47 protein-coding genes and 4 tRNA genes (1 of these 51 cut by a window edge) are annotated in these 57,671 nt (G+C 43.1%); 25 read left to right on the top strand and 26 right to left on the bottom strand.

Annotated features, from left to right (window positions below; translation table 11 throughout):
* The first annotated feature begins 7 nt into the window (after nt 1–7).
* On the top strand, nt 8–802 hold the full coding sequence (locus E0H82_RS07785; RefSeq protein WP_131264109.1) for a thioesterase family protein: 795 nt from the start codon (nt 8–10) through the stop codon (nt 800–802).
* A gap of 108 nt (nt 803–910) precedes the next feature.
* Nucleotides 911–1,498, top strand: coding sequence for a CDP-diacylglycerol--glycerol-3-phosphate 3-phosphatidyltransferase (gene pgsA / locus E0H82_RS07780; protein WP_131264143.1), 588 nt, complete (start codon nt 911–913; stop codon nt 1,496–1,498).
* A gap of 257 nt (nt 1,499–1,755) precedes the next feature.
* Here pgsA and E0H82_RS07775 read toward each other — a convergent pair whose 3' ends face one another.
* Nucleotides 1,756–2,535, bottom strand: a complete 780-nt coding sequence (locus E0H82_RS07775) for an IclR family transcriptional regulator (RefSeq protein WP_131264108.1) — start codon at nt 2,533–2,535, stop codon at nt 1,756–1,758.
* A gap of 439 nt (nt 2,536–2,974) precedes the next feature.
* On the opposite strand from E0H82_RS07775, the gene E0H82_RS07770 reads away from it, so the two are divergent.
* From E0H82_RS07770 to E0H82_RS07760, 3 genes are read left to right on the top strand one after another with little or no spacing between them, the layout of a single operon-like run.
* Nucleotides 2,975–5,062 (top strand): FUSC family protein, encoded by a 2,088-nt coding sequence (locus E0H82_RS07770; protein ID WP_165492933.1) that lies wholly within the window; start codon nt 2,975–2,977, stop codon nt 5,060–5,062.
* A gap of 1 nt (nt 5,063) precedes the next feature.
* Nucleotides 5,064–5,273 (top strand): DUF1656 domain-containing protein, encoded by a 210-nt coding sequence (locus tag E0H82_RS07765; RefSeq protein ID WP_131264107.1) that lies wholly within the window; start codon nt 5,064–5,066, stop codon nt 5,271–5,273.
* A gap of 38 nt (nt 5,274–5,311) precedes the next feature.
* On the top strand, nt 5,312–6,316 hold the full coding sequence (locus E0H82_RS07760; protein WP_131264106.1) for an HlyD family secretion protein: 1,005 nt from the start codon (nt 5,312–5,314) through the stop codon (nt 6,314–6,316).
* Between the two features lie 44 nt (nt 6,317–6,360).
* Here the strand turns inward: E0H82_RS07760 and ruvX are convergent, their stop codons facing one another.
* The 3 genes from ruvX to recN all read right to left on the bottom strand — a co-directional run bounded on the left by ruvX (nt 6,361) and on the right by recN (nt 9,125).
* Nucleotides 6,361–6,804, bottom strand: a complete 444-nt coding sequence (gene ruvX, locus E0H82_RS07755; RefSeq protein ID WP_131264105.1) for a Holliday junction resolvase RuvX — start codon at nt 6,802–6,804, stop codon at nt 6,361–6,363.
* Nucleotides 6,797–7,351, bottom strand: coding sequence for a YqgE/AlgH family protein (locus tag E0H82_RS07750; RefSeq protein WP_104441194.1), 555 nt, complete (start codon nt 7,349–7,351; stop codon nt 6,797–6,799). Before E0H82_RS07750 ends, ruvX begins: the two co-directional genes overlap by 8 nt.
* Nucleotides 7,352–7,463: 112 nt before the next feature.
* Entirely contained in the window at nt 7,464–9,125 is a 1,662-nt protein-coding gene (gene recN / locus E0H82_RS07745; protein ID WP_131264104.1) for a DNA repair protein RecN, read from the bottom strand.
* 328 nt (nt 9,126–9,453) lie between these two features.
* Between recN and E0H82_RS07740 the strand changes: the two genes are divergently transcribed.
* The 3 genes from E0H82_RS07740 (at nt 9,454) to E0H82_RS07730 (ending at nt 11,617) form a co-directional block, all read left to right on the top strand.
* The gene (locus tag E0H82_RS07740; RefSeq protein WP_016168405.1) at nt 9,454–9,777 is read left to right on the top strand and encodes a pyrimidine/purine nucleoside phosphorylase; all 324 of its coding nucleotides are present in this window, start codon (nt 9,454–9,456) and stop codon (nt 9,775–9,777) included.
* Between the two features lie 135 nt (nt 9,778–9,912).
* Nucleotides 9,913–10,665, top strand: a complete 753-nt coding sequence (gene rlmB, locus E0H82_RS07735) for a 23S rRNA (guanosine(2251)-2'-O)-methyltransferase RlmB (protein WP_131264103.1) — start codon at nt 9,913–9,915, stop codon at nt 10,663–10,665.
* Between the two features lie 34 nt (nt 10,666–10,699).
* Entirely contained in the window at nt 10,700–11,617 is a 918-nt protein-coding gene (locus tag E0H82_RS07730) for a DMT family transporter (protein WP_131264102.1), read from the top strand.
* Here the strand turns inward: E0H82_RS07730 and coaE are convergent.
* Genes coaE through pilB form a run of 4 tightly spaced genes read right to left on the bottom strand, consistent with a single transcriptional unit; the run spans nt 11,614 to nt 16,055 of the window.
* Nucleotides 11,614–12,231 (bottom strand): dephospho-CoA kinase, encoded by a 618-nt coding sequence (gene coaE, locus E0H82_RS07725; RefSeq protein ID WP_131264101.1) that lies wholly within the window; start codon nt 12,229–12,231, stop codon nt 11,614–11,616. The two genes, E0H82_RS07730 and coaE, sit on opposite strands and share 4 nt — an antisense overlap.
* A 2-nt stretch (nt 12,232–12,233) precedes the next feature.
* Complete coding sequence (locus E0H82_RS07720) at nt 12,234–13,094, bottom strand: prepilin peptidase (protein ID WP_131264100.1); 861 nt, start codon at nt 13,092–13,094, stop codon at nt 12,234–12,236.
* On the bottom strand, nt 13,094–14,320 hold the full coding sequence (locus tag E0H82_RS07715) for a type II secretion system F family protein (RefSeq protein WP_131264099.1): 1,227 nt from the start codon (nt 14,318–14,320) through the stop codon (nt 13,094–13,096). Before E0H82_RS07715 ends, E0H82_RS07720 begins: the two co-directional genes overlap by 1 nt.
* Nucleotides 14,321–14,348: 28 nt before the next feature.
* Nucleotides 14,349–16,055 carry a type IV-A pilus assembly ATPase PilB gene (gene pilB, locus E0H82_RS07710; RefSeq protein WP_131264098.1) on the bottom strand — a complete coding sequence of 569 codons (1,707 nt, stop codon included), beginning with the start codon at nt 16,053–16,055 and terminating at the stop codon, nt 14,349–14,351.
* A 280-nt stretch (nt 16,056–16,335) separates the two neighbouring features.
* Here pilB and tpiA point away from each other — a divergent pair, with 280 nt between their 5' ends.
* The 10 genes from tpiA (at nt 16,336) to E0H82_RS07660 (ending at nt 23,410) form a co-directional block, all read left to right on the top strand.
* A complete protein-coding gene (gene tpiA / locus E0H82_RS07705; protein ID WP_131264097.1) occupies nt 16,336–17,127 on the top strand; it encodes a triose-phosphate isomerase in 792 nt (263 codons plus the stop codon).
* Between the two features lie 13 nt (nt 17,128–17,140).
* Nucleotides 17,141–17,470, top strand: coding sequence for a preprotein translocase subunit SecG (gene secG, locus E0H82_RS07700; protein ID WP_016168397.1), 330 nt, complete (start codon nt 17,141–17,143; stop codon nt 17,468–17,470).
* Between the two features lie 53 nt (nt 17,471–17,523).
* Nucleotides 17,524–17,608: transfer RNA gene (locus E0H82_RS07695), tRNA-Leu, on the top strand.
* A gap of 48 nt (nt 17,609–17,656) precedes the next feature.
* Nucleotides 17,657–17,733: transfer RNA gene (locus tag E0H82_RS07690), tRNA-Met, on the top strand.
* A gap of 71 nt (nt 17,734–17,804) precedes the next feature.
* A tRNA-Met gene (locus E0H82_RS07685) sits at nt 17,805–17,881 on the top strand.
* Between the two features lie 95 nt (nt 17,882–17,976).
* Nucleotides 17,977–18,053 (top strand) — tRNA-Met (locus tag E0H82_RS07680).
* A 204-nt stretch (nt 18,054–18,257) separates the two neighbouring features.
* Nucleotides 18,258–18,782, top strand: a complete 525-nt coding sequence (gene rimP, locus E0H82_RS07675; RefSeq protein ID WP_131264096.1) for a ribosome maturation factor RimP — start codon at nt 18,258–18,260, stop codon at nt 18,780–18,782.
* A gap of 35 nt (nt 18,783–18,817) precedes the next feature.
* On the top strand, nt 18,818–20,302 hold the full coding sequence (gene nusA / locus E0H82_RS07670; protein WP_131264095.1) for a transcription termination factor NusA: 1,485 nt from the start codon (nt 18,818–18,820) through the stop codon (nt 20,300–20,302).
* Nucleotides 20,303–20,312: 10 nt separating this feature from the next.
* Nucleotides 20,313–23,006 carry a translation initiation factor IF-2 gene (gene infB, locus E0H82_RS07665; RefSeq protein ID WP_131264094.1) on the top strand — a complete coding sequence of 898 codons (2,694 nt, stop codon included), beginning with the start codon at nt 20,313–20,315 and terminating at the stop codon, nt 23,004–23,006.
* Complete coding sequence (locus tag E0H82_RS07660; RefSeq protein WP_116758767.1) at nt 23,006–23,410, top strand: ribosome-binding factor A; 405 nt, start codon at nt 23,006–23,008, stop codon at nt 23,408–23,410. Before infB ends, E0H82_RS07660 begins: the two co-directional genes overlap by 1 nt.
* A 64-nt stretch (nt 23,411–23,474) precedes the next feature.
* Here E0H82_RS07660 and E0H82_RS07655 read toward each other — a convergent pair whose 3' ends face one another.
* The 14 genes from E0H82_RS07655 to E0H82_RS07590 all read right to left on the bottom strand — a co-directional run bounded on the left by E0H82_RS07655 (nt 23,475) and on the right by E0H82_RS07590 (nt 39,243).
* Entirely contained in the window at nt 23,475–23,837 is a 363-nt protein-coding gene (locus tag E0H82_RS07655) for a Na+/H+ antiporter subunit G (protein WP_131264093.1), read from the bottom strand.
* A gap of 12 nt (nt 23,838–23,849) precedes the next feature.
* Nucleotides 23,850–24,125, bottom strand: coding sequence for a monovalent cation/H+ antiporter subunit F (locus E0H82_RS07650; RefSeq protein WP_044740593.1), 276 nt, complete (start codon nt 24,123–24,125; stop codon nt 23,850–23,852).
* The gene (locus E0H82_RS07645; RefSeq protein WP_131264141.1) at nt 24,122–24,643 is read right to left on the bottom strand and encodes a Na+/H+ antiporter subunit E; all 522 of its coding nucleotides are present in this window, start codon (nt 24,641–24,643) and stop codon (nt 24,122–24,124) included. The genes E0H82_RS07650 and E0H82_RS07645 overlap by 4 nt, the downstream gene beginning before the upstream one ends.
* A gap of 2 nt (nt 24,644–24,645) precedes the next feature.
* Nucleotides 24,646–26,457 (bottom strand): monovalent cation/H+ antiporter subunit D, encoded by a 1,812-nt coding sequence (locus tag E0H82_RS07640; protein WP_131264092.1) that lies wholly within the window; start codon nt 26,455–26,457, stop codon nt 24,646–24,648.
* Entirely contained in the window at nt 26,457–26,822 is a 366-nt protein-coding gene (locus E0H82_RS07635) for a Na+/H+ antiporter subunit C (protein WP_131264091.1), read from the bottom strand. Before E0H82_RS07635 ends, E0H82_RS07640 begins: the two co-directional genes overlap by 1 nt.
* Nucleotide 26,823: 1 nt before the next feature.
* The gene (locus E0H82_RS07630; protein ID WP_131264090.1) at nt 26,824–29,664 is read right to left on the bottom strand and encodes a monovalent cation/H+ antiporter subunit A; all 2,841 of its coding nucleotides are present in this window, start codon (nt 29,662–29,664) and stop codon (nt 26,824–26,826) included.
* A 294-nt stretch (nt 29,665–29,958) separates the two neighbouring features.
* Entirely contained in the window at nt 29,959–31,338 is a 1,380-nt protein-coding gene (locus E0H82_RS07625) for an AAA family ATPase (protein WP_131264089.1), read from the bottom strand.
* Between the two features lie 24 nt (nt 31,339–31,362).
* A complete protein-coding gene (locus E0H82_RS07620) occupies nt 31,363–32,868 on the bottom strand; it encodes a UvrD-helicase domain-containing protein (protein WP_131264088.1) in 1,506 nt (501 codons plus the stop codon).
* A gap of 14 nt (nt 32,869–32,882) precedes the next feature.
* Nucleotides 32,883–33,668 carry a bifunctional phosphoribosyl-AMP cyclohydrolase/phosphoribosyl-ATP diphosphatase HisIE gene (hisIE, locus tag E0H82_RS07615; RefSeq protein ID WP_131264087.1) on the bottom strand — a complete coding sequence of 262 codons (786 nt, stop codon included), beginning with the start codon at nt 33,666–33,668 and terminating at the stop codon, nt 32,883–32,885.
* Nucleotides 33,669–33,844: 176 nt separating this feature from the next.
* The gene (locus E0H82_RS07610; RefSeq protein ID WP_131264086.1) at nt 33,845–34,927 is read right to left on the bottom strand and encodes a patatin-like phospholipase family protein; all 1,083 of its coding nucleotides are present in this window, start codon (nt 34,925–34,927) and stop codon (nt 33,845–33,847) included.
* Between the two features lie 170 nt (nt 34,928–35,097).
* Nucleotides 35,098–36,717 (bottom strand): ABC1 kinase family protein, encoded by a 1,620-nt coding sequence (locus E0H82_RS07605; protein ID WP_131264085.1) that lies wholly within the window; start codon nt 36,715–36,717, stop codon nt 35,098–35,100.
* Between the two features lie 18 nt (nt 36,718–36,735).
* Nucleotides 36,736–37,404 carry a ubiquinone biosynthesis accessory factor UbiJ gene (locus E0H82_RS07600; RefSeq protein ID WP_131264084.1) on the bottom strand — a complete coding sequence of 223 codons (669 nt, stop codon included), beginning with the start codon at nt 37,402–37,404 and terminating at the stop codon, nt 36,736–36,738.
* 23 nt (nt 37,405–37,427) lie between these two features.
* Nucleotides 37,428–38,372: a bifunctional demethylmenaquinone methyltransferase/2-methoxy-6-polyprenyl-1,4-benzoquinol methylase UbiE gene (gene ubiE, locus E0H82_RS07595; RefSeq protein WP_131264083.1), complete on the bottom strand. Its 945-nt coding sequence runs from the start codon at nt 38,370–38,372 to the stop codon at nt 37,428–37,430.
* A 166-nt stretch (nt 38,373–38,538) separates the two neighbouring features.
* A complete protein-coding gene (locus E0H82_RS07590; protein WP_131264082.1) occupies nt 38,539–39,243 on the bottom strand; it encodes an FFLEELY motif protein in 705 nt (234 codons plus the stop codon).
* 210 nt (nt 39,244–39,453) lie between these two features.
* Between E0H82_RS07590 and E0H82_RS07585 the strand changes: the two genes are divergently transcribed.
* Nucleotides 39,454–40,872, top strand: a complete 1,419-nt coding sequence (locus tag E0H82_RS07585) for a phosphate--AMP phosphotransferase (RefSeq protein ID WP_131264081.1) — start codon at nt 39,454–39,456, stop codon at nt 40,870–40,872.
* 39 nt (nt 40,873–40,911) lie between these two features.
* Here E0H82_RS07585 and E0H82_RS07580 read toward each other — a convergent pair whose 3' ends face one another.
* Entirely contained in the window at nt 40,912–41,418 is a 507-nt protein-coding gene (locus E0H82_RS07580) for a hypothetical protein (protein WP_131264080.1), read from the bottom strand.
* Between the two features lie 178 nt (nt 41,419–41,596).
* Between E0H82_RS07580 and E0H82_RS07575 the strand changes: the two genes are divergently transcribed.
* The 6 genes from E0H82_RS07575 (at nt 41,597) to E0H82_RS07550 (ending at nt 55,946) form a co-directional block, all read left to right on the top strand.
* On the top strand, nt 41,597–45,286 hold the full coding sequence (locus E0H82_RS07575) for an exodeoxyribonuclease V subunit gamma (protein ID WP_131264079.1): 3,690 nt from the start codon (nt 41,597–41,599) through the stop codon (nt 45,284–45,286).
* The gene (locus tag E0H82_RS07570; RefSeq protein WP_131264078.1) at nt 45,286–49,023 is read left to right on the top strand and encodes a UvrD-helicase domain-containing protein; all 3,738 of its coding nucleotides are present in this window, start codon (nt 45,286–45,288) and stop codon (nt 49,021–49,023) included. The genes E0H82_RS07575 and E0H82_RS07570 overlap by 1 nt, the downstream gene beginning before the upstream one ends.
* 41 nt (nt 49,024–49,064) lie before the next feature.
* Nucleotides 49,065–50,813 (top strand): exodeoxyribonuclease V subunit alpha, encoded by a 1,749-nt coding sequence (gene recD / locus E0H82_RS07565; protein ID WP_213073959.1) that lies wholly within the window; start codon nt 49,065–49,067, stop codon nt 50,811–50,813.
* A gap of 1,087 nt (nt 50,814–51,900) precedes the next feature.
* On the top strand, nt 51,901–52,170 hold the full coding sequence (gene rpsO, locus E0H82_RS07560; RefSeq protein WP_004656162.1) for a 30S ribosomal protein S15: 270 nt from the start codon (nt 51,901–51,903) through the stop codon (nt 52,168–52,170).
* A 256-nt stretch (nt 52,171–52,426) separates the two neighbouring features.
* Nucleotides 52,427–54,514, top strand: a complete 2,088-nt coding sequence (pnp, locus tag E0H82_RS07555; RefSeq protein WP_171458273.1) for a polyribonucleotide nucleotidyltransferase — start codon at nt 52,427–52,429, stop codon at nt 54,512–54,514.
* A gap of 196 nt (nt 54,515–54,710) precedes the next feature.
* Nucleotides 54,711–55,946 carry a magnesium transporter CorA family protein gene (locus E0H82_RS07550; RefSeq protein ID WP_131264075.1) on the top strand — a complete coding sequence of 412 codons (1,236 nt, stop codon included), beginning with the start codon at nt 54,711–54,713 and terminating at the stop codon, nt 55,944–55,946.
* 108 nt (nt 55,947–56,054) lie between these two features.
* On the opposite strand, the gene E0H82_RS07545 is transcribed toward E0H82_RS07550, so the two are convergent.
* The 3 genes from E0H82_RS07545 to E0H82_RS07535 form a co-directional block, all read right to left on the bottom strand.
* Nucleotides 56,055–56,315, bottom strand: coding sequence for a YdcH family protein (locus E0H82_RS07545; protein WP_131264074.1), 261 nt, complete (start codon nt 56,313–56,315; stop codon nt 56,055–56,057).
* An 89-nt stretch (nt 56,316–56,404) separates the two neighbouring features.
* Nucleotides 56,405–56,743, bottom strand: a complete 339-nt coding sequence (locus E0H82_RS07540; protein WP_131264073.1) for a chaperone modulator CbpM — start codon at nt 56,741–56,743, stop codon at nt 56,405–56,407.
* A gap of 10 nt (nt 56,744–56,753) precedes the next feature.
* Nucleotides 56,754–57,671, bottom strand: the 3' portion of a protein-coding gene (locus tag E0H82_RS07535; RefSeq protein ID WP_131264072.1) for a DnaJ C-terminal domain-containing protein. The gene runs 39 nt beyond the window's last position; only the last 918 of its 957 coding nucleotides appear in the window; its start codon lies beyond the right edge, outside the window; it ends in the stop codon at nt 56,754–56,756.

Below are 57,671 nucleotides of genomic sequence, written 5' to 3'. Positions count from 1 at the left end.
GACAGGCATGACACTGTTAGCTGTGTATCAAGCACTTGAGCAGAATGAATGGATTGAAATACCGACAGGCTGGTTACAGGGCCGAACAATTTACGGTGGCGTGGTTGCGGGCCTGATGATGCAAAAGGCATTGGTGAGCATTGCGGATAGTTCTAAACGGTTATTGAGTACCAGTGTCACTTTTGTTGGACCTGTACAACAAGGCACAGCACGGCTGACTGCCGAGATTTTACGTCAGGGTAAGTCCGTGACCACCATTGAAGTCCGCTTATGGCAAGACGATGCCGTACAAAGTATTTTAATTGCCAGTTTTGGTGCTGCCCGATCTTCTGAAATTTATGTGCGCCAAGAACGCGCGGCACCTAATTATCTGGCACCCCAGCATTTACAAGGTATGCAGCTGAATTGCGAGTTTCCGCAGTGTTATCAGCAGTTTGATGTGCGTTGGGCTGAAGGTGAAACACCATGTACTGGCAGTGAACAAAGTGACTTTGGTGGTTGGTGTCGGTTTCATCCCGAAAAGCATAGCAATCGGCCTTTTGAGGTTGCCGACCTAATGACGCTTTTTGATATCTGGCCACCTGGGGTTTTACCGCTATTTAAGACGTTTGCACCTGCCAGTTCTTTGACGTGGCATGTGACTTATGTCAATCCATTACAGCAAAATTTACATGATTGGTTTAAATATAAAGTATTTACTGACTACGCTGCGGAAGGCTATGCCACGGAATATGCACATTTGTGGGATGCAAAAAATCGTTTAATTGCGATTTCAAGGCAGACAGTTACAGTGTTTGCCTAGTGACACTGTACCTCAATTCGTATAAAGTGGCGCTAAATACGATGAGTTAAATGTGTTCGTTTGAACCATAAAGTCATCGCTCATAAAGGGGAAAAGTTGGCGGTGTCTATGACAGCAGGTCGAATCCTGAATATTCCAAATATCTTGACCTTGGCGCGTATCGCCTTGATTCCTGTATTTTTATTAATTGCCTATTGGCCACCCGCCATTGGTGTTGCAGGACATGATGGGGGCTTAACACGGCATCTTATTTTGACTGCGATTTTTGTCCTTGCCGCGGTGACAGATTGGTTTGATGGTTATTTGGCAAGAACTTTAAATCAGACGTCTGCTTTTGGTCGTTTCCTTGATCCTGTAGCAGATAAGCTCATGGTTGCAGCGGCCTTAATTGTCTTGGTGCAATGGCAGCCGTCCATTTCAATGGCTTTTGCGGCAATTGTGATTATTTCGCGTGAGATTACGGTCTCTGCATTAAGAGAGTGGATGGCAGAGCTTGGAGCACGAACCAATGTGGCAGTCTCTACCGTTGGTAAATACAAAACAGCTTTTCAAATGATTGCAATTTCAGTGTTTTTACTCAATTGGCAACCCTTAGAAACGCTGGCTTATTTACTGCTGTATACGGCAGTTGTGCTGACTTTATGGTCAATGTTCATTTATTTAAAAGCGGCATGGCCGTATTTAAAGCAGCCTTAATTGAGCGCATTAAAAAAAACTCCAAATATGGAGTTTTTTTTATGTCTGAAAATTAAAAACAGCCATTTAAAATGCTCCGCACATTAAAAAGCCCAAGACACGGCTTGAGCTTTTTAACTCTGAGGAGAATAGCGCATGCAATACGTCATGGAAACGTAAAGCCGCTGAAGAACTATAATCATATTATGAGAATTTGTTGGCTTTATCAACCAGAAAAGCTAAATCAATTTGTTCAATTCTTGTATACGTGACACAACTTACACTTCAGCTGGGGGTTGGGTCGATAAAGCGATAAATTGTTGTTCAATCAAGGCGGCATTGCTATGTAAAACTTCAATCAGTTTGTCTAGGTTGACAAATTCGAAACGTTTTCTTGAGCCGAGTACGGTCAGAGCCAACGGGGGTTCTTTACTAGAAAACTTGATGGGAACAGATAGACCCGATACATTTGGATCGACTTCACCATTTGAGAAATAATAGCCTTGTTTCTTGATTTTTTTCATTTTATTCAGAAATTCTTGGTCATTCTGAGCAAATCCAACTTCTGCCAATTGGGTCGAAAAGCGTTGGTAATAATCTAAAATACCTTGCTTGGGTAAGTGTGAAATAATGGTTTTTGGAGATGACCCTACATAGACTGGGCGAGGGCAGCCTCGACCGTAGGACAATAAAGTTACCCCTTTGGTGACTTCATGATGCAAGTCGATGCAAGAATCATGATTTAAATGCGTCAATAGACAGCAAAACTCTGTTCGTTCAGCAATTTCTTTCATGAAAGGAATACTGATTTGAATCAATGGATTAGATTTATGTGAAATATAATCTAAAACGGCAATTTTTGAGCCGAGCGTATAGTCGCCAGAAGTTCCACTTAAGCGTTGTAATAGTTCAGCAGAAACCAATTCTTTTAAATAGCGATAGCTGGTTGGTTTGGAAAGGCCAAGTTCTTCACTAATGATATCGACATTAATGATTGGGCGAGACACTGAAAACAGGTCTAAAACGGTGAGAATTTTACCAAAACTAGAAAGTGTCATAAGAAGAAGCCACAACGTCAAAAAGAAAAAGACATTTAAAGTGATGTTATAACAAATTGTTGTTGGTCATGCAGAGCTTTTGTCATAAAACGATGGGAGATTTTAAATTAAGCGATCATCGATAATTTGATTAAATTTAATGCCAGTAAGTTTGTAAATAACAAATCAAATTATCACAATAAGATATTTTATTTGACTTTTACCGTAATTATTATGAAAATAACAGGATTGAACTTCTCACTGTAAATTTTTCTGTTCAAAATTTACGCTTGAATTGCAGTTATGACGTTTTCCTAACGTTAAAACTTGCCCTCTCATTTTTGAATATCTTCTGTTACCGTAATTGAGCGGATGGGACAGAGCTTGCGTATTGATATTGTCGACATTGGTGTGACTTTGAAAAAGATGATCCATTTAATTTCGTCTACAGGATGGGGCGATGTTGTTAATTAAGCCAATTTTAGCCTTTCGTCCAAGTCGCATGGATATGGTTTTTGCCGTTAAAACCTTTGTGGCGATGTTATTGGCTCTTTTTATTGCATTTTCACTCGACCTGACCTATCCCATGTGGGCAGCAGGGACAGTGATTATTGTGGCACATCCTTATGCGGGAATGGTGTCCTCTAAGGCGGTCTACCGCATTTTGGGAACATTGATCGGTGGGATTGTTGCCATTGTGCTGACACCACAATTTATTGATCTTCCTATCTTCTTTACACTGGTTCTAGCAGGGTGGGTGGGACTATGCCTATATCTCTCTTTATTGGACCGTACGCCGCGTAGCTATGTCTTTATGTTGGCAGGTTATACCACAGTCATGGTGGTGTGTAGCTCAATTAATAGCATTAGTACCCATAGCGTGTTCGATATGGCCTTGGGGCGAATTTTGGAAATCTCAGTCGCTGTCGTATGTAGCGCGGTGGTATCGAGCACCTTGTTTCCAGTGCATTTAGGTACGCTAGTGCAAAAGCGAGTGCAAAAGACATTGGATGATACCCGCCAAGTTTTTCGCAGCATTTTGACGGACCCAGAACACAGCCATCGTTATACCCAACTGTTGGCGGCAATTACCCGTGATACTTCAGATATTCATGCTTTAGCGGTACATTTAAGTTATGAGCGTGGTGCCCTACAAGGGATGACCAAGTCACTGCAAGAGTTATTGCACCAAGTCAGCATGACGGTTGCCAATTTGGTGGCCATGTCTGAACGGGTTGCACAGCTAGATCAAATTGATACCTGTTATCGGCAAGTTTTACCAGTGCTGCATGAGCATGTTTTACAGTTTTTACGAGCACAGCACCACGTGCGAGTTGATCAACTAAAGCAACTACCAGACAGCTTTGAGCAAGATTTTACTGCATTATCGGAATTGGCGACGGCTGAACAACAGATCATTTTACATGCCTTAAAAATGGACATTCGTCATTTTGTAGAAAATGTCGTGACCATTAAATGTTTATGGGATTTGATCCAGCAAGGTGATAAACGTATTCCAGAGCAGATTGTCACTTTAACCACGACGTATCCGAGTTTACATCGAGACCATGGTGTGGCGGTACGGAGTGCTGTCGCCGCAGTGATTGCCACGATTATTTCATTTTTGCTTTGGATTTATAGTGGTTGGCATGCGGGCTATATGATGGCGCAGTTGACCGCAGTTACGGTATGTATTTTGTCAGGCTTGGACAACCCTGTACCTGCGTTACGTTTGTTTATTCGTGGTTCAGTCTATGCGGCAATCATTACCATGTTCTATGCCTTTGTGATTATGCCCGAAGTGCATGAGTTCTGGCAGTTGGCATTTGTGCTTGCTCCGCTGTCGTTATATTTGCTAAGTATGTTGCCGAATCCGCCCTTAATGGGCTTGGCTTTGCCGATGCTGATTAACTTCATCATGAGTTTAAATTTGCAAAATCGCTATAGCACCGATGCTGTGTTACTGATTGATACCGCTTTGGCTGGGGTTGTGGGTCCCATTATCTCGATTTTTGCCATTTATTTTATTCGAGCCATGTCGCCAGAAACTACGGCCAGCCGTATTTTGGCTTTGCATTACCGTGCTATGCGAGAAGCCTTATTTATTCCGTATGGTGTTGAATTCCGAATTCATTTACGCAGTATGCTTGACCGTATTGGTGTGTTGAATACCAAGTTGGTTCAGTCCGAGCAGCTCAAACAGGCCATGAATATGGCACTGGTTGAATGCAGTGCTGTCATTAATTTGAGTCGACTGGCTGAATTTGTCCAGAATCCGGACATTAGTGTGAACTTACAACAGGCTTTTATTGCGCTACAACACAGCTTAGAACAAGCCTTTTGGGTGCAAGAAAAACAACAGCTTTTACCTGAAGCGTTAAAACAGCAGGTTTTTGCTGAGTTGTTGCATGTAGAGCAATGCTTACAAGATGAACCGAATGCAGATTTTTGTATGCGGGTAAAAATGAATATTAACAATATCCGCAGCAGTATTTTTCATGAGCATCCCTCAGAGAAAATGCCACGTGCGGCAGTAACAGGAGCTTAAGATGGGAGAGTTCAATGCGTATGGAATTTATATTCCTGTTTTCCTGATTCAAGCAATTGTTACATTTTTAATTTTTAAAGGAGTTTCAATCTTGACCAACCCATGGCTGGATAAAGGTTGGGTCGCATTGCCAGGGGTCTTCAATATTTGCCTCTATATCATTTTGTTAATGGGCGTGCATGAAGGGTTTTTGGTGTTTTGGGGTATTTAGGCCATACAGATGATTGAATTAGTTAAGAGGAAGCAGAAATGAATACCTTGGATACACGTAAAGTAATCCGCCCCATCGTCACAACCGTGATGTTACTGGCAGCGATCTACGTGGTGGTGCATTTATGGAATTATTATAATTCAGCACCTTGGACACGTGATGGTCGTGTTAGAGGGGACGTTATGCAAGTATCTTCGGATGTTTCTGGTTTAGTCACTCAGGTTTTGGTTGAAGATAACCAAACTGTCAAAAAAGGGCAGGTGCTGTTTAAAATTGATGTCGCGCGTCAGGCATTGGATGTAGAACAGGCAAAATCTGATTTAGCTAAAGCCCATGCAAGTTTGGCAGAAGCAGAAGCAGCGTTGGCTCAGGCCAAAGCCAACATGATTAAGTCACAAGCCAATGCCAATTTGGCAGATAAAAATGCCAGTCGTTACGGCAATTTGATGGAGGGTGCAATTTCGAAACAAGAACAGGATCAAATGTTCGCAGCGCGCGATCAATCGCATGCCGAGCATGAGCAAATGTTGGCAGCCATTGAACAAGCCAAAGCCAATATTGTGCAACAAAAAGCGTTAATTGATGTCGCAAGCAGTAATTTGCATTTGGCACAGCTCAATTTGACTCGTTCCGAGGTACTTGCGCCTGCGGATGGGAGCCTATCTAACTTTAGTTTACAGGTGGGTAATTATGTCAAAACTGGGGATGCTGTTGCCGCTTTAGTTAATCGTCAGCAACTGTATGTGGTCGGTTATTTTGAAGAAACCAAATTAAATCATATTCAAATTGGTGATCCTGCTACGGTACAGTTGATGGGGGATGATCAGAAAATTAAAGGTCATGTGCAGGGGATTGCTTCAGGCATTGAAGACCGTGAGCGTTCGAATAGTTCTACCTTGTTGGCAAATGTAAATCCAACTTTTACGTGGGTACGTTTGGCACAGCGGGTACCTGTGAAAATTGTGTTAGATGAAATGCCGAAAAACCAGTTGGCTTTTGTTGCAGGTCGAACAGCCACTATTCATATCCAGACCAAACAGTAGTAAATGTGGAAAAGGATTATAAAAACCCTTTTCCAGATCAAATTTTAAGGTTGAACACCTTCTGGGTGGCGATACCAACTTTCGATCAGTAATGCGGCAGCAAGGCTGTCGGCGGAAAGTTTTTTCCCACGACCTTGCGCTTGATAATGATCGAGTTCATCGCGCGCTTCGCGGGTGGTTAGGCGCTCATCGACCATCAGGGTTTCAATATTGGTTTGATGGCGCAAACGACGAGCAAACTTACGTGCGCGGGTTGAAAGCTCCGACTCACTATCATCCATATTCAACGGTAATCCGACTAAAAATAAGTTCGGTTGATGTTGTTTGACCAATTTTAGTAAATTGTCCCAATGGGGAATACCATCTTTCATGGGAAATAAAGCCAGTGGATTAGCACTGGAAATAATAGACTGCCCGACAGCCATACCCATTTTTTGTGTGCCAAAGTCAAAGGCCATAATTAATTGCGGTTGAGATAAATCAGGCATGACCAATCTCTGAAGATAACCAATTACGGTCGACGCCCATTTTTTTGTATGCTGCGTCCCAACGGTCGCCATAAGGCAAGTTAAAAATTAAATCCATATCGGCATCACAAATCAGCCAGTCACCCCGAGTGATTTCATCTTCAAGTTGGTGTTTTGCCCAGCTGGCATAGCCTAAGGCAATTTGATAACGTCCTACACCTTCATTATGTGCAATCGCATCCAAAATATCTTTAGATGTCGTGATACAGACGTTTTCCCCAACGGCAATCGATGAATGCCAAGTGGGTTGTCCTGTATGCAACACAAAGCCAGCCTCTGGACGTAAAGGGCCACCTTGTAACACATCATGTGGATGCACATTATCAGCATCAATTTCTAGATCATTAAGTAATTCTTTTACGGAAATGCCAGAAGGTCGATTGATAATAATGCCTTGCGCACCTTCATCATCATGTCGAGCCAAATAAATGACAGTATGAGCGAAAAACTCATCTTTCATTTCTGGCGGGGCAATCAGACAGCGATGCGTGAGATATTGTTTGGTCACCTAAGCATTTCTCCTTTAAAAGTCATCTATGCGATGACTACAGTCCGTAGACTTTCAACTTACAAGACTTTGCGCTATTCACCAATCTTTTTTTACAGCTTTGACCTTAAATTTATACGGGCTGGAATTTTAATTGTCTGAGTTGTTTTGCGTGTTGTAGCGTAGTTTCACTAATTTCAACACCACCTGTCATCCGTGCCAATTCCAAAATTCGCTGCGATTCTTCGAGTGAAATAATGGTGCTGCTGGCAGGATCGGTTTGCTGTTTTTTCACCAGTAAATGTTGATCAGATTGTGCTGCTACTTGCGCCTGATGGGTAATACAGAGAATCTGTACATGCTGGGCTAAATCAGCCAGTAGGCGACCGACAATTTCGGCAGTACCACCACTGATGCCTACGTCAATTTCGTCAAAGACCAAGACTTCAGCTTCGGTTTTTTCGGCATTCATAACTTGCATCACGAGGGCAATACGTGAAAGTTCTCCCCCTGAAGCCACACGTGCCAATGGTTGTGCTGGAATGCCTTTGTTGGCAGTGAAGAGTAATTGGATAAAGCTTAGTCCATCGGCAGAAGCTTGTTCTAGCGGTTCAAACTTAAACTCAAAATGGGCTTCTGGCAGCGCCAGTTGTTTTACTTGCTCGGTTAATTGTTTGGCCAATGGTGTTGCTGCCGCACGTCGGATTTCATCTAGATGCTGCGCTTTCGCTAAAAAGTCCTGATGTGCCAGTTCGACTTGTTCGGCTAAAGTTTCAGGGTCTTCTAGGGCATGTAACTGTGCTAACTCTGCTTGCCAGCTTTGGTATTCTTGATTTAAAGCTTCAGGTTGTGTGCGGTATTTACGGGCAAAACGATGGAACACTTCAAGTTGGGTATTTAATTCTTCCATGCGCTCAGGGTCATAGCTTTGACGGTCAATGAACTGGCGTAAATTTGCTGTTGCATCATCCAATTCGCTTTGTGCATTCAGAATGGAATTATGTATTTCTGCCAATTGTTCACTGCGTCCCGCATGGGATTCTAAGCGGCGAATGAGTCCTGACAATTCCTGATTGATATTCTGCTCTGCTTCATCCAGTGTATTCAAGGCATAACTACAATCTTGCATGATGTGTTCATGATGACTGAGTCGATCAAACTCCTGTTCAATCTCTTTATACGCCAATTGAACCACTTCTTCTAATTCTTCGAGTTGTAATTCAAGGGTTGCAATACGTTGTTTGCGGCTGGCTTGGGCATCGAGAGCCGCTTGATGCTGACGAATGGTTTGCAGCCAATCGGAATAGGCTTCTTTGACCTGTTGTGCAGGTTGCACAAAATTACTGTAACGATCAAGCCAGTGCTTCGGATAAGGTGGCTCTAAAAGTTGCTGTTGACTGTGCTGACTATAGAGTTGAACCAGAAGTCGCCCTAACTCTTTGAGTTCCGACAAACTGCTGGGACGACCATTAATCCAAGCTTTGCTACGGCCAGTGGCAAAGATGACGCGTCTTAAATGGATTTCACCTGAATCATCATCTAACTCATGTTGCTGTAACCAAGAGGCTTCGGGGCTATGCTGTTCATAACTAAACACGGCGGTAATATCGGCCTTATCTGCCCCATAGCGCACATAATTGGTGTCTGTGCGCTCGCCTAAGCTGGCTGAAAGTGCATCCAGTAATAATGATTTTCCTGCACCAGTTTCACCCGTAAGAACATTAAAACCTTGATCAATATCAATGGCTAAGTGATCAGCTAAGGCAAAATTGATGAGAGTTAAATGTGTCAGCATAAACGCGTCCAAGCTGCGAAAAGTTTGGTTTCTGTAAGATAGTCAAATTTTTTAATTCTCACAAGGTTCAGTCTGTGCTGAAACTGTGTTGGATTCTATATTAGCGTAAATTTTTCAATTGCATAGTAAAGATTTAAGACTAAAGCAATTTGAGTCTCAAGCATCAATCATATACAATTTTTCAGTTAAAATGGGGCTGTAAAAGTGTGACTCTAGGTTTTCTAGTAAAAATGCTGTTTACAGATAAACACCGATTGATTAGTTGCTATTGCCTATTTAAACTACATCAATCATTAAGATATTTATCCGCATCATCTGGAGAATACGCATGTCAGCTCAGTTTGATCATGTATCAGTTATCAAAAAATCGAACGTTTACTTTGGTGGATTATGCATTAGCCATACCGTTCAATTTGAAGATGGAACCAAAAAAACCCTAGGCGTTATTCTTCCAACTGAACAAGCCTTAACGTTTGAAACACATGTGCCTGAGCGTATGGAAATTATTTCGGGTGAGTGCCGTGTAAAAATTGCGGATAGCGAAGAAAGTGAATTGTTCCGTGCAGGCCAATCATTTTATGTGCCTGGCAATAGCCGTTTTAAAATTGAAACAGATGAAGTTTTAGACTATGTGTGCCACTTAGAAGGCTAAGTCTAGGACGGATAAGCAAAGCTATTTTAACGAAAATCAGTTAAACTACGGCTTAAGTTAAAATCCTGTAAAGGCAACTTTGCAGGATTTTCTTTTTGTATTTTCTCCTATCTTTTTGCTTACTCGAGGTTGTTCATGGCAAAACCTGAATATTATTATGGCGTTCATTCGGTAGAGTCGCTCTTAGAATTGGAGCCTGAACGTGTTCTAACTTTGTTCACCTTAAAAGGGCGTGATGACCAACGTTTAAAACGTGTACTTGAGTTGGCTGAACCGTTTGGTATTAGCGTACAGCAAACTGGTCGTGATCGATTAGAAAAAATGGCAGGCTTGCCGTTCCACCAAGGGGTAGTGGCCGCCGTCCGTCCTAATCCAGTCTTCAATGAAAAAGATCTGGAAGCCTTACTGAAGCAATCACCCAATTGTTTATTGCTGGGTTTAGACCAAGTTACCGATCCACATAACCTAGGCGCGTGTATTCGTACTGCGGCTGCTATGGGTGTGGAAGCTGTAATTGTGCCGCGTGATCGTTCTGCAAGTTTGACCCCAACAGCACGTAAAGTTGCAGCGGGCGGTGCTGAAAAAGTTAAATTTATCCAAGTGACCAATTTGGCACGGACTCTAGCGCAAATTAAAGATGAGTTTAATGTGCGTGTGGTAGGGACCATGTTGGATGAAAAGGCTTTGCCATTACAACAGTTCGATTTTACTGGAACCGCCGTATGTGTGGTGATGGGTGCTGAAGATACAGGCCTGCGTCCAATTACCCAGTCTCAATGTGATCAAACCGTTTATATTCCGATGGCAGGCAATTTACAAAGCTTGAATGTGAGTGTGGCAACGGGCATGGCACTCTATGAAGCATGTCGCCAACGTCAAAGCGTTTAATTTAGTTTTTATTGCTTAGCATACTGTTGTAAAGATGATTTCACACCGCTCCCAAGGCTATTTGTTTGTTGCCATTACCATGTGCATTTGGGGCGGATTTACTTTGACTTCTCGTTTAAGTGCACAATGGCATATCAGTGCGTGGGATATCACCGCACTGCGTTTTTCATTGGCTTTTTGTATATTAACGCCCATTCTCATTTATAAAAAAGACACTGCTTTTTTATGGCATAAACAACCGATCATTTTGGCACTTATCGGTGGTGTGGCGTATTGTTTAACGTCATATAGTGCATTTCATTATGTTCCTGCGGCACATGCGGCCATTTTCTTGAATGGTTGTTTACCACTATGTACTGCAATCGCGGCATATTTACTGTTTAAACAACCTTTTGATCGCCATACGTGGCTAAGTTTGGCGATTATGCTGACCGCGATTGGCTCTATGTCTTATCTGATGTATCAGGAAACTGGGGTTGCTTTTGGTTTTGGTGACTTACTGTTTCTGTTGAGTGCAATCTGGTGGGGGATTTTTACGGTTCTATTGCGGCAATGGAAACTTTCCGCTTGGCATTCCATGGCGAGTGTCGCGATTTGGTCTGCCATCATCTACTTGCCTATCTATCTGCTATTTTTACCGAAACATCTCGATCAACCAGAACCGATGCATTTGTTGTTGCAAACACTTTTCCATGGCATTTTTGTGGTGATTGTTGCAACGCTAACTTACGTGGAAGCAATCAAGCGACTCGGTGCATTTAAGGCAGGTAGTATTGTGACTTTGGCGCCATTTATTGCCGCGATTCTGGCTGTGCCTTTATTGCATGAACCCTTAAGTTTGGCAATTATGTGCGGTTTGCTGGGGATGGGAATTGGGGCTTTGCAGCCATGGCGCTGGTTGCGTAAAGATTCGTTACAAGCACAGCTCGATCAGCAAAAGAGGTCATCTTAAACTGACTGCTTTTGCTGTGCCATGCTTAAATATTTTTGATGTAAAGGTTCAAGATGTGCATAAAGATGGCTGAGATGACCATCATTGAGCACAATATCATGGGCCAGCTGTTGTTTTTGCATTCGTGGCATTTGTGCTTGAATAATTTGTCGGATTTGCTGAATACTTTGGCGATCTCTTTGGCTGGCACGTTCAATCTGTAAGTCTTCCGATGCATCAATTAATAAGACACGATCAGTTAACTCATGTTGATTGGTCTCTAGTAGTAGTGGTGAGACCAGAATCACATAAGGACTTGTGGCATTCTGCAATTGCTGAAGAATTGATTGTCGAATAGCAGGATGGGTGATACTTTCCAAGATTTTACGTGCATCAACATGTTGAAAGATATGCTCACGTAAAGCTTTGCGATTCAGTGCCCCTGTTTTATCGAGGACCCAGTCGCCAAAGGCGGCCTGAATCGCATATAAGGCAGGCTGATTGGGTTCGACGACTTCACGCGCGACAATATCCGCATCAACCACTTGAATACCTTGGGTTTCAAACCAGTGACTAGCAGCAGATTTCCCGCTGCCAATCCCACCTGTAAGACCGAGAATGAATGGGTCTTGCATGCTCATTGTCCTAGATAAACTTTCATAATTTGCTCACCCCATAAAAAGGCAACCCAACCTGCAATCGCAATATAGGGGCCAAAAGCAAAAGGTTGATTTTCTTTACGGATTTTAAGCAGAATAATTCCGATGATTGCACCGACCAGTGAAGACAGCAATATGATTAAAGGTAGCAGTAAGGGACCCATCCAAGCCCCTAAAGCGGCTAGCAATTTAAAGTCACCATAACCCATGCCTTCTTTACCCGTAATGATTTTAAACAGGTAATACACAATCCAGAGGCAAAGAAAACCAATGATATAGCCCCAAATAGCAACACTTGGAGAGGTATAAATTGAATAGCTGTTAATTCCGAGCCCTAAAGCCGCCAATGGTAGAGTGTAACGATCGGGTAAAAGTTGGGTATCGAAATCAATAAATGTTAGTGCGATTAATGTATAGGTGAGAATCAAACCAAACAGCATCTGAAGGGTTGCACCATAGACTACGACGACTGTTAAAGCACAGATGGCAGTCAGCAATTCAACTAAAGGGTAGCGGATACTGATCGGGTTACTACAGGTTCCGCATTTACCACGTAATGCTAACCAGCTAATGATAGGGATATTCTGATACCAATGAATAGGTTTGTTACATTTTGGGCAGGTTGAAGCGGGCTGGCTGAGACTGAGTTTTTTCTCATCCAAAATGGCTTGTTCAGGATGTAAGAGTAGTTGACAGTCTTGACGCCATTCTTGCTCCATCATTTTTGGGGTGCGATAGATGACAACATTTAAAAAACTACCAATGCATAAACTAAAAATCCCAACCGCGACATAAAGTGCAGTTGGGTTTTGAATGAAATAATAAAGTAAATCTTGCATTAAACCACAGAGCCCATTTGGAAGATTGGAAGATACATGGCAATGACCAGACCACCGACAAGAACCCCAAGAACCGCCATGATTAAGGGTTCCATCATTGAGGTTAAGCCATCGACGGCGTTATCCACCTCATTTTCATAGTGTGTGGCGACTTTATCCAACATGGCATCCAGTGCACCTGATTCCTCACCAATGGCAACCATTTGTACTGCCATAGCAGGGAATTTATCCGTGACCCGCATGGCAAATTGCAACTGTTGTCCAGTCGCAACATCATCCCGAATTTTAAGTACCGCTTGCTCATAGACCACGTTATTGGTTGCTCCAGCAGTCGATTCTAAAGCATCAATCAGTGGAACACCTGCAGCAAAGGTGGTGGCTAAAGTACGGCTGTAGCGCGCGATGATGGCTTTATAAACCAGATCACCAAAAATAGGGGCTTTTAATGCCGCTTTATCTAAAAAGTCACGGAATTTTTTACTGCGTTTCTTTGCTTCAAGAAATACAGCAATCAAAACACCAATCGCAATAATTAGAATAAACCAGTATTTTTGCATCCATTCCGACATATTCACCACCATTTTGGTAAAAGCTGGTAGATCAGCTCCAAATGAGCTAAATAAATCTTGGAAAACAGGAACCACTTTGACCATCAAAATAATGGTGACAATAATTGCAACCACAACTACAGAGGCTGGATATTTCATGGCTTTTTTGATTTTTTGTTTCAGGAGTTCGCTTTTTTCTTTATAGATTGCGACACGATCCAACATGGTTTCAAGCGCGCCTGATTGTTCGCCAGATTCGACCAAAGAGCAAAATAAATTGTCAAAGTACTGGGGGTATTTTTTTAGCGCACCAGCAAAGGTATTACCGCCTTCAACTTCGCCTTTAATACCCAAAACCACTTCCCGCATTGACGGGTTTTCCAAGCCTTCAGCCACAATTTCAAAGCTTTGTACCAAAGGGACACCTGCTTTCATCATGGTGGCCAATTGGCGTGTGAAAATAGTGATATCCAGTGTGCTGACTTTCTTTTTTAATAAACCTTCAAGAATATTTTTTCGCTTTTCTCGAATGGTTTTAATGGCCACTCCTTGCTTACGTAATGTGACTTTAGCTAAAGCCATATTCCGTGCAGGGAGTTCCCCTTTAATTTTTGCCCCTTTGCGGTCAACTCCTTCATAACTGAAGGTTGGCATCATCTGTGCTTTTTTGACAGCCATGCGTTTATCCTTATTTTAAATACGTACTTTATTCGCTGGTCACACGATTGACTTCTTGTAGTGAAGTTACCCCTTGTATGACCTTCTTCAAACCTGAAATACGTAGATTATTAAACCCCAATTTTGCCGATGCTTCTGCAATTTGAATTGCATTACCATCTTCCATAATAATCTTGGATATTTCAGATGTAACTTTCATTACTTCATAGATCCCGACACGCCCTTTATAGCCGTCTCGACATTCTGAACAACCGACAGGTTGAAAAATTTTGAAATCTGGCTGTTGTATCTCTTGTTCGCTAAAGCCCATTTCTAACAAACTATTTTTGGGTACTTCAGCAGGTACTTTGCATTGTGGACAAAGTCGTCGAGCAAGTCGTTGTGCAATCACTAAGTTTACAGAGGTTGCAATATTAAAGGAAGGGACGCCCATATTTCTTAAACGCGTCAGGGTTTCTGGTGCGCTATTGGTATGTAGGGTAGACATCACCATATGACCCGTTTGCGCGGCTTTAATCGCAATTTCAGCAGTTTCTAAATCTCGAATCTCACCGACCATGACAATGTCTGGATCTTGTCGTAAGAACGACTTTAATGCTGCTGAGAAGGTTAGACCAACTTTATTGTTCACGTTAACCTGATTAATACCTTCCAGGTTGATTTCGACGGGATCTTCAGCTGTTGAAATATTGGTGTCTTCTTTGTTGAGAATATTCAAACCAGTATAGAGAGAAACCGTTTTACCTGAACCTGTGGGACCTGTGATGAGTAGCATCCCTTGTGGTTTTTCCAGAGCTTCCATAAATAAGGCTTTTTGTTCAGGTTCATAACCTAAGGCATCAATACCCAGCATTGCGCTCGAAGGATCTAAAATACGCAGTACAATTTTTTCACCAAAAAGTGTCGGCAGTGAGTTGACACGAAAATCGATAGCTTTCGTTTTTGATATTTTAAGTTTAATTCGTCCATCTTGAGGAACACGTTTTTCAGCGATGTCCATTTGCGACATGACTTTTAAGCGTGAAGCAAGACGGTTGGCTAACTGTAATGGTGGCGTAGCAATCTGGCGTAAAACGCCATCCACACGGTAGCGCACACGATATACTTTTTCATACGGTTCAAAGTGTAAGTCCGATGCACCCATACGTATCGCATCAATCAATAATTTATTGATATATTTAACAATTGGGGCTTCATCTTCTTGAGGTTGATCATCGTTATCTTCTTGATCCGTATGCTCTTCATGGACATGCAATTCAAAGTCATCATCAAACTCGAAGGTACTTTCTTCGGCATAATTTTGTTCAATAATTTTTTCTAATTTGTCATGTTCAACAATAATGGCTTCAATGCTGAGCTTACTGTTGAAACGCATCGCATCCATGGCATCCATATGGGTCGGATTGCTGGTTGCAACAAAGAGTTGATGACCACGTCGGAAAATGGGCAAAACGCGGAATTTGGTAATCAATTTGTCTTCAACGACATCTCTTAAAATATGAGCAGAGTCATAAGTCGAAAGATCAAATAAGGGCTCACCAAACTCTTCAGAAATTTTTTCGGCAATGACAATTGGTTTGAGTTTTAAATTCTCAATCAAATAAGGAACAATATCTTGGTTGGTTTTCTTTGCACTGCTAACAGCAGCCTGCATGTTTTCAGTAGAAACGATTCCATCTTCGACCAAACGGCGAATAAAACCTGTAAATCGTGGAGAACCTTGTAGTGCTGTCATTCGCTCAATGCCTACTTCAATTAAATTGTTTATAATTGGTATCGTAAAATTATACTTTTGTTGTATAAAAATACCATATCTGAAAGTGTTGTGTTTCGCTAACTATTCATGAAAAGCTTGAACCAGTCTAATGAAACTGATTTTTTTTGCCATTTTAATGACTGAAAAAAATATAAAAAAGTGAAGTTAATACTAAACTGTCAAGAAAATTATCTTCTCGATAAAGAATTCCGTGTAGAATGTCGCCGTTTAAATCAATTGTTTTGTGAATGGGTTAAGTATGTCGGATTCGACGATCACGCCTTGGGTTGTAGGGAATTGGAAAATGAATCCAATGCAGGTGAATGCCAAACAACTTATAAATGAATTTAAAGAATTATTGAACAAGAATGAAATTTCTCCAGCGCAATGTCATTTGGCAGTTGCACCGATTTCAATCGCACTACATCTCGTAAAAGACGAATTAAAACAAGCGAGCTGTGCTGTTCATGTGGTTGCGCAAGATGTTTCTCGTATGGCGGGAACTGGGGCGTATACAGGTGAAGTCAGCGCCACTTTATTAAAAGATAGTGCAATTGAACATGTATTGATTGGTCACTCTGAGCGCCGTGAATTTTTTGGTGATCATCCACAAGTCATTCGCGAAAAAGTAAAGCATGCCTTGGCAGAGGGTTTGACGGTCATTTATTGTGTCGGTGAAAGCCTAGAACAGCGTGAGAATGGTCAAGCTGATCAAGTGGTATTACAACAGATTTGTGATATTGCAAGTTGCGTCACAGCAGAGCAGTGGCGGCAGATCGTGATTGCTTATGAGCCAATTTGGGCGATTGGAACAGGTAAAACTGCATCACCAGAAGATGCACAAAGCATGCATGCTAAAATTCGTGAAGGTTTAAAACAGCTCACAACATTGGGTAGCACAATGCCAATTTTATATGGCGGTAGTGTTAAGCCAGAAAATGCAGTAGAGTTAGCGGCCTGTCCAGATATTAATGGCGCCTTAGTGGGTGGAGCATCTTTGAATGCTGCATCTTTTTATCAAATCGCTCAGGCCTTTGCCCATACAAAATAACGAGGAGTTCATCATGCATACTTTTGTGCTGGTGGTGCATATTATTCTTGCCGTATTAATGATCGGCTTGATTCTTGTACAGCATGGTAAGGGCGCAGATGCAGGTGCCTCTTTTGGTGGCGGTGGCGCTGCGACGGTTTTTGGTGCGTCAGGTTCAGGTAACTTCTTAACACGCCTAACCGCGATTTTGACAGCCTTATTCTTTATTACCAGTTTAACGCTGGCTGTATTCGCAAAACAGCAAACTACAGAAGCGTATAGCTTGAAATCTGTACAGACAACAGCGCCTGCAACAACCAATTCGGGTGAAACTTCGCCAGCTGCGCCTAAAACGAGCGAATAATTAGAATTAATCCTTTCTTTTTTGTGGCGATGCTACTAGAATGCGTCACAGCTGCGGTGGTGGTGGAATTGGTAGACACGCTACCTTGAGGTGGTAGTGCTTTCGGGCGTGGGGGTTCAAGTCCCCCCTTCCGCACCAACTTATGAATCCAGAAGATTAAGTTGGTGTATGCGGCAAATCTGTTGATGCGGGATGGAGCAGTCTGGTAGCTCGTCGGGCTCATAACCCGAAGGTCGTTGGTTCAAATCCAGCTCCCGCTACCAATCAACCTTATTTTAGAAGCAAACTAAAATAAGTAATTTAAGTAATTAAATTAAGATATTTTGCGTTTTGTTGCGGGATGGAGCAGTCTGGTAGCTCGTCGGGCTCATAACCCGAAGGTCGTTGGTTCAAATCCAGCTCCCGCTACCAATTTGATTTAGGTGCAACTAAATCAAAGCAAGTATGAAGTCTTTCGATTTAGATTGAAAAATATTTAATATTTGTATATAATTTTTGCACGTTGATGCGGGATGGAGCAGTCTGGTAGCTCGTCGGGCTCATAACCCGAAGGTCGTTGGTTCAAATCCAGCTCCCGCTACCAAGTTTCTAAAAGAGGCTCACAACAAGGTGGGCCTTTTTGCACAGTGGACATTGGTTTTCTGTGTAATAATTGGGGCGATTGCGCCCTTTTTTATTGGCTATCGTGTAGTGTCGACATCAATTGGTCAAATAGTCATGCTTCACTATAGTAGGTCTGTTTCATCGGTCAACACGGCCATTAAATCGCACAAAATGACGAGAGTAAATGAAGTTATCAAATAAAACCCAAGCACTCCAAGATTTAATCGTTCCTGCAGTGCAAGCTTGTAATGTAGACCTATGGGGGATTGAATTTGTCCCTCAGGGCAAACGTTCGTTATTGCGTATCTATATTGACAAAGCTGTTGATGAAAATGTAGAACCAATGATCAGTGAAGACGGTGAGCTTGAGCTTGGCCGTGGTATTGGCGTACAAGACTGTGTGCGTGTCACTCAACAAGTGGGTGCTATGCTTGATGTTCATGACCCAATTTCTGGTGAGTATGCACTTGAGGTGTCTTCTCCAGGTTGGGATCGTCCATTTTTCCAATTGGAGCAGATGCCGGCATATATTGGTCAACAAGTTGCTTTACGCCTGATCAGTGCTGTTGAAAATCGTCGCAAATTTCAAGCGAAATTGGTTGCGGTAGATCTGGAAAATGAAGTGATTCAGGTTGAAGTAGAAAAGCAACAAGTGCTTGAAATTGATAGTAACAATATCGACAAAGCAAATCTGGTTTATCAAGATTAATTCAATTTATAAGAATCTGAACAAATAGGTGGCTTATGGCACGCGAAATCCTTACCGTCGTTGAAACGGTTAGTAACGAAAAAGGTGTAGGTCGCGAAGCAATTTTCGAAGCGCTTGAACAAGCTCTCGTTGCAGCGACGAAAAAGAAATTCTATGAAGGCACGAATTCTGAAGAAGCGCGTCTCCGTGTAGAGATTGATCGTAAAACTGGTGACTATAGTACTTTCCGTCAATGGGAAGTAGTTGCAGATGAAGATCATGAAATGCCTGCATGCCAAGATGCTATTTCTGATGTCGATCCTGCGAAATGGTCTATTGGTGACATTCGTGAGCTTGAAGTGCCTTCAATTGACTTCGGTCGTATTGCAGCGCAAATTGCTAAGCAAGTGATTGTACAGAAGATTCGTGAAGCTGAGCGTGCTTTAGTTGCTGATGCTTACGAATCTAAAGTAGGCGAGCTCATCTACGGTGAAGTGAAAAAGCAAACCAAAGATGGTTTCATTATTGACCTCGGTGATAATGCTGAAGCATATCTTGCGCGTGAAGAAATGATCGCAAAAGAAATTTTACGTCCAAAACAACGCGTAAATGCGATTTTGTTTAACGTAAATCGTGAAGGTCGTGGTGCACAATTATTATTGTCACGTGCACGTCCTGAAATGCTTATGGCTTTGATGAAAAAAGAAATTCCTGAGATTTCTGAAGAAATCATTGAGATTAAAGCCGCAGCGCGTCAACCTGGTGTGCGTGCTAAAATTGCAGTGAAAACCAATGATCATCGTATTGACCCTGTAGGTGCTTGTATTGGTATGCGTGGTACGCGTATCCAAGCAGTTCAACAGGAGTTAAATGGTGAGCGTATTGATGTAGTAGTATGGTCTGATGATCCGGCACAATACATTGCAAGTGCTTTAGAGCCTGCAGACGTATCTGGTATTGTGATTGATGAAGAAGAGCGTACCGCGGACATTATTTTCGCAACTAGCGATCAACTAGCGCGTGCGATTGGTTCACAAGGTCAAAACGTGCGTTTAGCTTCTGAACTGACTGGTTATAAACTAAACATGATGCTTGAAGAAGAATATCATGCACGTCAGCAAAATGAAGCACAACAATACTTAGACTTATTTGTATCACGTCTAGATATTGAAGAAGATTTGGCAATGGCGTTGGTGGATATGGGCTTTACTTCTCTCGAAGAAATTGCTTATGTTCCAGCTGAAACATTTGATGAAATTGAGTTGGATGCTGAAACTGTTGAATTGTTGCAAAGTCGTGCCAAAGAATTGGCATTGGCAGATGCACTACAACAGCAAGAAAATATCCAAGACCCAAGTGCTGAACTTCTTGCAATGGAAGGAATGACACAAGAAATCGCGTATGCATTGGCTGCACGTGGAGTAGTGACTATTGATGACTTGGCAGACCAAGCGACTGACGATATCTCAGATATTGAAGGTTTAGGGGCTGAGCAAGCGGGTCAATTAATTATGAAAGCGCGTGAATCATGGTTTAACTAGGAGGTAATATATGACGGACAAGTCGATTCAAGAGTTAGCACTCAGCGTAGGACGTCCTGTAGACAAGCTCCTAGAGCAGGTTCGCGATGCAGGTTTACCGCAACGTAAAGCTGACGACATTATTTCTACTGAACAACAAGATACCCTCGTTAACCATTTGAAGAAAGTTCATGGTCAGGACGTAGGGCAAGCAGGACAAATCACGTTGAAACGTAAAACTACAGGTACTGCTAAAGTAGCAAGTACCTCAGGTAAGGCAAAAACCATTAATGTAGAAGTTCGCAAGAAGCATACATTTACCAAGCCTGATCCTGAACAAATCAAAGCAGAAGCTTTGGCGAAAGCACAAGCTGAACAACAAACACGTAAGGCTGTTGAACCTAAAGCAACAGCTGAAAGTCCAGTGGCAAATAAAGCGGCTGCAAACTTAGAAGCAATGCGTGCAGCAGCAAAGCAAGAAACCACCAAGCAAGAAACAGCAAAAGCAGCTGTTGTGGTGAAGCGTAAATCGACAAACAAGCCAGTAGTTAAAGCACAAATTAAAGTGATTGAAACTCCTGAGCAGAAGAAAGCGCGTGAAGCACAAGCAGCTCAATTAAAAGCAACTGAAGAAGCAGCACGTCGTAAAGCAGCTGAAGAAGCACAGCAACGTACACTTGAACAAATGCGTCAAATGGCATCTAAGTATTCAAACGAAGATGCAACTGCGACCATTCGTGTAGTGGATGATTCTCCTCTTGCTGCGGGTCTTGTTGGTCAAGCATATGAAGATTCATTTGCGAAAGAAGACCGCGACATTAAACGTGGTGCCAATACACCAGGTGCACGTGCACCGAAGAAAGGTGGTCGTCGTGGCGAAGAGCAATCTTTCCGTGATAACTCGCATAAACGTGGTTTGAAAACCAGTACTGCAAATAAACATGGCTTTGAAAAACCTGTTAAAAAGCAAGTTTATGATGTTGAAATTGGTTCAACCATTGTTGTTGCAGATCTTGCAGCAAAAATGGCGATTAAAGTACGTGAAGTAATTAAGTCACTCATGAAAATGGGTGAGCTGGTTACTCAGAACCAAGCAATTGAGCAAGAAATTGCTGCCTTGATTGTAGAAGAAATGGGGCATAACCCTGTTCTTGTATCTGATACACAAGCGGAAGATAACTTACTTGAAGCTGCTGAAGGCGCGCGTGGTGTTCAATCTACTCGTGCACCAGTGGTGACAATCATGGGTCACGTTGACCATGGTAAAACATCGCTTCTTGATCGTATTCGTCGTGCAAAAGTTGCTCAAGGCGAAGCGGGCGGTATCACACAGCATATCGGTGCTTACCACGTTACAACTGAAAAAGGTATGATCACTTTCCTTGATACTCCTGGACATGCTGCATTTACTGCAATGCGTTCACGTGGTGCGAAAGCGACTGATATCGTGGTTCTTGTTGTAGCAGCAGATGATGGTGTAATGCCACAAACTGCGGAAGCAATTGATCATGCGCGTGCAGCGGGTACACCAATCATTGTTGCAATCAACAAGATGGATAAAGAATCAGCTGATCCAGATCGCGTATTGAACGAATTGACAGTAAAAGAAATCGTGCCTGAACAATGGGGCGGTGATGTACCTGTTGCAATGGTTTCAGCACATTCTGGTCAAGGTATCGATGAGCTTCTAGATCTTATTTCAATCCAAGCTGAATTGCTTGAGTTGAAAGCATCTGAAGAAGGTGCTGCACAAGGTGTTGTTATTGAAGCACGTGTTGACAATAGCCGTGGTGCGGTAACGTCTATCCTTGTTCAAAACGGTACACTGAAAGTAGGTGACCTTGTTCTTGCGGGTGCATCTTACGGTCGCGTTCGTGCAATGACAGATGAAAATGGTCAACGTATTCAATCTGCAGGTCCTTCGATTCCAGTGGAAATCTTAGGTCTACCAGAAGCGCCAATGGCGGGTGATGAAGTTCTTGTTGTCAGTGATGAGAAGAAAGCACGTGAAGTTGCCGATGCACGTATGGATCGTGAGCGTCAAAAGCGTCTTGAGCGTCAAAGTGCAATGCGTCTTGAAAATATTATGGCGTCTATGGGCAAAAAAGATGTGCCTATCGTCAATGTGGTATTGAAAACTGACGTACGTGGTACTTTGGAAGCATTACATGTTGCGCTTGCTGAACTTGCAACGGATGAAGTGAAAGTTCGTATCATTGGTTCAGGCGTAGGTGCAATCACTGAGTCTGACGTAACATTGGCTGAATCTTCTGAAGCGGTATTACTTGGCTTTAACGTCCGTGCAGACAACACTGCGCGTCAAAAAGCTGATGCAGATGGTATCGATATTCGTTACTACTCAATCATCTATCAATTGATTGATGATGTGAAAGCAGCGATGAGCGGTAAGCTTGCTCCAGAACACCGTGAAACGATTCTGGGTGTGGCCGAAGTACGTGAAGTGTTCCACTCAAGTAAGTTTGGTGCAGCAGCAGGCTGTATGGTACTTGAGGGTATGTTACACCGTAATAAACCGATTCGCGTATTACGTGATGATGTGGTTGTGTTCCAAGGCGAGCTTGAATCTCTTCGTCGTTATAAAGACGTGGTTGAAGACGTTCGTGCAGGTATGGAATGTGGTCTTGCGGTGAAAGGTTATAAAGACATCAAAGTCAAAGATAAGATCGAAGTCTATGATGTTCAACTGATTAAACGGAGTCTTTAATGGCGGGTAGTCAGCGTCTTAAGCGAATGGCAGATACAGTACAGCGTGAGTTGTCTGAGTTAATCCGCCAAGAGCTGAAAGATCCACGCTTAGGTGGTCTTGTGACCATCTCGGCGGTGAAGGTCAGCCCAGATTTAGGCTATGCAGAAGTCTATGTCACCGTGATGGGACGTGAGCTTGGCGATGAGCAAAGTGCAGTGGCAAATAAAGAAACTTTGGATGTACTGAACAAGGCATCTGGTTTCTTACGCCATGAATTGGGTCGTCGTATTAAGACACGTATTACGCCACGTTTACGTTTCCATTATGACAAGACCAATGCGTATGGTAACTATATGTTTGGCCTGATTGCAGAAGCAGTGAAGGATTTACCTGCTGCTGAAGCAAAACAAGATGATGAATAAGCTCAAGGTTAAAATTGAGTAATAAAAAAAGCCACCTTCGGGTGGCTTTTTTTATGCTGATGATTTATTCACGACGGCGTTGACGTTGCCAAGGTAATGGTCGATTCAATGCTTCGGGTACATCACCACTCATTGAACGTAAGCGCAGATGAAGGGCTGCTTGTGCCATCAGGTTGGCCGATACAGGTGCGGTAACGAACGCTAAAAGTGTTAATAAAATTTCTGCGAAACCAATCTTTCCCTGAAAAGCAGAGAAAATCATGGCAGCAATTAGGAAACTACCTAAACCCAAAGTGCTCGATTTGGTGGGGGCATGCAAACGCATGAATAAATCGGGTAGGCGAATCATGCCTATTCCCCCGACTAACATGAAGAATGCACCAATCAGCAAGAAAATAGAAACCAGTATTTCCATGAGTAATTGCATGTGATGTGCTCCTTAATCGATGACATGACCAGAGGTAAAGTAGCGTGCCAAGGCCACAGTAGATACAAACCCAAGCATAGCGACCAGTAGTGCACCTTCAAATAATGAAGTGGTACTCCAATAGATGCCAAGTACGACAATGAGACAGGTTGCATTCAAGAACAAGGTATCTAAAGCCAACAGTCGATCCACAATAGATGGTCCAATAATCAGGCGACCCAAGCACATCATCATTGAGAGTGTGATCGCCACCATACAGATGCCTAAAGCATAGGGCAGAACGGTCATGTGGCATCTCCTGAGTTGACGTGGAAGATTTCCATTAATGGTTTTTCATAACGGTTTTTGATGTCTTGAATATCAATTTCAGTATTATCCGAACTTAATGCATGAACCAAAATATCACCACGATCTTGATCAATGCCAGCCGAAACTGTACCTGGTGTGGTGGTAATGATCATCGCCAGTAAGCTATTGACTTCATCATGTTGGGTTTCTAATGGCACGCGATACCATTTAGGCTGCAATTGATCCATTGGACCTAAAACCAACTTGGCAATCCGAATATTGGAGATCACAATATCCCAAAGCACAACAAAAAATAGCTTAATGGCTGCCTTCCAGTGAATATTGGGAGTTTGTTGGATAAACGGTTGTACCAAGCGTGGAATAAATACAGCAAGCAAGCTCGCCATAACTAAAGTTGCGATATCGAAACTATGTGCCAGCATTATCCAAGTGATTGCAACCAGAACCGAAACAAACGGATGAGGGAGCCAGCGATGAAGAAAAGATTTTTTTTGCATCATTACGGCTCCACAGGTTTAAGTTGAGCATCATCAGGAATCAACCTTTCATGGGTCTGTTGTTCTTGAATCTGACGTAACTTGTACGGTGAAATGTGCTCACCAGACAACGTATCTTCACTGATCGTATATGGAATGAGATGTGCATTTGGATCGAGTTCTTCCCCCCCATATTTGGTTTCTGGTAGATTTTCAGGATCAAATGGCTGCACACTGATGACTTGATTAAGCTCATCCTTTTTCAATATAGCCGCTTCATACAAAGCATTGTTTTGAATTTGTAATGCGGTATTGAGGGTGTATTGCTGTATCGGACCCGCCGCGACCATATAGCCAATCAGGCCTGCCAATAAGATATAGATTGCAGTATCGTTACGTGGTGGTGCTTTTTCTGGCGTGGCTTGGTAAGCGGTATAATCCGCTTCAATATGTGCGATTTCTTCGGGTTTACTGGCACGCCAGAACAGAATAAAACCCACACGGGTAAATGCGAGAATACTGAGCAAACTCACAACCAGAATGACTGCGATCACAATGCCTTGATAGGGTTCATTTGCGGTGGCTTGAAGAATAAAGACTTTACCTAGGAAACCACTGAATGGCGGTAATCCCGCCATCATTAAGGCGATCAGGAAATAGCAAATTGAGAGCACATGATGTTGTTTCATCTGTGGTGCAATTTTCAAATGATCTTTGTAGACACCACGTTGCGAAGTAATCCAGCCACAAAGTAAATAAAAGGCGGCTGCAATCAGCGTACTATGTACCAGATAATACAGCGTTGCTGACCACGCTTGGGGATTAAACAGGGCAATAGCGGTGAGTAAAGTCCCAATAGAAGACAACACCATAAAACCGACAAGACGACGTAGGCGCTCCGCACCAATGGCACCAATCACACCATAGAGTGAGGTGATTAAACCAATAGGCAGTAACCAGTTTTGTAAAATGGACTGGCTGAGTGCATCGTCGAACACCGTGCCGTTGACGCGTAAAATTGCATAAATGCCGACTTTGGTCATGATGGTGAAAATGGCGGCAACTGGCGTGGTGGCGACGGCATAGGTTTTAGGTAACCAGAAGCCGACAGGGAGCATTGCGGCTTTAATGCCAAAGACCACAAATAACAATAGCCCGCCTGCCACAGCCAATTTGTGCTGATCTGGTGGTAAGCTCGGCAGCAAACGTGCGACATCTGCCATATTCAAACTACCAACACTGCCATAAATCATGCCCAGACCAATCAGGAACAGTGCAGAGGCTAAGAGGTTGATGGTGACGTAGTGAATGCCGAGCTGAAAGCGTGCTTTGCCTTGTCCATGCAAGAGCAACACATAAGAAGCCATCAATAGAATTTCGAAGAACACAAACAGGTTAAACAAGTCACCTGTAAGGAATGCTCCGCATAATCCCATTAATAAGAAATGGAACATGGCATGGAAATAACGACCACGGGTATCCCATTCACGGCTTGCAAACCACAAAACAGGCACTGCAAGTGCATAGGTTAATACCAGCATTAAGGCAGAGAGTTGGTCTAAAACCAAAACGATCCCGAAGGGTGCCGTCCATTCACTTAGATTATAACTGCTGATTTGTCCATGACTGGCCACCATTAAATAGCAAATTGCAGTGGTGAGTCCCAGTAAGGCAGAAATGAGACTGATGCCACGACGCCAAGGTTGACGCCAGTCATAAGCGAGTGAGCCTGCACCGGGATTGCCCAGTAAAACCAGAATAAAGCCGGTAAATGCCGGAATGAGGATGCTAAAAATTGGTGTATGTTCGGCCCAAAATTGGATGAAGTTATGCATTAAGGCTCATCCTCGCGTGGGTCAACAAGACTAATTTCTTCTTTTGAGTCAACGTGGTCGGTCCCTGATTCATAACGGCTGCGTAAAGCCAGTTGTACAATAAAGGCTGTAGTGGCGAAACCAATCACAATGGCTGTAAGGACTAGCGCTTGTGGTAATGGGTCGGTGGACTTGGTGGCTTCGGTTAATACCGCAGGCGAGTTGATTTGGACTCGGCCCATGGCAAACAGGAACACGTTTACCGCATAACCAATCATGGCTAAGCCAAGTACTACTGGAAAGGTACGCGCACGTAGAATCAGATAGATGCCGGTTGAAACTAACAGTCCAATCGCAGAGGCAATAAGAAATTCTAGACTAATCATATTATTTCCCCTTTGGTAATGGACCAGACATGCTTGAGTGGCGTGAGTCACCCAAAACAGAAATCATCAGCATGGTTGCACCGACCACTGTGACATAGACTCCAACATCAAATGCAGCCGCAGAAGCCAAGTGCATTTCGCCTAAAATTGGGGGTGAAACGTAGATGTGTGCACTGGTCAGGAATGGACGTCCCCAGAACCATGCTGCAATTGCAGTTAATCCTGCAATGCTTAAACCTGAACCGATCCAGATTTCATATAAGCGTCCAGATTTGGCGCGGAGCAATTGTTCGGCTTGGTCTTGACCTAAGGCAATGTATTGAATGATTAGCGCCAATGCTGTGATTAAGCCTGCAATGAAACCACCGCCTGGATCATTATGTCCACGTAGGAAAATATACAAACTGATGACCAATGCCAGCGGTAAAATCCAAGAGGATGCAATACGAAGCATTAAAGGAGAGGGGTTAAAGCGATAGGTTAAGCCTTGGGTGGTAATGGTGCCATGTGTACGCATACCATCCATTAGACAGAGTGCGCCGATACCTGCAATACCCAATACCGTAATTTCACCGAAGGTATCGAAACCACGGAAATCAACCAGAATCACGTTAACAACGTTTGAACCACCGCCCAGTGGAATTGACTGTTGTAAGAAGAACCAAGAAATCGAATTATGGTCACGCGTTAGAATCAGCCAAGTGATCCAACCAATGCCAAGTCCCCCGACAATCGAAAGAATTGCATCGCGCCAACGACGAGCTTGAGTGGATTCATAGGGCGTAAGTTGTGGTAACAGCGATAAGCTCATTAACAACAACACAGTCGTGACTACATCCACAGTAATTTGGGTTAAGGCCAGATCTGGTGCGGATAAGGTCACAAATACCATGGTGACAACCAGACCGATCGCACCACTAATCAGCACAGCTTTAATGCGTTCATGGTGGAACCAGAGCATCATCCAGCAGGCAGAGAACAAGAGTAACCACAGCACAATGGCCAGCATAGGGGCATGGGTCAGTTCACGGGTGCCTGTGGTTAGACCTTGTGCAACCAATGGCACAGCAACCAATACAATACTAAACGCCACAATCCAGAGCAGATAAGTTTGTAAGGAGCCTGTTTCTGTTTTGCGTTTAATCTTGCGTGATTTAAGGAGCAAGTGTTTGAGAAAAGATTCAAATAAGAGTTTGCCTTGAAATGGTCCCAAGGCAAGATCTAAATCAATACTGCGAATTTTACGGTCTTTTGCAAGAACAAAGTAAAAGCTTAAACCACCAACCAGTGCAATCAAACTCATGACTAACGGTAAATTAAAACCATGCCAGATGGCTAAATGCGTTCCAGAGAAGTCGTGTAACTGGGTACTAGCACGCGCCGTACTATTAACAATTTGTTCAACCGTGAGTGCAGGGAAAATGCCCACCACAATACAGAGAATTGCCAAGAGAATTGCGGGTGCCCGCATGCCGATAGGGGGCTCATGTCCGTCTTTATTGGGCACTTGCTCACCCAGTGGGCCGTCAAAAAATACGCCGTGGATTAAGCGAGTCGAATAAGCAACTGCGAAAATACCTGCCAATGTCGCAACGATAGCCGACAATACCAGTGCTGGACCGCTCAAGTTTGCCAATAATTCGGTAAAGAACATTTCTTTAGACAAGAAACCATTGGTCAGCGGAACACCTGCCATAGCCGCTGCGGTGACCATAGTGAGCGTGGCTGAAAACGGTAATAATTGCCATACGCCACTTAATTTGCGTAAGTCGCGTGTTCCTGTTTCATGATCCACAATGCCTGCAATCATAAACAAAGCCGCCTTAAAAGTGGCATGGTTGATGATATGGAAAATGGCAGCCGCGACAGCTAAGGGTGAACCAATACCCAACAGGCAGACGATTAAACCCAGATGACTGATGGTCGAGTAGGCCAGAAGCCCTTTCAGATCTTCTTTGAAAATAGCGAAGAATGCCGCCATACACAGCGTGAATAAGCCGACAAAGGTCACAATATTGTGATACAGCGCAGCACCCGCAAAGATCGGGAGTAAGCGTGCAAGTAAGAAAATTCCCGCTTTCACCATGGTGGCCGAATGCAGATAGGCTGACACAGGTGTTGGGGCAGCCATGGCATTCGGGAGCCAGAAATGGAAAGGGAACTGCGCGCTTTTGGTAAAGGCACCCAGTAGAATTAGCAATAGGGTTGGGGTAAATAAAGCATGACTTTGAATATGTTCTGACATAGTCAGAATCTGGTCAATTTGATAAGTACCTGTAATTTGCCCCAGTAAAATGAAGCCCCCCAGCATCGCCAAGCCCCCCATCCCAGTGATGGTGAGAGCCATACGTGAGCCACGTTGTGCAACATCATAGTTGCTCCAGTAGCCGACCAAGAGGAAAGAAGAAATACTGGTCAGTTCCCAAAAAATTAACAGCAAAATTAAATTATTGGAAAGAGAGATACCCAACATTGCCGCCATAAACAACATCAGCAACAAATAGAGTTTGCTCAATGAGTTTTTAGGGCTAAGGTAATAGTAGGCGTAAATAAAAATGAGAGTACCGATACCAGTGATCAGCAAAGAGAAAAGTAGACCTAAGGCATCCAGACGGAAACTGAGATCAATGCCCAGTTGTGGTAACCAAGACCAACTTTGAGTAATGACTTCGCCATGAAAGACCTGCTTTGCTTGAGTCAGTAACAGAATTAAACTACTTAGACTGACTCCGATAGCCCCGAAAGCCGTTACCCCGCGCGAAAAATTTTTCAGCCACGAGACAAGGGTTGTGCCCAGTACTAACGGTAACAAGATAATAATTGGTAGCACACTTGTATCCATTGTCGTGATAGGTCGAAACCTATGGGTGAATCTTATCTTTCAAGGATTACAGGACAGCAAAGAGATATCCAAAAAATTCAATCTTGAAAGCCGTAAAGAAAATATAAAAGCGAAAAACAAGTTGTGTTGCGCAACTTGCAAAACTATAGCAAAACAAAATTTTACTATAAAAAATCTGAATAAATCCGATCTTATTACATGAATAAAACAACATCAAACCTTTTCGTGCACACCTATCGAATTATCTGTTTTGAGCTCAAAATTGAACTTAAAGCAGTGTGCTATCGCTAGAAATTAGGAGGATGGATCCTGAAAAGAAGAGTCATGCTCTTGTTGCCAAAGTTGCTGAAACTCTGCTTGTGCTTCTGGGGAGAGTTGTTGGATTTGTGTATACAACTGCTGTGCCGCAGAGATGGAAGGTTCGTCTGACAAAGGCTCAAGCTCTGTTGCGCCAGAGAGCGAGAGTTGACTCAGTTCGGCATAAATTTGATCGAATTGTTGTTGGAGGGGTTGCAGTACGATGTCGTGTATACCTTGTGCAGAAAGTTGCAGGCATTGATAAGCGGCTGCATTTTCGAGAAGTGCTGTGCGATTCCCAGTGACGATAATTTGGAGTCGTGGAAAGGCTTGATGTAACTGTTGCAAAATCAGGCTGCAATGTTGCTGATCTAGTTGTTCATCAATCGCATCAATAAGTAAGATGCCATCGCCTTCCAAACAAGGATAGAGGCTTAGGGGATTGAGTAAGCACATGCGTCGCACAATATCGCCAATCAACGCAATCCAGTTTTTTTGAGTACTGGAAAGTTGTTGGAATTGCATGATTTTGCCTTGATAGCTCACCATCAATTGCAGTTTGGGTTGATATTGCACAAAAATATCATTCAGTTCAGGCAAAACAATGCTTAGACTATCTTTTAGTGCTTTTAAGCATGGTGCATGGAGTTGTGCATGCGCTTGAAATAAGGTATTCGGGATATTTTCGGGTTGTAAGTGTTGACCTAAATGTAACTTGTCGCGCATCAGTTGCTGAAACAATTGCGCCGTCTGTGCATTTTCTAGATCACTAATTTCGCGAAACCATTCAAAGAAACGGCTAAAGGTGGTAAAGGGAATAGCTGCTACGTCATAGGCATATGCAGCTTGAAATACAATCGGATTGTTCTTGCTGAGTAAATTGATTTCATTGACAAAACGTTCAGCAGGATAATAAGCAATCAGGGGTAAACCTTGCATCGGGTCTTGCTGTAGGGCTTGATGATAAAGCTGTACCAATTGTTCGAGTTGTAAAGTATCTGCTTTGCTCAGTCCAATGCCTTGTTGGCTGAGGGTTTTATAGAGTTGCCAGCTACAGCGGTTTAAAATCGCAGGTTGTACTGTTTCAGACTCTGTGAGCGTACCAATATCGGCAGGAATTTCGACACAAATCTGCACTTTGGATTGTAAGCGACTGTGCAGGATATCTTGATCCAACATAACCACACCCGCACTTCGCAGGTCTTTGTAACGGGCAGAAAACCAAGTTAAGGCCTGATAGGCATGCTTGAGGAGACTGGTTTTGCCTGTAGCTTGATCGCCTAAAATCAGGGTAATCGGTTGATCATGATAATGAAATTTAAGCTCTATATTGGCAAATAGATTGGTATGTTTGAGCTGTAACGATTCGATTTTCATATAAGCCCCGCATTCGTGCAACGGCTAGCCTACTGCATGGCGCAATGAGATAGGCATCCTATTTTTTAGTTGTTGCATCAAGTCGTAAATATGGTGAATATTTAGACTTACTTTAGCACGAGTACAGGCGACATACAGCAATCTTAACTCTTCGTCACTAATTTTATGGTCTTGTTCCGTCAGCTTAAATTGGTAATCATCTTCAATGTGTACGCGATCCCATTCTAGCCCTTTGGCTTTGTGCGCCGTGGAAATAATATAGTCGGCTTGTTCAATCGGGGTAATTTTGGCTAAAGCACGTTTAAGCGGGTCAGTTCCATGATCATCCACCAATTTCACCAAAGGTTTAATGTCGCTGCCTTCATTGGTTTCACAGTATTCATGCACATCGTGCCATGAGTTAAACCATGCCAGTTCAGGTACATCGGTGACGCGTTTGCCTTGTTTCAACATGCTGGCAGCATCAACAAAACGATTTAATTTGACATGGTCGGCTTGTAGACTGACTTTATCGCCATGCACTAAACCTGAAAGCAACAGTTCCATGGCACGCGCATTGGTTCGGCATAAAATTGCATCTCGCATTTTGGTATGCGGTTTATTTACCACCTGAGAGTTGAGTCGCGGATTGCCCAACAGGGGCACTTTTTCATTGAGCGCGCCCAAAATGGCATTGGCATTGTGAGCAATGCTTTCACCAAAGCGAAACGAGGTGGTGAGGCGAGATTCAGGTAAAGGCAGTTGCTGCATGGCATTGACGGCACCACGCCAAGCGTAAATCTGTTGATGTGCATCACCGACATAAATCACTTGCGTATTTTTCTGACGCAATAAGATCCCCAGCATTAAAGGATCGGCATCTTGTGCTTCGTCAAATAGCACGTAATCGGCAGGAATATTCGGTTCAGACAGTGCCCACAGTTTCAGATAAACATCGTGTCCAATCCCTGCCTGATGATTTTGGTCAATTGACTCTAGCCAACGTCGTTCTACCGCAGGATAAAGATGCTTTTGTAAGCTGTCGATATCATCGGGATGTAGCCAGTTGGGCGCTTGCAGATGTCGCGGTGCAGGGTACTGCGAACTGGTGGAGCAGAAATAGCTGACGGCATTTGCCACTAAACTGGCAAGTCGACTCGGCATCAGCACGTATTTTTCATAGCGTCCGCCCATCATGCGTCTTAAGGTAATCGGTTCTAGCCGATACTCTTTGGCAATGAAGCTCGGACTTAAACGGGGCAAACGCAGTTTGTCGGTGATTCCACGTGAAACACTACGGAATGCCAGTGAGTGAAAGGTGCGGCAATCCACATTGGAGTGAAACTTTTGCTGCGCTTCACTAGCAATTGCCTTGTTAAAGGCTAGATACATGCCACGTCGTTGTGGCATGGCATCACTGATCATTTGTAAGGTGGTGGTTTTACCTGTGCCCGCATAGGCAATCACTTTAAAGGATTGCCCCAGACGCGCGTTATCAATGGCAGTGGCCTGCTCATAGGTTGCGCTCGGTTTCTGATTGATATTCGACACAGGAAGAACGAGATTTAGTGGTTACGGTTGGCTTTTTCGACCAAACCCGATAAGCCTTGGCGACGTGCCAATTCATTCAACACCAATTGTGGATCTAAGTCGAAATGACCCAACATCACAATGGTATGGAACCATAAATCCGCCACTTCATAAATCAAATCATTTTTATTGTCTTCATTGACGGCCAATTGAAATTCTTTTGCAGAAAGAATCGTTTCAACGGCTTCTTCACCGATTTTTTCTAGAATTTTGTTCAAACCTTTGTGATAGAGCTTTGCCACATAAGACGAGTCTGGATCTGCACCTTTACGTTCAGTCATCATTTGACCGAGGTAAGACAGCACTTCGACTTGCTCTGATTGTGCATTAGACGCATTCATGGCAATAGTATGTGGATTGCTAGATTTTTCAGCCGCATAAATCTGGCTCGGATCTTTCAGTTGTGCATCGACAATTTGCCAGCCTTGCGGGGTGAGTTTACGATAGAAACATGATTCACGACCCGTATGGCAGGCAATACCGCCGTGTTGTTCAATTTGTAGAATGATCACATCGGCATCGCAATCAAGGCGAATTTCATGCACGGTTTGAAAATGTCCCGATTCTTCACCTTTGTGCCACAACTTGTTGCGTGAACGGGAAAAATAAACGGCCTGATTCTTTTCAGCAGTGAGAGCCAAGGCTTCGCGGTTCATCCATGCAACCATTAACACACGTCCTGTTTGATGATGCTGTGCAATGGCAGGGACTAAACCTTGTTCGTTAAATTTTACTTCATCGAGCCAGCGCACGTTGTTCATAGGGACTTCACCAAAAATCAGTTAATCGAAAAGAATATTCAAGTTGATGCGAAAAACATCAGGCTATAGTGTAGGTGATCAGGCTGGATTTGTGTGAATTATCTTTCAGCAATTTAGTCAACGGATGTGCAGCAACATGAACTTGGAAGCTGGGTTCATGCTGCATCGTAAACTGATTAAAGCTCTTGCATCACCTCAGCAAAGCGCTGCTTTTCGACCAGCTCCAAGAACTCATCGCCCAAACGTTGGCTTTCAGCCACACATTGTTTCCAGAGTTGGATACGACGTTGTGGCGCCATGCCTTTGAGGGTGAAATCTTTACGATCGGGTAAACGTCCCAGTGGTAAGCGTGCCAGATATTCCTGTGAAGGAGAAATCAGCAGGGTACGTGCTTGATGAGTTGGATTGGCTTTACGCGATTTAAACATCTTGTCGAACCAACCTGGAGTAATGCTGTCGCTGAAATGCGGATAGAGCACAATGCCTTGGCTTTCAAAGGGTAAATCGATGTGATAGTCAATCAAACCCCCATCGCGATAAGCACCTTGCGGTGCGTCACTGATATTTTTTACCGCAGGCGTAACACCGGGAATTGAGCCTGATGCCATGAGCCAGTCTGCAACATTGTCAGGGTTGAAGTTCAGATAGTGGGTTTTAAAACTGTCGTCTTTGATTTTAAATTGCGGGAAATTTTTCGGTTGGCAGATGACCCGTTGCATAAAAAGATTTAAATGCTGACGTGCAATCGCATTGCTGCCCACAATACCCAGCAAAGAGCCATACAGTGCCAATCGTTGATCACTTTGGAAGAGGTGTTCGGCTTTTGCGGCAATAATGGTGAGGTGATAATTGGGATGATCGACCAATTTTTGCGTTTGCTGATTTAAAATTCCAGCCAACATCTCGCGTGAAATTTTTTCGATATCGGCAATTTTCATTTTGTGATGAAAAGGCAAATCAATATAGAGCTCTGCCAGTTTTTCAGGCCCAAGCTTTTCACCTTGCGCCAAAATTCCTGCAAAACGCCATGCACCAACTGAAGAACCGACTAAAAAGCGGCGTTGTGGAGCTTGTGGTAAGAAACTGCCAAAAATCGCCTGATCAAGCCCAGTCAAACCAATGCCTTTGGGACCACCTGCCGCACCAGGCAAAATATCGACTTGTTTGGCATGTAAGCCTTCTTGTTGGATGAGTTGGCGCGCCAGATGACCAGCACGAATGTTCAAGGCGGGAGAGCGCTTTTCAAGAATTTGAATCATGGTGCAATTATAAATATACAAATGTGCACTTAGTTTAAAAGTTCTGCCTACGGGCTCAATGGCGGGGAAAAACTTTAGGTGACTTGGTAGTCACTTTAGAAGCGTGAGTTAAAAACACACAAAACTGTGGATAACTCTTGGGCTATCCACAGTATGTTTTATCGATAAAATTATTTAAACAGACGCCAAACAGACAAGAGGCTGGCACAGACAATTAAGACAATCGAGATATACCACGGCGCAATAATTGCAATGGAGAGGAAAATTGCCATCAAGCTGCCGAAAATCCAACTGCGTTTTTGTTGATGTTCCATCTGTAGACGCAGGCTTTGCAGTTCATTTAGTTGCTTCGCATTCCAAGCCGACTGATTTTTTAAGCCATTTAAGCTATCGACCAACAGGGTTGGAAAATCTTGTGCACCTAACAGTAAATCAGGGATTTTCTGTCCGAGTTCTTTCAGATTTTTTTGCGGATTCATTTGGGCTTTGATCCAATCGGTGAGGATTGGTTTTGCCAAGCTCCAAATGTCTAATTCTGGATACAGGTCGGTGCCTAAGCCTTCCACGTGGACCAATGTTTTCAGCAGTAACATCAATTGCGGTGGAATTTCCAAATGGAAACGACGAGCAATATCCATGACTTGAATCAGAATACCGGCAAAGTCCAATTCATGCATTGGTTTCGAGACCATAGGTCCGACCGTGCGGCGCATTTCACGCGCCAAGGCATCTTGGTCAGTACCCGGTGGAATCCAGCCTGCTTGGTGCACAATCTGAATCAGTTGCATGAAGTCACTGTTCATGACCGCCAGTAACATGCGCGCAACGGTCATTTGATCGTGCTTGGACAGCTCGCCCATAATCGCACAGTCCAGTGCAATAAAGCGTGGATTGCTTGGATTAATGGTCTCGACAAACACGTTGCCTGGATGCATATCCGCATGGAAAAAGTTGTCGCGGAACACTTGGGTGAAGAAGATGGTTAAACCTTTCTCTGACAAATCTTTACGATTCATGCCCATGCGGTCAAAAGTTGCCGTGTCAGAAATCGGCACGCCCGTAATACGTTCCGCCACCATCACTTCTTTACTGTCCATATAGACTTCAGGCACATACATCATGCTTGAACCGGTAAAGTAATGACGCATACGACGCGTATTATCCGCTTCTAGGGTTAAATCCAGTTCGTTCAGGATAATTTGACGATAATCCTGAATAATTTCAGATAAATGTAATGCACGTGCAGCTTCTAGGCGTTTTTCTAAAGTCGCACCGAGCCATTCCAGAATTTCAAAATCTTGTAGAATTTGGCTACGGATATCGGGGCGGGTGACTTTTACTACGACCTCGCGACCATCATGCAGAGCGGCAGTATGGACTTGGGCAATCGAAGCAGCGGCAAGCGGCTGTTCATCAAAACGACTGAATAAAGTCGCAAGATCGGCTTTGAGTGATTGCTGAATGCGTGTTTTCGCTACATCGGTGCTGAACGGTTTCACGCGATCTTGCAATAACACCAACTGTGCCAAAACTTCAGGTGGAATCAAGTCACGGCGAGTGGAAAGCAATTGTCCGAGCTTAATGGCCAAAGGTCCCATGTCTTCGAGGGCTTGCTTCAGTTTAAGTGGATTTTTACGTTCTTTACTCGACCATGCCGCAGGGTGCATACGAATAAAAGCTAAGGCATGACGTGCTTTTTCGGGTAATTCTTCCGCAGGAAACAACGTGTCGAGTCTATAGTGCGCAGCAATGCGCCAAAGTTCGAGTAAACGTGAAACGTGCGGAATCATAAAGTGTATTACCTAAATTTAAAGAGAGTCTGAAAGTGCATCGATTTGACGTTGCAGTTGTTGGATTTTGGCTTCTGTACGGTCAATATTTTGATTGAGAACCCGTGTATCTTGTTGCAAGTCATTCATTTGCCAACGTGCAGCAAACAAGCCTGAATCTTCTTTGAGTGCATCTTCTGCAAAGAATAAATGGCTCTGCAAAGAGCGCTTGAGATGCTTGGGTGCAAGTTGAATTTTACCCAGTTCATGTGCCAAGGCAGGGCCAACCCAAGGACTAAGATGCACTGCTAAATCAGGTTCAGCCTGCTGCATAATTCTTTGGATATCTTGCAATAAATGGTAATCGCCCTGTACTGGAATGGTACCCACATCTTCAGCCAAAAATAATTTTAGCAGTTCCACCACATTTTTAACCTGCAAGGTTGCAGTGGCTGCTGTCGTGGTTTGTTGCGGATCAAACGGGCGTTGTTCAAAAATGGACGGACGCTCAGCCTGACCTGTGACAGTCGGTTCAAGACGAACTTTGTCTTGATCAAAGAATACATCGACCGAGAGTTGCGGGGAGTCGAGTACCACACGCAACATTTTGCCTTGCAGTTGATTGAGCTGAATACGCGTGATGGCATCTAGATCAATCACATGGTGAATCAAGCGTTCAACTGCACCGAGTGCCAGAATCGACCACATAGCTTAACCTTCACCCAGTCCGTTTAGAGTTTGAAACCACGGTGTACCGCGACGATACCACCTGTTAGGTTATGGTAGTCACAGTTCTGGAAGCCTGCCTGTTCCATCATGCCTTTTAGGGTACGTTGGTCTGGGTGCATACGGATGGATTCAGCTAAATATTTATAACTTTCAGCATCATTGGCAATAATTTTGCCCATGATTGGTAGCGCAGTGAACGAATATAAGTCGTAAAGTTTCGAGAACGGTTCAAATACAGGTTTAGAGAATTCTAAAATCAATAAGCGACCACCTGGTTTTAACACACGATACATCGCTGCCAGTGCCGCGTCTTTATCGGTCACGTTACGTAAACCAAAGCTGATGGTGAGTAGGTCAAAGCTGTTATCGGCAAAAGGTTCTAGTGTTTCCGCATTCGCCAAGACGAAGTCGACATTGGTACAGCCTGCATCAATCAGACGGTCACGACCGACGTTTAACATTGATTCGTTAATATCTGACAAGACCACATGACCCGTAGGTCCAACTTCGCGGCTAAACACTTTAGCCAAGTCACCAGTACCACCAGCAATGTCTAACACGTGTTGACCACGACGTACACCTGACATGTTAATGGCAAAACGCTTCCATAAGCGGTGAATACCAAATGACATTAGGTCATTCATGATGTCGTATTTGCTGGCAACCGAATGGAATACTTCCGCAACTTTTTGTGCTTTATCTTCACTGCTGACAGTTTGATAACCGAAGTGTGTGGTTGCACCGACGTTACCTGTGTTGGCACCGCGTGGCAGATTGTATTTTGGTACTGTGCCGCTAACAGGTGTATCGGTTAATTGTTGTTGTAATGATTGTTGCTGTCCTTGAGGGATACCTTCAGGGAGTGGGCTGTTTAGGAAGGGGCTGACTTTGTCTGTTTGTTGAGCCGACTCAGAAGTAGGGGTAGGCGTTTGATTTTCATTAGACATTCAAGTCACTCCTAACATAAAAATAGGGTTAATGTTGCAGTGCAAGCATGATGACAGATTCTTGGCCGATGTGCAGCAATCATCATGCAATTGTTATGAATAATATACAGAAAAAAACTTTAGGCTATAGATTCGCTCAAGAGTTTATCCTGCTGTGGATGTGCTTTTACTGAAAGGGATGCAGATCGCCGGCATGCACTTTGCCAATAATTTGACGCTCGATGGCGGTAAAATCTTTGACAAACTGCTCCGCCGATTTTAATGGCTTCATCGCCAAAAAACCGTCCTGCATAAACTCATACATCACATCGAAATGGTGTTTGTAAGCCACGCCTTTACACATTTTAAACGCAGTATAGACCATAAATGAGCGCATATATTTGTCGAGGCTGGCACCCAGTTGATCGAGCAGTTCCAGTTGATGTAAACGCGATTGGCCTTGATCCAGTTTTAAATAACTCAGGCGCATCATTTCGTCTGTGAGGGGGGTATTCGGAGCATAGTCTTCTAACAGTTGTAGTGCGACATGCTCATCCAACTGTACGGCAAGAATGGCCAATTCAACACCTGCAGTCCCTGTTTTAATCGCATTGTCTGGAATGAGTTTCTCTGCTTTATGCACATATTTCATCATGCGTGCAATTTGTTTGGCCAAAGCATCAAAGTCGGGGCCACCATATAAACGGTTCAAAAAGTACTGCGCCATCAATTGGTTGTTTTTTACCGCGAAGTGCTGTTGATGGGTGCGTTGCATGCGATGTTTTTGCCACATTTGCACATCTTGCAGACGTTGAAATAGCTCAGCATTATTGTGATATTGCAATTGATAGTACTGTTCTAGTAATTCATCTAGTACCGCAAGTTTAGACATGTGCTATCTCGATTTGAAACATGTGCAAATCTTAGAGCTTGTTGCACGTTCTCGCTATGACAAAATGATCGAATATGGCATGAAAATCAGCCAATTTGTCATGAAATTATACAAAGATCTGTCAAAATGCCTATTCCGCTTGTTTTATACTGAAACAAAATGATGGCTTAAAAAATTGCAAAAATAATTTGAAATTTAGGGCGGAAACTTATGGTAAAAGAACAATCAGAACCAGCCTTGGCTGATGAAGATCAGTTGTCGCTTGATTTAATCGATGCACAATATGCATTAAAAGATACCCAAGATCAGCCGAATGCCAAAAGTGTTTTGGTGTTGGTGAGCGGTATTGAACTGGCGGGTAAAGGTGAGGCGGTAAAACAACTCCGCGAATGGATGGATCCGCGTTATTTGCGGGTGAAAGCAGATGCCCCTGTCCTGTTTAACAATATACAGCCATTTTGGCAGCCTTATGCACGCTTTATTCCTGCCGAAGGGCAAATTGCCGTGATGTTTGGGAATTGGTACGGAGATTTACTCACAACGGCTTTGCATGTGTCACAGCCCTTAGATGAAACGCTCTATGATGAATATGTCGACAATATGCGTGCCTATGAACAAGACCTAAAAAACAACCATGTGGATGTGATTAAAATCTGGTTTGATTTGTCTTGGAAGTCTTTGCAAAAGCGTTTGGATAATATGGATGCCAGTGAGTTGCACTGGCATAAATTACATGGTTTAAACTGGCGCAATAAAAAACAATATGACCGCTTACAAAAATTACGACAACGCTTTACCGAAGATTGGATCATTATTGATTGTGAAGATGAAAAATCACGTGATCAACAATTTGCCAAACATGTTTTAAGAGCCTTAGAACATTGCCCAGAGCATGTGAAATCGGCACAGCATAAATGGAAGCAGGCTGATATTCCTGCAGTGCTACAACAGCCGCCTGTGGAAAAAATTGATAAGAATGAATATAAGCTAGAGCTTGATAAGTTGACCCGTAAAGTGGCAGATGCATTACGTTTTGGAGAACGCAATGTGATTATTGCCTTAGAAGGGATGGATGCCGCAGGTAAAGGCGGAGCGATTAAACGGATTGTCAAAAGTCTAGACCCGCGTGAATATGAAATTTATAGTATTGCTGCGCCTGAAAAATATGAATTGCGTCATCCATATTTGTGGCGTTTCTGGAACAAACTACAACCCAATGAACAAATTAGTATTTTTGATCGGACTTGGTATGGACGGGTTTTGGTGGAGCGGGTTGAGGGCTTTGCCAGTGATGTGGAGTGGCAGCGCGCATTCGAAGAAATTAACCGTTTTGAAAAGGATTTAAGTGATAGCCAAACGGTTGTGGTCAAAATATGGCTCTCGATTAGTAAAGATGAGCAATATACGCGTTTTAAAGAACGAGAAAAAACGCCACATAAGCGTTTTAAAATCACCCCAGAAGATTGGCGCAATCGGGAAAAGTGGGATGAATATTTGCATGCGGCGGCGGATATGTTTGAACGCACCAATACCGACTATGCACCGTGGTACATTATTGCCAATGATGACAAATACAGTGCGCGACTGGAAATTTTAAGAAGTATTTTGAAGCAACTCAAAGCCGATTAAAAATGGCTTTGAGCAATCTGATTTGGGCGAAACCTATTTTTAAACGAGTGTTTGTAGGTTTTGCTTTTGCTGAATGGATTTAGCCAATTTGTAGCAATCTTCTACATGCGCCTCGGCCACTTTTTTCATGACAAAATAGCCAAGACCTGCCGCGACCAACTGACCACCCAGAGGGATATATTTACTGACTTGTTTGGTAATCATTTTAGATGCCATGTTGTGCAATGAGTTTTTTACGGCAGTTCTTGCAACAACCAAACCAGAAAATTCAAAACCTCGTTTACGTAGTTCATGCCAGTGAATTTGTTTGGTTTCTAAATCAAACACACTGATTTGTTCGGGTGCTAAGCCAAAGCGGGCATTAATTTCGGGAATCAGTTGTGACAAAAGTCCGACATCAATCACGACATCCAAAAAAGGAACGGGGATGACGGCTGCACCGGCAGAAACATAGGCACGTTTTTGTACCATTTCTAAGCATTCAGCCCGTATTTGTTCTAGATTTAACGAGGCATCAATTGAATCGGGAATGTTGTCTATTTTCATTGTGTACTCTAAACCTTGTATCCATTTTTATATTGAAGCATCTTTAAGCTTCGATTTTCAAAGTCATTTTTAAATCGAAGTGCGATTATACCGTGACATAGACAGTACATGAAGTATAGTCAATAATCTTTATGCTTTTGTAGATTGCTGTTCATTTTTCGTTGGAGAAAAAATATTCATGGCCATTCACGTGATTCAGAGTCAACGGATTGATGTTTTACTTCAGGCCATGTTAAAAACGGTAAAATCACAAAGCAGTAATGCTTTACAGGTGTTAAAAACCCAGCATTTTATTGTGCCATCGCCCGCGGTTGAAGTTTGGCTGACCCAGCAATTGGCCGAGCAAAAAGGCATTAGTGCCAATACTCAGTTTCATCATCGTATTCGTGGTTTTCAATGGTCAGCTTATCAGTGGGTGCTGGATCAAGATAAAGAACAGGTACGTAAAGCCAATATTCCACGCATAATTATTAAATGGCGGGTTTATCAAGCCTTACTGGCCTATATTCAGCCAGAGCATTCTCCTTTGGATGCGGCACATCCGCTTGCTCCCATTGTGCAACGTATTTATGCCAGTGCCGACCAACTTGAGCAGGGTATTGAAAAACAACTGAAAAAGCAGCGCATGTTGTATTGGGTTGCTGAACAGGTGTCTAAGTTATTTAGTCATTACATGGAATACCGCGGGCATTGTCAGAAAAATTGCCCGATCAACCAATGTACTTGTCCGACCAATTGGTTACAACGTTGGGGCAATAATCAGGCGTTGCCGATTGAGCAGATGTTCTTCCAGACCAATACTGAAATCTCGGCATTTACTCTAAATCAAGCGTATGAATTGGAAGCGTGGCAGCGTTGGTTGTGGCAAGTGGTGTTTCATCAAGATTTTATGGACATGCAGCAGATTGATGCGGCATTTTGGCAGACGCTAGGCAGTGTCGAGGCACCGAATGCAGCGGCACTGAAAAAGCTGCCACAGCCCTTGGTGGTGTTTACCTTGCTGGATTTACCACCGAGTCAGTTACAGTTTTTACAGCGCTTAGGGCAATATATAGATGTGTATCTGCTGCACTATAACCCGTCTCAGGAATACTGGGCAGACAGTGTCGATCCGAACTGGAAAGCGCGTTATGACTTGCGAGTAAAAGAGCGTTTTATTGCGAAAAACCCACAGGCAAGTGATGCCGAAATTCAACAATTCTTTCAGGATTTTACCCTGCATTTTAATGCCGAAATTCGTGAATCACGCCATCCATTATTAACCCGTTTTGGTAAACAAGCACGCGATCACTTTTCATTGTTATCTGGGCTTTCTTCGGGGGAAGATGGGGTTTGGGCAGATGTATTTGTGGATGAATATCCATCTACCTTATTGGGCAAAGTCCAGTCTGATATTCTGTATTTGGTTGAACCCGAACAACATCAATTTGTGTTGGATGCACAAGATGATTCAATTCAGGTACATGTCTGTCATTCCACTTTGCGTCAACTGGAAGTGCTGAAAGAACAACTGATTGCATGGTTGGCACAAGGCAGCAAGGAGCAGCCACGCCGCCCCAGCGATATTTTGGTATTAAGTCCCAATTTAAAAGACATTGAGCCGCATATTCGGAGCATTTTTGCACCGCCTGCACGGGAGCGCGAGGCCGAGCGCATCATGCCGAATGCACAAACACGGATTAGCCAAGACAGTATTTATCTGCCTGTGAAAATTGCAGGCGTGACGCAATTGGATGCCGCCAATGCATGGCGTGCGGTATTGGGCCGTATACAACTGACGCAAGGGCGTTTTCGCTTAGATGATTTTGCCGACTGGTTGAGCTTGGCAGCCACACAGCAATGCTATGGCTTAGACATGAATAGGGTCGAACGCATGTTGGAATTGCTGGAGCAAGCAGGCTTTAAGCGGGGCTTTGATGCACCACATTTGGCCTTGAGTTTGACCAAAGGCGATCAGGACTATCGCTTCAGCTTTAAATTTGCCTTAGATCGTTTGGCCATTGGTATAGCTATTCCTGAACATACCTTATTTGACCATACCCTTAGTTTTGCAGAAGTCATGCCGAGTGATTTTGAACTGATTGCCAAATTGATTCAGATTTATCAGGATTTAGATGCACGTCGTGACTGGTTGTTGGCACACGAACAGCAGCAGCCAAAGCGCGTAGAACAGTGGCTCAAAACTTTAATGCAGGAAGTGGCAGAGTTTGAACAAGCTGGTGTAGAAGTGTTGGCCACAGTTGCACAAATTATTAAAAAGCAAGAACGAATGCTGACGCTATCCAACTTCTATGAAGGACAGGATCAATATGGCTTGGATCAGTTAAGTTTGCCCTTAACGTATTTATTGGATGAAATTCAAGCCACTTTAGATGCACAGCTCGATCAGGCGGAACCCACTGGACAGATTACTTTTAGCCAGTTGGGACAGATTCGTCCGATTCCTTATCGTCTAATTGTGATGTTGAATTTGGATAGCGGTAAATTCCCAAGTCGCAATCAGCACTTACCGTTTGATTTAATGGATATCCTGAAACCGCAATTGGGAGATCGTTCTCGTTTAGAAGATGATCAGGGGGCTTTTTTGGATGCGTTGTTATTGGCACAGCAAAGCTTGTGGTTATTTTATAAAGGTTTTGATGTCAATGATGGCGAAGTGCGTGAACCTTCCACCGCCGTGCAAGAGTTGATTCAATATTTGGCGTTGATTACCCAAAAAGTAGAGGAGGCAGAGCCGACCTGTCCAGATTTGCAGGGCTTAGAGATACCTGCACAATTGCATTCCTTGTATCAAATTCATCCTTTACAACCTTTTGATGTTTCAGGTTTTACTCAGCCAAAACCAATGCGCTTTCAAGATCATTGGTATCGGGTGGCACAGCAGATTGCAGCCCCCACGGGACAGCGTCAGGCTTGGCAAGATACGCTTTATATGGCTGCATCCAATGATTTTGTGAGTATTCAAAGTCGACAATGGATTCAGGATGTCTGTTTCCCTGCACGTTTATATTTAAAAACCCTTGGGGTAGAAAACTTAAAACCTGAAAATTTGCCCGATGAGGTTGAACCCTTGGTTTTAGACGGTTTGGGGCGTTATGCAGTCCGAAATTTCTTACAACAGCAAGGGCAAACGACCCAGCCTGAACTGTTATTAGATCAGTTGCCTGTCGGGAAAATGCAGCAAGCTGCATGGCAAATCAGTGTGATTGAACAGCAGCAATTACAAGCACGTTTGCAGCGTTATGCAGAAACAGTCACCGCCGTCACACAACAGCTTTGGAATATGAGTGCAAATATCCAGTTCCAAATCACTGTTCCATCTCAGTCGACGCAGCAATGGGTCAGTTTAGAAGCGTCGAGTGCACGTGCCAAACGACGGGTTCAGCTCTGGTTGGAATATCTGTTTTGGTTGGCACATGAAAATTTAGGCGATGCAGGGCAAGACTTGACGCGCTTGGTCGTATTCAGTGATCAGACTGTGCTGTGTCATGGGGTATCTTCCCATCAAGCACAGCAATATTTGGCAACGTGGTTTGAGATGTGGCAACACGGGCAGACGCAGCCTGTGGTTTTACCCGCAGCTTTAATATTTAAAGTCGCAGAAAAAGGTAAACAACTGGAATGGCAACCCGATGAACAGGGCCGAATGCAGATCAAAGACTGGGACAACGTGGTTAAAGATTGGCAGGATGATGGGCGTTTTGCAGGGTTTTCTGTTTTAGAAAATGAAGCCAGTGCTCAACATCGTGATTGGCAGTTTATTTTGCAACAGCAAGATAGCACGGCTTTGTTAGCACAAGCCTGCCAGCAGTATGCCTATGCGTTGTATGCCCCAATTTTTCAATATCAACAGTTGATTAAGGAATAATGCAGATGACGAATTTAACTCCCCCTGCTGCAATTTCTTATCATCCGATTGTGGATATGCAGTTTAAAGGGCTGCACTGGATTGAGGCTTCGGCAGGCACAGGTAAAACCTTTACCTTGTCTAGTTTAATGGTACGAATTTTCTTAGGTGATTATCTCCCGAATCAGGTGATTGCCACCACGTTTACCCGTGCGGCAGCGGCAGAGTTAAAGGGACGGATTCGCAGTCGTTTGCTAGATACTTTACGTTACTTTGAGACGTGCCAAAGCCTGACGCAATTGGAGCTGCAACAGAAAATCACGACAGAATCCGATCCTTTATATCAAAAAGTTTTACAGGATTATGCTCCACGGGTGGACTATGCGCGTGAACGGCTTAAATTGGTGATTGATCAACTGGATGAACTCTTTGTTGGAACCTTGGACAGTTTTAGCCAGAAGTTACTACGTGAATTTGCCTTTGAAAGTGGCAAAATTGAGCGGGTAGAAATTACCGATGACGCCAAACAATATACCCAGCAATTGATTCACGACGTACTGCGTGAATGGATTCAGCAGCAACCGCAAAATATTTTGGACTATCTGCTGCTGAATAAAAAATTAAAGTCACAACAGGCTTATGTGGCGGTGGTGGAAAACAGTCTAAATTTTGCTTCTGCACATTTTCAGGCGGTGGCTGCCCCCGAAGTGGATGTAGAGGGCTTTAGCCAGCAAGTTGAACATTTATTGGGGCTAGATTGGAGTCGTATATCTGAGTTGGCAGACTATTATTCTGCCGAAGGAGCCCATTTTAAGTTACTGGCCAAGAAATGGCGTGATGACAACAAATTACAGCAACTCTTGACGGTTAAGTTGCCTGAATTGTTGGAGGTGTTAAAGCAGCAAGGGACTTATGCCTTATTCGCGCCCTTATATGCCGAAACCCTGAAAAATCTGAGCGATGCCACCCAAAAAGTCTTGAACAAATGCCCAGATGAGGTTTTACAGGGATTTCAACAGCATCCCCTGATTCGTGAACTGACCGCTTTTATGCACAGTCTAGACCAGCTCAGTTTTGATCTAGAAACATTAGACAGTTATTTGCAGTTCTATCTGGCCTCGGAAGTGAAAAAACGCTTGCCGCAGATCTTGCAGCAAAAGGGCGAAACCACCTTTGCACAGCAAATTCGTACTTTGGCTGATGCCTTGCAAGATGTGCAAGGCGCGCGCTTTGCTCGTTTTGTTCAAGCCCGTTATCCCTTAATTTTGGTGGATGAGTTTCAGGATACCAATCAAGATCAGGACAATATGTTGGCTCGCATCTGGCGTGATGCAGGACATTATGCCAAAGGCTGCATGATAATGGTGGGTGATCCGAAACAGGCGATTTACGGCTTCCGTGGCGGAGACATGCTGACCTATAACAAAGCACGTGCCGATGTGCTGAGTAAGCAAGGGCGCTTGTACAGTTTGAAATATAATCATCGTTCTGTACCTGAATTGGTCACGGTGGTCAATGCTTTATTCCAGCGCCAAATCCAATTGGGAGAGGAGGTTGAATATAGTGCCGTTGAGGCAGGACCACGACCACATCCAATTTTAGTCGATGTGCAAGGCAACAACCATCAGCCTTTGCGCTGGTTGATGCTGCAAGACAAAAAAGATGAATTTATTCAAGTGGCGTGGAAAATTCGTGATTTGCTGAATCAAGGCATTCAGCAGCAGTTGTATTTGGCAGAAGCCACAGGCAACCGTGGCATTGATGAAAATGATATTGCGATTTTATCTAAAAGCCATGATGGCTTAGATAAGGTGCAATATGAATTAGAACGTTTGGGCATTCGCGTCAATCGACCTTCCAAGCGGAGTGTATTTGATGGTCCAATTGCACAAGACGTGGCAGCCATTTTGACCGCAATCATGCATCCTTATGATGAGGCCAAGGTCAAGCGAGCATTGCTGACACGGTTACTCAACTTCCAACTCAGTCAATTAATAGCGTTGGAACAACGTCCCGAAGGATTGAGTCAGTTTATTGAAGATTTTGATTACATTCGGGAAATGTGGTTTAACACGGGCTTTTTAAGTGCGTGGCAATATGCCTTGAACTTGTTTAAAGCTTGGTCAAATTTGGTGGCGAACCAAAGTCGTGATAATGAACGCTGTGTAGTGAACTTACGCCATTTAACCGAATTGCTCAGTCAACATAGTGAGCAATTTCAGGGACCACAGGCGCTATATCACTGGTATCTCAGGCAGATTCAAGCGCCGAGTGAGCGTGAATGGGAACTGGAACGAAAACTGTCGAATGAAGCAGGCGTGCAGTTGATGACCGTTCACCAATCCAAAGGTTTGGAATTTAAGATTGTATTCCTGTTAGGAGCTGATAAAGATTTTCGGGAAATGAACAAAACCCTGAATTTTTCCACGCAACCGTTGCCCGATCCCGTTACCGGGCAGCCCGAAATGCAGCGTGTGATTGCCGTGAATGACAAGCATCTTTTGGATGAGCTGGCCATTCAGCAGCATAATGCACGCGCAGAAGCAGAGCAGCATCGTTTATGGTATGTGGCACTGACCCGTGCCAGTCATCGGGTTTATGCCATATTGCAAGATCAGGCAGGTAAATCGACCACGGGCTTAGCATTTTGGCGTGGGCATGCCGCACAGGTTTTTCAGCATCCATATAGTGTCGATGAAGCGGTGTTAAGCGAGTGTCCTCCAGTATTGAAACGGATGCAAGATCAGCATATTCCTGAACTGTATGCCGCCGAATTTCCAACGCAACGTTTTTATCCGCGTGCAAAAACCAGTTTTAGTGCATTGGCACAGCATTTGAGTCGGCAGCAAGCATTAGATGCATTGGCTGTGCAGCGTGAACAGCGACAAAGTGCTGCGGATGAAATGAATCTCGAAGTTGTAGAATTGTCTGAGGAGGTTGTTCAACCGATCCATTGGATTCAGCGTCAATTTCCGATGGGGACTTTGGCGGGTAATTTTTTGCATGAGATCTTTGAACACATTGATTTTCAAAAGCAACAAGACTGGAAAATCGAAATCCGCCGTCGTTTTAAAAATGATTATCCAAGTTTATGGCAGGCGTTGTGTGAAAAATATCAGCAAGACTTTCAGCAGGTGGATGAAGAACAATTACTGATGTGGATGGCTGAATGGTTGGCACAGGTGTTGTCTACCCCCTTATATCAGCAGTTCTGCCTCAACCAGTTGAATGCAGACTCATATCTGGCAGAGTTTCCATTTTATTTGGCCTTGTCCAATCACGTTTTGGCCATTAAACGCATACAGGACTTATATGCTGAATATGGCATTTATATGCCAGAACTCAATCCTGCAAATTCGGCACGTTATTTAACAGGCTCTATCGACTTGGTTTATTTCGATGGGCAGCGTTACCAGATTGCCGATTATAAGAGTAATTTTTTAGGTGTAAATGTTATGGATTACACGCCAACAAAGTTACAAGAAAGCATGTCCCATGCCAGTTACTGGTTGCAAGCGGGACTGTATTTGGTTGCGTTACATCGTTATTTACAAGTGCAGTTGCAAGATTATGACATTCAAAAACATTTAGGCGGTGCAAGTTATCTGTATTTGCGCGGTATGCATGGCGATGCACAATATGGGGTCAACTATTGGTGCCCTGACGCAGAATTTATACTGCGTTTAGATGCATTATTGGGCTACTTTGCTGAAGAGCATGCTCATAAAAGTGCATCAACACCTTTGGCTACTATGTAAAAACAATGAATTAAGCTGTGGATAACTTTGAGGATAACTGTGTGGAAAACAAGCAGGAACAGCAATTGAATGCTGAATGGATTAAATCGTGGAGTCAATATCTTCAGCAGCCTCCTTTTAGTGCAACGCCAAACCCACAAGCAGATGCAGTTATACAGTCGGTATTAGAAGCGATGTTACAGGGCAACAGTTGCGTGTTGTTTGAACCTGATGCTGTACAAACTTTGGGTCATTTGGCCATCAGTGAAAATGAGGTGACACATCGGGTTGCACCTTTCATTTATGATACACAATATTTATACCTGTATCGTTACTGGAAACAGGAAGCTACTTTGGCACGGCATGTGGCGAGGTTAAAACAACAAACGGTTCCCGTTGTTGATCATCAAGTTTACTCGAGTTTGCTGAGTGATGAACATCAACAGCAGGCATTAAGCATGGTGTGTCAGCACGCCTTGAGTATTATTACAGGTGGACCAGGGACAGGTAAAACATACACTTTGGCACGTATTATTGCGGCATTGAACCAGTCTTTACCGCATTTACGCATTGCGATGGCAGCACCCACAGGCAAGGCCGCGCAACGCATGAAAGAAGCCCTGCAAAATGCCTTGAATGATGAGATATTGCAGCCTTTAGTTACTCCCGCTTTAAAACAATTAAATCCCGTTACATTGCATCGCTTGTTGGGTTTAGGGCATTCTGCTCGTCCACGCTATGATGCCGAACAACCATTACCCTATGATGTGATTGTGGTGGATGAAGCCTCGATGTTGGATTTGAATCTGGCCAGTATGTTACTTGCTGCCGTGCCCAATCAAGCTCGGTTGATTTTACTGGGAGATGCCAATCAATTGGCCTCGGTTGATGTTGGGGCGGTATTGGCCGATTTACAGCAAGTGAATGCTTTGCAAGAGAATCGGGTACATTTAAAAACCAGTCGACGCTTTGAGGGAGAAGCCTTAATTGGGCAAATGGCAGCATTTATTCAACAGCCACCAACAGGCATATCCCCTCAAGCATTGCTGGAACAATTTCACCAACAGGTGGTTGCACCGACTGAAATTAAAGCTGTGCCACTTTTAGCCAAGATGCCGAATGTATTGCAACTGGAGTACTTTGCTCAAGCGCATCCCACATCAGAGCAATATTACGATCAACTGATGTTGGGCTATCAGCATTATATTGAAGTATTGAAAACGCATTTGACTGCGGAAGATCCAGATGCTTCTCTTCAGCATGTGATTCAGGTTTTTGATGATTACCGTATTCTCACGGCCATTCGACATGGTGCATTTGGCTTGAAACAGCTTAATCAACAGATGGAACAACGCTTACTGAATGAACTCAGTCGCTACACGACCAAACAAGGGGACTGGTATGTTGGGCGCCCTGTGATGATGACTTATAATGACTATCAATTAGGATTATCTAATGGGGATATTGGCATCTGTTTTAAAAGGCAACGTCAAGGACAGTCTCAGTTTGAAGTCTATTTCCCAAGTTTAGAAAAATGGGTTCTGGCAACACGCTTACCTAAAAGTATAGAAACTGCATTTGCATTGACCATTCATAAATCACAAGGTTCAGAGTTCACGCATACGGCAGTGGTTTTGGATGCACAAGCGCAAAATTTGCTGAGTCAGGAATTGCTTTATACAGCAATTACGCGTGCTAAAACGGTGGTGAGTTTATTGGCAGATCCTCAGGCTTTGGCACAAGCGTTGTCTAAAAGGACGACTCGGGTGAGTGGAGTTTTAGAAAAAATAAAAGGTATTTTGGATTATTAACTTGTACTACATAATAGGATGCTTTGTACGAAAAAGCTTACATTGATTCAAGATATTTGCGCCTAGAGCTTTCATATGGTTTCTGAGAAGATGAGTTCACATAAAGAGCACAACACGGAACGTTGAGCCATAATCGCAAAAGGATAAGAACAAAGTCGGAATATGACAGCGAACTTACAGTGAAGTAGGTGAAAGAGGAAACTTACAGCCGCTAAGCCTTGTAGTTTTGGGAGAGACTACAGGGCTTTTTTATTGACTTGAATTTTGTTTTCAGTAATACATTTTTTTTCATGGACTTCATTTCTGCTGATGTAAACCCATGTACGCAAAAACGTACACTGAGTTGGGAAAAACACCTCTAGTCTTCTAATTTTATTGTGGCAAAATATTACACATAAGGACATAAAGTGGAAACAAGGATTGTTTGTCACAATAAGCACATTATGTGCAATAACTAAAACAAATATAACAATAAATATAAGAACTACAGCGCAATGAAAAAAGCCCAAGCTTTGCTTGGGCTTTTTTCTTTCTGCTTGAATATGTTTTATGGTTTGCAAAAAGTATCAAAAGTTTGAATATTTAAAACATGATGCAACCAGTATTAAATTGTTTCTAGTGAGAATCAAAGCACATTATTTGGGTATTGCAGTCCGATGTATGGGGTGTTGCATACAGCATGGTCAACTGTTCACTGACATTTTATTATTTGAATAGATTCGGAATAATTACATTGTTAGTGGGCTGTGTATTTTCGCTTAAAAAGGGCATTGCTCAAATTTGGTAGTTTACTCAGTCAGAAAATGTATCTTTCACAGTTAAATTTTATGAAAATTGTGATCCAATATTCATTTTTTTAAATTTTAATTTTGGATGGAATGACATTTTGTATCAGATTGAATGTTTGCAGCCCAAAATTAGGTTGTTTTTTGTTTAGTAAATTTAAATAGTGTGCATATTTTGCAATCATCACCATTTTACCTTAAAATATCGGACTTGCTGTAGTGATGCACGGCAGTCAAATTGGTTTTGAAGAATCAATTTGATTTGTATCAAATGTAACTTATAAGCATCTCGGAGAAATCGAATGGCTTTAACAAACACAGATCGCGCAGAAATCATCGCTAAATTTGCTCGTGCTGAAAACGACACTGGTTCACCAGAAGTTCAAGTAGCGCTTTTAACTGCTCAAATTAATGACTTACAAGGTCACTTTAAAGAGCACAAACACGACCACCATAGCCGTCGCGGTCTTATCCGTATGGTTAACCAACGTCGTAAGTTACTTGACTACCTAAATGGTAAAGATCATGGCCGTTATGTTGCTTTGATCGGTGCTTTAGGTTTACGTCGTTAATTCGATTGAAACTTTTATTTTCGGATTATTGCATGTCAAATGCTGTATTACTGAAAACTGAAGTATATCTAGCTCTGTCTAGATAATGGGGAAGGGGCGAATGTTTCGCTCCTTCTTTGTGTTTGAAAATAGTGTGTCTAGTGAGGTCGGCTTCTAAGCTTTGTCATTTGCGCAAGCTTTTTGGTTGCGAATGCCAAACCTTAGGGGTCTCCACTAGAATAGCTGTTCACAAGAACTAGGAAAAAAATACATGTCTATGTTTAATATTATTCGTAAAGAATTCCAATACGGTCAGTACAATGTAGTACTTGAAACAGGTCGTGTTGCACGTCAAGCAAACACAGTTGTGGTTACTATGGGTGGCGTGACTGTTTTAGTTGCAGTTGTTGCACAGCCTAAAGCAAAAGCGGGTCAAGATTTCTTCCCACTAACTGTTAACTATCAAGAAAAACAATATGCTGCGGGTCGTATCCCTGGTGGTTATGGCAAGCGTGAAGGTCGTGCGTCTGAAGCTGAAACTTTAATTTCACGCTTGATTGACCGTCCAATTCGTCCATTGTTCCCAGAAGGTTATTTCAACGAAATTCAAGTAACTGCAACAGTTATTTCTTCTGATAAAACTATGGAAGCTGATATTGCGGCAATGTTAGGTACATCTGCTGCGATGTCGATTGCTGGCACACCGTTCCGTGGTCCAATTGGTGGCGCACGTGTTGGTTTAATCAACGGTGAATATATTCTTAACCCAAACAATGAACAGTTGAAAGAAAGTGATCTTGACCTTGTGGTTGCAGGTACAGAATCAGCAGTTCTTATGGTTGAATCTGAAGCGAAAGAACTTTCAGAAGACCAAATGTTGGGTGCGGTGCTTTTCGGTCATGACGAAATGCAAATCGCGATTCAAGCCATTAAAGAATTTGCAGCCGCTGCGGGTGCAGTTGAGTCAACTTGGGTTGCTCCAACTAAAAATGAAGTTCTTCTTGAGCAATTAAAAGCTGCTTTCGAAGCGAAAATTTCTGAAGCTTATACCATTGCAGTTAAGCAAGACCGTTATGCGGCACTTGATGCACTTTATGCAGAAGCAGTTGCACAGTTTGTTCCTGAAAATGATGAAACTGGTATTGCTGACGAAGTAAATGAACTCTTTGAAGATTTGAAATACCGTACCGTACGTGACAATATTTTGTCTGGTAAACCGCGTATTGATGGTCGTGACACGAAAACTGTTCGTGCGATTGACGTTCAAGTGGGTGTTTTAGGCCGTGCACACGGTTCTGCATTGTTCACACGCGGTGAAACTCAGGCGTTGGTAACTACGACTTTGGGTAATACTCGTGATGCCTTGATGGTAGATACTTTGTCTGGTACGAAAACAGATAACTTCATGTTGCACTACAACTTCCCTGCATACTCTGTAGGTGAAACAGGTCGTGAATCTGGTCCTAAGCGTCGTGAAATTGGTCACGGTCGTTTGGCACGTCGTGGTGTACAAGCTGTTCTTCCTGCGGCTGATCGCTTCCCGTACGTGATTCGTATCGTATCGGATATTACTGAATCAAACGGCTCATCTTCAATGGCTTCTGTATGTGGTGCTTCTTTATCCCTTATGGATGCAGGTGTTCCATTGAAAGCACCAGTTGCGGGTATCGCAATGGGTCTAGTGAAAGAAGGCGAGCGTTTCGCAGTACTTTCTGACATCTTGGGTGATGAAGATCACTTAGGTGATATGGACTTTAAAGTAGCAGGTTCTGCCAACGGTATTACTGCACTTCAAATGGATATCAAGATTGAAGGGATTACTGAAGAGATCATGGAATCTGCATTAAACCAAGCTTATGCTGGTCGTATGCACATTTTGAACGAAATGAACCAAGTAATTTCTCGTGCACGTTCTGAAATTTCAATGCATGCACCAACGTTCCAAGTGATCAACATCAACCCAGACAAGATTCGTGACGTGATTGGTAAAGGTGGTGCAACCATCCGTGCCATTACGGAAGAAACGAAAGCTGCAATTGATATTGAAGACAACGGTACAGTTCGTGTATTTGGTGAAACTAAAGCTGCTGCTGCTGCCGCTGTTGCAAAAATCCAAGCACTTACTGCTGAAATTGAGCCAGGCACAATTTACACAGGTAAAGTGATTCGTATTGTTGAATTCGGTGCGTTCGTAAATATTTTACCGGGTACTGATGGCTTACTTCACATTTCACAAATTTCAAACGAACGTATTGCCAATGTTGCAGACGTGTTGTCTGAAGGTCAAGAAGTGAGAGTACAAGTTGCTGATGTCGACAACCGTGGTCGTATCAAGTTAACCATGAAAGATGTTGAACAAGTTTAATGTTTTGATCATCTTTTAATAAAAAGCCTGCTCGACTGAGCGGGCTTTTTTATGCTTAAGTTTTTTATTTCAGTGCGGTGTAAAGCGATAAAGTTTGTGGTGAAATTACGATAAAAATGAATATCCTAAGCATAATGCATTACACTCAACCGCATGAATTAAACAACAAGATTGACGGAATAGAGTGACAGAATAGATGCAAAGCTACTATTTTTATCAACATCCTACGGATGCTTATATTTACGTACAACAACAGGCCTTAGATGATGTGGAGCCTGAATTTATCTGGATTGATAGTACCCGAGAAGATGTCGTAAATCATGCCGAACACTGGCAAAGTCAAATGTTTGAAATAACAGGGGTGAGTCTGAACGAGTTTCACTTAAGAGATATTTTGAATCTGGAGCATCCGTGTGCTTTCGATGCGATGGAAGATTATGACTTGCTCATTTTCCGAAAACTCATTACGCCAGATGACAAAATTCAGACTGGTGAACAAGCTTTAGAGCAGCATGAGCGTTTTTTTGGGCTCTCCACTACACCGATTAGTTTTATCCTGACGTCACAGGTGTTAATTACCGTACGGGAGCAGGGCAATCAAATTATTGAGCAATATATTGAACGGGTAAAATCAATTGCGGCACGCGCTCTGAATGAGCAAAACAAACCCCGTAAACTGTCGCATAGTCCTTTAGATTTGGCTTTACGTTTACTCAATGCCATGGTTGATGGTTATTTAGATTTGAGAGTTCCGTTGACACGACGTGTAGAATATTGGCAACAGGAGTTATTGCAAGGCCATCGACGTTTTACCAAGTGGAATCAGTTGTTGCAAGAAAACATGGCATTTCAGCAAATTGAAAATTTGTGCGAAGAGCAAATAGAGGTTTTGCAAGAACTACGCGATGAAATTGTTGAAAACTATGCACACTTGAAATCTAAAAAACGCTCCGAAAAACGCGATATTGTGTTGGTACGTACCGATGATTTGGTCAGTCATGTAGAACGGATTCAAAAGCATACGACGCGTTTACGCAGTGCCGTACAGGCCGCAATAGAATTACATTTTTCAGCGATTGCTAACCAAACCAATGAAAATATGCGGATTCTGGCAATTATTACCGCCATTTTTGCACCATTAACTTTGCTGACAGGGATATATGGTATGAATTTTGAATTTATACCAGGATTAAAATCTCCCATTGGCTTTTGGTTGATGTTGATGGTGATGTTGATCACGACCGTTTGGCTCATATTATATTTCTATCGTCGGCATTTGGTGGGTCGTGGAGAAAAAAGCGTCATTGATATGTTGGCACAGCAACATCAAGATCAGCATGTGGGCTTACTCTGGTTTCTAGATTATGAACCCATCAAGCAAGGGGTTAAAGTGACCTTGAAAGAAGTAGAAAAATTGACAAAATTAAAATAATCACGAGACAATACAAGAAGATGTCACGAAACTGACATCTTCATTTTATATGCTCTATATAGCCTAAAAAGTACGATCTGATTTTATTTTAATGGCATCATGCACCACTTAGGCTTGTGAATTTACATGATGTTGTAGTAAGCGATAAATCTCATCCTTGAGACGCAGTTTTTTACGCTTTAACGCTTCAATATCATCATTGATACGAAACACAGGATTCAACTCACGTTGGTAAATTTCCTGATCTAGCTCTGCGTGTTCTTCGAAAATTTTCGCAAAACGCGGATTATCCTGACGTAATTGTGGAATAATTTCACGATGCTCAGGGAACATCAGTTTAACTTTCTTGTTACATTCTTTTGTGTTCATAGTGACCGTATTTCTCTCAAGTGAATGATAAAAGAACAACAACCCATTCAATGATGTTTCAATATCAAGGAACGGGCTGCATTAAGGGTTTATGATTCTTGTATGTGAGCATGTCGAACTTGGCGACGTAATTGTTGTACTTCATCAATCAGATCCAACATCATAGCGACTGCCGAAAAACTGGCATCAAAGTCACGTTGTAAACGATAGGCTTTACGCGCACGTGTGACATCTTCACCAAAGAATTGATGAATCCGCTCTTCTGGGCGTGTGGCTAAAATATCGTATTCCAACAGTTGTAAAACCCATTCTGGGCTTTGACCACAGGCTTCGGCAAAATGTTTTAAATCGAAACTACGATGTTCATCGACGATCTCTGCGGTGCTATAACCGTCGCAAATAATTTCTCGATAATGAATAGTTGTCATAGCGTTCTCCTTAAAGTTGTCGAGGCTTAAACTGCTTAAAGGCTTCAGCAAAAGCGCGGTAAGCTTGTTCTTGCTCAGCGTTGTGTGCAGGTGGATTCACAATATTTAGAATTAAGAATAAATGTCCTGCTGTTTTATTGGGAATCCCTTGATTTTTTAAACGTAATTGTTGTCCTGTTTTGGCATTTTTGGGTAGGTTCACCTGAACTTTAGTGCCTGCTGGTGTGAGTAACTCAATTTGTTGTCCTAACGCAGCTTCCCATGGGGTTACAGGCAGCGTGTAATAGATATCTGCACCTTCAACGCGGTATTGTGCGGTATCTTTGTAGTAAATTTCGATATACAAATCACCATTTTCACCCCCATGGATACCCGTTTGTCCTTGACCTGCTAAGCGAATTTGTTGTCCTTCTTTCATTCCTTTCGGAATTTTGACTTCTAGGGTTTTACGTTGGACTTCTGGTTCACCATAGGCGTTAATGCTTGGAATTTGCAGCGTAATCTGTTGAGAAGTGCCATGAAAGGCAACGTCTAATTCAACCTCTAGCTTGGCATGTTGATCTTCACCCCGAAAAGATGACTGTTTTTGTTTATATTGATAATTGCCTCCTCCAAAACCAGTTCCAAAGCGACCAAATAAGTCCTCAAAACCTGAGAAATCGGATGTACTGCCTTGGTTAAATCCTTGTCGATAAAATTGAGCATCATCAAACCCAGACGCACCTGCCTGTCCCCCAAATCCTGAAAAACCTTCAGGATGATCTAAGATGAAGTCATATTCTTTTTTCTTTTCTTCGTTACTCAGCGTGTCGTATGCGACGTTGAGTTCTTGCATACGGGTTTCAGCATCACTTTCTTTACTAATATCAGGATGGTACTTTCGCGCCAACTTTCGATAGGCTTTTTTAATTTGGTCAGGAGGAGCATC

The organism is Acinetobacter sp. ANC 4910, assembly GCF_004331035.1.
In the GTDB taxonomy this organism is placed as follows: Bacteria; Pseudomonadota; Gammaproteobacteria; order Pseudomonadales; family Moraxellaceae; genus Acinetobacter.
Note: the sequence above shows the minus strand (reverse complement) of the source record. Positions and strands in the feature narration are given on the sequence as shown.

Coding starts and splice junctions, on each gene's coding strand:
- E0H82_RS07740 (WP_016168405.1), top strand. CDS start 9,454: ATGTCAGCTCAGTTTGATCATGTATCAGTTATCAAAAAATCGAACGTT.
- E0H82_RS07655 (WP_131264093.1), bottom strand. CDS start 23,837: ATGCAATTACTCATGGAAATACTGGTTTCTATTTTCTTGCTGATTGGT.
- E0H82_RS07645 (WP_131264141.1), bottom strand. CDS start 24,643: ATGCAAAAAAAATCTTTTCTTCATCGCTGGCTCCCTCATCCGTTTGTT.
- E0H82_RS07785 (WP_131264109.1), top strand. CDS start 8: ATGACACTGTTAGCTGTGTATCAAGCACTTGAGCAGAATGAATGGATT.
- E0H82_RS07610 (WP_131264086.1), bottom strand. CDS start 34,927: ATGATTCAAATTCTTGAAAAGCGCTCTCCCGCCTTGAACATTCGTGCT.
- E0H82_RS07640 (WP_131264092.1), bottom strand. CDS start 26,457: ATGCATAACTTCATCCAATTTTGGGCCGAACATACACCAATTTTTAGC.
- infB (WP_131264094.1), top strand. CDS start 20,313: ATGACGGACAAGTCGATTCAAGAGTTAGCACTCAGCGTAGGACGTCCT.
- E0H82_RS07730 (WP_131264102.1), top strand. CDS start 10,700: ATGATTTCACACCGCTCCCAAGGCTATTTGTTTGTTGCCATTACCATG.
- pilB (WP_131264098.1), bottom strand. CDS start 16,055: ATGACAGCACTACAAGGTTCTCCACGATTTACAGGTTTTATTCGCCGT.
- E0H82_RS07630 (WP_131264090.1), bottom strand. CDS start 29,664: ATGGATACAAGTGTGCTACCAATTATTATCTTGTTACCGTTAGTACTG.
- E0H82_RS07720 (WP_131264100.1), bottom strand. CDS start 13,094: ATGCAAGATTTACTTTATTATTTCATTCAAAACCCAACTGCACTTTAT.
- secG (WP_016168397.1), top strand. CDS start 17,141: ATGCATACTTTTGTGCTGGTGGTGCATATTATTCTTGCCGTATTAATG.
- E0H82_RS07770 (WP_165492933.1), top strand. CDS start 2,975: ATGTTGTTAATTAAGCCAATTTTAGCCTTTCGTCCAAGTCGCATGGAT.
- E0H82_RS07575 (WP_131264079.1), top strand. CDS start 41,597: ATGGCCATTCACGTGATTCAGAGTCAACGGATTGATGTTTTACTTCAG.
- E0H82_RS07605 (WP_131264085.1), bottom strand. CDS start 36,717: ATGATTCCGCACGTTTCACGTTTACTCGAACTTTGGCGCATTGCTGCG.
- E0H82_RS07545 (WP_131264074.1), bottom strand. CDS start 56,315: ATGAACACAAAAGAATGTAACAAGAAAGTTAAACTGATGTTCCCTGAG.
- ubiE (WP_131264083.1), bottom strand. CDS start 38,372: ATGTCTAATGAAAATCAAACGCCTACCCCTACTTCTGAGTCGGCTCAA.
- recN (WP_131264104.1), bottom strand. CDS start 9,125: ATGCTGACACATTTAACTCTCATCAATTTTGCCTTAGCTGATCACTTA.
- ruvX (WP_131264105.1), bottom strand. CDS start 6,804: ATGCCTGATTTATCTCAACCGCAATTAATTATGGCCTTTGACTTTGGC.
- rimP (WP_131264096.1), top strand. CDS start 18,258: ATGAAGTTATCAAATAAAACCCAAGCACTCCAAGATTTAATCGTTCCT.
- E0H82_RS07570 (WP_131264078.1), top strand. CDS start 45,286: ATGCAGATGACGAATTTAACTCCCCCTGCTGCAATTTCTTATCATCCG.
- pgsA (WP_131264143.1), top strand. CDS start 911: ATGACAGCAGGTCGAATCCTGAATATTCCAAATATCTTGACCTTGGCG.
- E0H82_RS07775 (WP_131264108.1), bottom strand. CDS start 2,535: ATGACACTTTCTAGTTTTGGTAAAATTCTCACCGTTTTAGACCTGTTT.
- E0H82_RS07600 (WP_131264084.1), bottom strand. CDS start 37,404: ATGTGGTCGATTCTGGCACTCGGTGCAGTTGAACGCTTGATTCACCAT.
- rlmB (WP_131264103.1), top strand. CDS start 9,913: ATGGCAAAACCTGAATATTATTATGGCGTTCATTCGGTAGAGTCGCTC.
- E0H82_RS07660 (WP_116758767.1), top strand. CDS start 23,006: ATGGCGGGTAGTCAGCGTCTTAAGCGAATGGCAGATACAGTACAGCGT.
- nusA (WP_131264095.1), top strand. CDS start 18,818: ATGGCACGCGAAATCCTTACCGTCGTTGAAACGGTTAGTAACGAAAAA.
- E0H82_RS07540 (WP_131264073.1), bottom strand. CDS start 56,743: ATGACAACTATTCATTATCGAGAAATTATTTGCGACGGTTATAGCACC.
- E0H82_RS07650 (WP_044740593.1), bottom strand. CDS start 24,125: ATGACCGTTCTGCCCTATGCTTTAGGCATCTGTATGGTGGCGATCACA.
- E0H82_RS07715 (WP_131264099.1), bottom strand. CDS start 14,320: ATGGCTGTCAAAAAAGCACAGATGATGCCAACCTTCAGTTATGAAGGA.
- E0H82_RS07585 (WP_131264081.1), top strand. CDS start 39,454: ATGGTAAAAGAACAATCAGAACCAGCCTTGGCTGATGAAGATCAGTTG.
- E0H82_RS07765 (WP_131264107.1), top strand. CDS start 5,064: ATGGGAGAGTTCAATGCGTATGGAATTTATATTCCTGTTTTCCTGATT.
- tpiA (WP_131264097.1), top strand. CDS start 16,336: ATGTCGGATTCGACGATCACGCCTTGGGTTGTAGGGAATTGGAAAATG.
- pnp (WP_171458273.1), top strand. CDS start 52,427: ATGTTTAATATTATTCGTAAAGAATTCCAATACGGTCAGTACAATGTA.
- E0H82_RS07550 (WP_131264075.1), top strand. CDS start 54,711: ATGCAAAGCTACTATTTTTATCAACATCCTACGGATGCTTATATTTAC.
- E0H82_RS07590 (WP_131264082.1), bottom strand. CDS start 39,243: ATGTCTAAACTTGCGGTACTAGATGAATTACTAGAACAGTACTATCAA.
- hisIE (WP_131264087.1), bottom strand. CDS start 33,668: ATGAACAACGTGCGCTGGCTCGATGAAGTAAAATTTAACGAACAAGGT.
- coaE (WP_131264101.1), bottom strand. CDS start 12,231: ATGCAAGACCCATTCATTCTCGGTCTTACAGGTGGGATTGGCAGCGGG.
- E0H82_RS07760 (WP_131264106.1), top strand. CDS start 5,312: ATGAATACCTTGGATACACGTAAAGTAATCCGCCCCATCGTCACAACC.
- E0H82_RS07625 (WP_131264089.1), bottom strand. CDS start 31,338: ATGAAAATCGAATCGTTACAGCTCAAACATACCAATCTATTTGCCAAT.
- E0H82_RS07635 (WP_131264091.1), bottom strand. CDS start 26,822: ATGATTAGTCTAGAATTTCTTATTGCCTCTGCGATTGGACTGTTAGTT.
- rpsO (WP_004656162.1), top strand. CDS start 51,901: ATGGCTTTAACAAACACAGATCGCGCAGAAATCATCGCTAAATTTGCT.
- E0H82_RS07580 (WP_131264080.1), bottom strand. CDS start 41,418: ATGAAAATAGACAACATTCCCGATTCAATTGATGCCTCGTTAAATCTA.